The sequence below is a fragment of the Methylobacterium frigidaeris genome, from assembly GCF_022179185.1.
Lineage (GTDB): Bacteria > Pseudomonadota > Alphaproteobacteria > Rhizobiales > Beijerinckiaceae > Methylobacterium > Methylobacterium frigidaeris.
Genome location: NZ_BPQJ01000014.1, coordinates 55,608 through 98,145 on the forward strand (window position 1 = coordinate 55,608; position 42,538 = coordinate 98,145).

Consider the following 42,538-nt stretch of genomic DNA (forward strand, 5'->3'; position numbering starts at 1 on the left):
GCAAGAACTTGGCCACACAGGCACGGCCGGGCGGGAGAGATGTGGGTTCGGGCATGAAAGGACCCCGCCGGCGTGAGGGCCGACGCATCCTTAGCTACCTTGGCCAACTCGGTCGCTCGATGAGGATCCGAACTCGGATCAGGATCGTCGACATGAAGCAGGTGACCAACCACGCGGCCAAGACCCATCTCTCGAAGCTCATCGGGGGCGCGCTCGGCGGCGAGGAGGTCGTGATCGCGAAGGGGCATAAGCCGGTCGTCCACCTGGTTCCCATCGCCCGGCAACCGTTCAAGATCGGCCTGCACGAGGGCCAGCTCGGGCGCGGTCCGGATTTCCTCGAGCCGACGCCGGACGACGAACTGGATCTCTGGGAAGGGGGCAATGAATGCGGTCCTGCTCGACACGCACGCGTGGGTCTGGAGGCTATCCAAGGATGACCGCCTGTCGAGCCGAGCCGCTGCTGCGATCACGGCGGCAGATCAAGTCTTCGTAAGCCCCGTCAGTTTCTTCGAGATCGCCCAGAAGGTCCGGATCGGGAAATGGCCCGAGATGGAATCCCATGCCGCGCGATTGGCCGGGCTTCCCAGCCAGCAGGGCGGTCTGGTGATCGCGCGCGATCCTGAGATGTGCATCGCGGCCGGCCTGATCGAATGGATCCACCGCGATCCGTTCGACCGGCTGCTCGCCGCAACGGCGCAGCATCATCGCCTTCCGCTCGTCTCGGCCGACGCGATCTTCGATGGCATCGTCACCCGCGTCTGGTGAAGCAGAGCGCCCTACCGTCCGCATCCTGTGGCGGCAATACGTGAGCCGTCGGAGCGCACGGTCTCGTCGGTGATGCTCGACCCAACCGTGCGTCCGCTGACCTGGATAACGCCAAGCTTAAATTTACGGTAGTTTTGGCTTTATGGTATGACTTAAATTTGTTAATGATTTACAGTTAAACCAATGTAATATTTCGCAAAAAGCAATCAATAATCATGATATTGGAGGATGAAGAGTGTCCAGCGAACTCACCCAAAGCGGTACGCCGGACGGCGCGCCCGAGGTCGCGGCGGCCGACGAGGCCGGCGCCGGAACGGGCAGCATCGCCGTCGGCGAGGACGGCGCCTCGGTCTCGATCGCGCAGGCCGAGACCGTCTCCGATACCGCACCCCCGAGCATGTTCCGTCCGACCATGCGCGACGTCGACGCCTCCGCCTCGGAGACCGGCATGACCGTCAAGCCGCGGCCGATGATGCCGGACGAGTCCGGCGACGCGACCGCGCCCTTCACCGACCCGGACGCGGCGGCCGACCAGGCCCTGATCCTCGGCCCGTCGGACCAGGGGGAGACCGACGACACGACGACGCCCACCGCCGAGGCGGAAGGCGGCACCCCGACCGTCGCGCCGACGGAGGTTCTGAGCGACGGCACCAACCTGTTCGGCGACCGGGCCGCGATGTGGTCGGGCAACCCGTCGGAGGTCGGCGCCGCTTACGGCCTCGATCCGACGCATGACGAGGTCTGCCTGTGCGACGAGGTCAGCCTGGCGGTCGGCGAGGACGTCTGAAGCTCCCGCGTTCCGATCCGGCCCCGCTCCTCGCCGTGGAGGCGAGGAGCGGGGAGATCGCCGCCGCGACAATGTGGTCCCTCCAGTGGTCTCCCCGCGCATGAAAGACGCCGCAGGCCCCGAGCGCTTGCGGAGCGCCCCGCCTCCGCTAGCTCCCCGGTGACTTTGGGGGGTGATTCATGCAGCAGCGCTGGCCGGACCGGATCTGGATCGTGCGGCACGGCGAGAGCGCCGGCAACGTCGCCAGGGACGCCGCGCAGGCGGCCGGGCACACCCATATCGACATCGCCGAGCGCGACGTCGACGTGCCGTTGAGCGCCCTCGGCGAGCGCCAGGCCGCGGCGGTCGGGCGCTGGTTTGCCGAGAAACCGGTGTCGGAGCGGCCCGACGTGGTGCTCACCTCGCCCTATCGCCGGGCCGACGCCACCGCCCGGCTGATCCGCGATGCCGGCGGCGTCGCCGATCCCCTGCTCGACTACGTCGCCGACGAGCGCCTGCGCGAGAAGGAGTTCGGCATCCTCGACCGGCTCACCCGCGAGGGCATCACCCAGCTCCATCCCGAGCAGGCCGAGCTGCGGCGGCTGCTCGGCAAGTTCTATCACCGGCCGCCGGGCGGCGAGAGCTGGTGCGACGTGATCCTGCGGCTGCGCAGCGCCCTCGACACCGTCTCGCTGCATTACGGCGGGCGGCGCGTGCTGGTGGTCGGGCATCAGGTCGTGGTCCTGTGCCTGCGCTACCTCATCGAGGGCATGACCGAGGACGAGATCCTCGGCATCGACCGCGAGGGCGACGTCGCCAATTGCTCGGTGACCGAGTACGCCTTCGACCCGCACCGCGGCAGCAGCGGCAAGCTCGTCCTGCAGCGCTACAATTTCGTGGCGCCGCTGACCCAGGCCGGGGCCCCGGTGACGGCCGAGCCCGATGCCACGGGAGCGCCCCGATGACGAAGAACATCACTGCCGAGACCCTGCGCGGCGTTCCCCTGCCGGACCCCGCGGGAGGCAGCAAGGAGGCGCGCGGCAGCGCTCTCGTCATCGCCGGCTCGGTCGAGGTGCCGGGTGCCGCGATCCTGGCCGGTACCGCGGCGCTCCGGGCCGGCGCCGGCAAGCTGCAGATGTCGATCGCCGCCGGCACGGCGCCGCACGCCGCCCTCGCGGTGCCCGAGGCCCTGGTGGTGCGCCTGCCGGAAGGCGAGGGCGGGCACGTCGACCATCGCGTCGCCGCCGAGGTGCTGCTGCCACGCACCGAGCGGGCCGCCGCCGTGCTGATCGGCGCCGGCATGGCCTCGGGCGAGCCGACCAAGGCGCTCACCGCCGCCCTGCTCTCCGGCCCGTCCGAGGCGCCGTTCGTCCTCGACGCGGCGAGCATCGACGGGCTGCGCGACCACGCCGACGCGGTGCGAGCCCGGGCGGGCCGGGTGGTGCTCACGCCGCATGCCGGCGAGATGGCCCGCTGCCTCGGCTGCGAGCGCGACGCGGTCGAGGCCGATCCCCTGGCGGCGGCGCGCCGCGCGGTCGAGATGCTGGGCGCCGTCGTGGTGATGAAGGGGGCGGAGACCTGGATCGTCGAGCCAGGGGGCGAGGTCTGGCATTACCGCGGCGGCGGCGCCGGCCTCGCCACCTCCGGCTCGGGCGACGTGCTCGCCGGAATCATCGTCGGACTGCTCGCCCGCGGCACGAAGCCCGCCGAGGCGGCGGCCTGGGGCGTGTTCCTGCACGGCGAAGCGGGTCGGCGCCTGGGCGAGGGCTGCGGCCCGATCGGCTTCCTGGCGCGGGAGCTGCCCGGGGAGGTGCCGGGCCTGATGCGGGACGTGGCGGAGGGCGCGATCTGAGCCGGCGGCGGGCCACCGGCTCGGGTCCGTGTTTCGTATTCGGCGCTCAGGCGGCCCGTACCGTGGCGAGAAAGCGGCGCACCTCGGACGAGAGATGCTCGGATTGCCGTGACAGCTCCGCCGACGAGGCGAGGACCTGGTGTGCTGCCGCGCCCGTCTCCTCGGAGGCCTGCGCCACGCCCGCGATGGTGTGCGTCACCGCGCTCGCGCCGGTCGCGGCCTCGGCGACGTTGCGCACGATCTCCCGCGTCGCCCCGCCCTGCTGCTCGACCGCGCCCGCGATGCCTGCCGTCACCGCGTCGATCTCGCGGATGCGCGCGGTGATCGTGCCGATCGCCGCGACGGCCTGATCGGTCACCCCCTGGATCTCGCCGATCTGTCCGGCGATCTCCTCGGTGGCGCGCGCCGTCTGGTCGGCCAGTCCCTTCACCTCGGCGGCGACCACCGCGAAGCCGCGGCCGGCCTCGCCGGCGCGGGCGGCCTCGATCGTGGCGTTGAGCGCCAGGAGATTGGTCTGCCGCGCGATGGTCGAGATCATGCCGACCATCTCGCCGATCCGCCCCGACGCCGTCCTCATCACCTGCACGAGCTGCGCGGTCTGGTCGGCCTCCGCGACGGCGTACCGGGCGAGCCCGGCCGAGCCCTGGATCTGCCGGCCGATCTCGCCGACCGACGCGCCGAGTTCCTCGGTCGCCGCCGCCACGGTGGTCACGTTCGCGGCGGCTTCCTCCGCCGCGGCGGCGACCGTGCCCGATCGCGTCGCGGTGTCGGCCGCGGTCGTGGTCATCTGCGCGGCGGTGGCCTGCAGCTCCGTCGCCGCCGACGAGACCAGGGTGACGATGCCGCCGATTGCCGCCTCGAACCCCTCGGCCATCTGGCGCATGCCGGCCTTGCGCTGCTCCTCGGCGGAGGCCCGGGCGTGCGCCGTCTCCTCCTCCAGCTGCCGCGTCCGGATCAGGGTCGCCCGGGACGCGTCGACCGCGGCCGCGATGGCGCCGATCTCGTTGGTGCGGTCGGTATAGGGCACCGGGGCGGCGAGGTCGCCGGAGGACAGGCCGTGCATCCGCCGGACCAGGCGCTCGATCGGCCGCGCCACGGCGGCCACGACGTAGACGATGCCGGTAAGACCGATGGCCAGCGCGACGGCGCAGAGCAGGCCGGTCAGCCAGAGGGCGTTGGCATAGATTCCGGCGGCCGCGAGCCGCGCCCGGTCGCTGCCGGCCACGTTCAGCACCGTATCGCGATCGAGACTGTCCAGCGCCGCCTCGAACGGCCGGCGCGAGGCCCAGAAGAGCTCGTTGAGAGCGGCCACGTTCTTCTCCCGGGCCGCGGCGACGATCTTGCCGCGGATGGTCAGGTAGTCCGCCCAGTGCTGCCGGAACGCGGTCCAGAGGGCGCGCTCCTCGGCGGTCGAGATCAGCGGCTCATAGCGGCGCGCGACGGCTTCCACGTCCTCGAGGCGACGGCCCGCGACGGTGTCGAGTTCGGTCACGGGCTCGATCGCCGTGACATAGCGGGCATCGACGAGGCGCAGGCGCGTGACCTTGTACTTGAGTTCGCCAATTTCGCGCACGCTCGGCAACCAGTTCTCCGACATCTCGAGAGTATTGGCGTTGACGCTGCGCAGCTGCGTCACGCTCAACATGCCCTGGGTCAGGAGGCCTGCCGCGAGCAAGGCAATCAGCCCGCCGAGGGCATGGGACAGTCTGATTTTCATCGTTAGGCCTTCGTGATCGACGTCGTTATTCGCAATGATTGTTGAAAATTTGGTAAACTCCGTAGAGTTATTGAAGAATTGGACGAAATACATAGGAAAATTTGCAAAGACATGTTCGATCTTGCCGTGAATCGACGGCGACACACCTCCCGGTTTGGTGGCGTAGCTGCCGAAGCGGCGTCGCGCGCAACGGGAGCCGGGGCGCGGACCGTTGATCGGTCTTCGCCGACGGAACCGTCCCATCACGACCGCGGCCGGCCGAACCCGGGCGCGTTTCGGATGTTGACCGCCGGTTGCTTCCGCACGGACAGGCCGATGATCAGACTCACCCTCGCCCTCGCCCTCACGCTGGGCGCCGTGGGCGCCGCCGAGGCCCAGACCGCCCGGGTGCCGCCCGCGAGCGACGCCGTCGGCGCGCCCGGCCCCGGCACCGAGACGCCGCCGCCCTCGCGCCCGACCCGCAACCTGCCGGGCAATCCCAGCGGCGCCTCCGTGCCCGGGACCAATCCGGGGGTCTGGATCGGCGGCAGCCCGACCGCGGGCCCGCCCGGTAGCGGCGGCACCGCGGGCGGGCCGGCAGCGGGAAACCGCTGAGACCGGCACGAGACCGACGGCCCGGAATGCCGGGCCGGACCACGCGCGTCACGCCTCCAGCCATTCCCTCAGGAGCGCGCCCGTCGCCTCGGGCCGCTCCAGCGGCGGTAGGTGGCCGCATTTGTCCAGGACATGCAGGCACGAGCCGGCGATGCCCTGGTGGATCTCGCGGGCGAGCGCCGGCGGCGTCAGGACGTCGTCCGCGCCCACCGCGACCAGGGTCGGCACGCGGATCGTCGCCAGGGTCGGGCGGCTGTCGGGCCGGTCGAGGATCGCGCGCTGCTGGCGCAGGAAGGCCGCGCCGCCGACCCGCTCGGCCATCGCCTTCACGCCCTCGCCCACCGGCCCGTGCACGTGCGAGGCATGGACGAGCTTCGGCAGCAGGCGGGTCGTGACCCCGGCGAAGCGGCCGACCTTGAGCTGGTCCATGCCCTGGCGCCGCGTGGCGGCGCGCTCGGTGGTCTCCGGGGCAGCGGCGGTGTCGAACAGGGCGAGGCGGGTCACGCGCTCGGGCGCCTGGCGCAGGATCTCGAAGGCGACGTAGCCGCCCATCGACAGGGCGACGAGGCCGAAACGCGGCGGCGCCACCGCGAGCGTCCGCCGCGCCATCGCCGCGACGCTGTCGTCGAGGGTCAGGTCCGCCACCGAAGCGGCGGCCCGGTCGGCGAGCGCGTCGATGGACGCGCGCCACAGCACCGCGTCGTTGAGGAGCCCGGGCAGGAACAGCAGCGGGGCGAGATCCGTGGTCATGGTGGGGGCAGGCCTGTCGTCGATGCCGCCCCTATGGCCGGGCAGAAGCTCCGGCGCCAGAGGCGCCGGGGTCATGGAGCAGGCGTCAGTACGAGCGCGGCATGCCGAGCACGTGCTCGGCGATGTAGGACAGGATCAGGTTGGTGGAGATCGGCGCCACCTGGTAGAGCCGGGTCTCGCGGAACTTGCGCTCGACGTCATATTCCTCCGCGAAGCCGAAGCCGCCGAAGGTCTGGATGCAGGCATTGGCCGCCTCGAACGAGGCGTCGGCCGCGAGCATCTTGGCCATGTTGGCCTCCGCCCCCGGATTGGCGCCGGCCTCGTAGAGGCGAAGCCCCTCCTGCACCATCAGCTCGGCGGCGCGCATGTTGGCGTAGGCCTTGGCGATCGGGAACTGGATACCCTGGTTCTGGCCGATCGGCCGGCCGAAGACCTGGCGCTCGCGGGCGTATCCGGACGCCTTGGCGATGAACCACTTGGCGTCGCCGATGCATTCGGCGGCGATGAGCAGCCGCTCGGCGTTCATGCCCGACAGGATATAGCGGAACCCCTTGCCCTCCTCGCCGACCAGGTTCTCGGCCGGCACCTCCATGTTGTCGAAGAAGACCTCGCAGGAATTGTGGTTCATCATCGTGCGGATCGGCCGGATGGTCAGGCCGCGGCCGAGCACGGTGCGCATGTCGACGATGAAGGTCGAGAGGCCATCGGTCTTCTTCGCCACCTGGTCGCGGGGCGTGGTGCGGGCGAGGAGCAGCATCAGGTCGGAATGCTCGGCCCGGCTGGTCCAGATCTTCTGGCCATTGACGATGAACTTATCGCCCTCGCGCCGCGCGGTGGTGCGGAGCGCCGTGGTGTCGGTGCCGCTCGTCGGCTCGGTGACGCCGAAGGCCTGCAGGCGCAGGCGCCCGGCGGCGATCTCCGGCAGGTAGCGTTCCTTCTGCGCCTGGGTGCCGTGCCGCAGGACCGTGCCCATCGTGTACATCTGGGCGTGGCAGGCCGCACCGTTGCAGCCGGAGCGCTGCACCTCCTCGAGGATCGCCGCGGCGGCCGAGAGCGGCAGGCCGGAGCCGCCATACTCCTCGGGGATCAGCACCGAGAGGTAGCCGGATTCGGTGAGCGCGTTCACGAAGTCGGTCGGATAGGCGCGATCAGTGTCGAGCCGGCGCCAGTACTCGTCGGGGAAGCGGGCGCAGAGCTTGGCGACCTCCTCGCGGATCTCGGGGTGCCGGAGGGCGTCGGTCTCGGTCATCGGGCGTCTCCATCCTGCCGCGGCGCCGGCGCGGGCGCCGCGTCTCGTTGTCGGTTCGGACGCGAGGCTACACCATCGGCGGCCGCGTGCGGGGTGTCTGCTATCATGGAAGAGGCCGTGCGGCCTTCCCCGGCGCGTGGCATGATCCGGATCGCCGTCCCGTCACTCCGTGCCGGAGCGGGTTTCGGACGCAGAGGTTCCCACCGTCGAGGCTTCATGCGTGCGGCCGGCCCGTCCTTCGCTCCCGCGGATTTCCTCCGACTGATCGAGGGCATCGGGCTGGTGGGCAACTGGGCCTGGATCTTCGCCTCCGACCAGCAGATCTGGTCGCCCGGCCTGTTCCGCCTGCTCGGGCTCGATCCTGCGCGGACGCAGCCGAGCTACGGCCTGCTCACCGACCTCGTCCACCCCGACGACCGGCTGCACCTGGCGAGTGCCCCCGACCTGGTGCAGGGCCATGCCTTGCCGGCATGCGAGGTCCGGGTCGTGCGGCCGGACGGGACCCTGCGCACCTTCACGATGCGCACCGAACTGCACGTGACGCCGCAGGGTCGGCCGCGGGCCGCCGCCGGCATCGTCCTCGACGTGTCCGATACGGCGGCCCTGCTGCGGCTGCGCCGGGTCAACCAGCGCCAGCGCAGCGCCTGGTTCGCCGCGGTCCGCATGCTGTTCGTCCCCGTCGACCTCGACGGGCGCTTCCACTTCCCGCCCGAGACGGCGCAGTTCGCCGGACGCCCCATCGAGGAGATCAATGCCGATCCCTTCGCCGATGTGGTGCCGGAGGAGCGCGCGGCCTTCCGCGACAGTGTCGCCCGGCGCGACGTCGGCGGGGTGTTCCAGGCTGCGCCGCTGATCCGACACCGTGACCGGGAGCCGGAGCGTTACCGGATCCTGTCGGTCCCGGTCCATGACGAGCGCGGCCGCCTGGTCGAGCGCAGCGGGCTCGTCTACCCCGCCGCGCTCGCCGCTCCGCTGGCGGCGGACGACCTGGTGCGCGAGGGCCTGGAGCAGGCGGTGAAGGGCCACCACCTGCGCGCCGCCCGGGCGCTGCTCGACTGGTCGATGACCACGCTGGCGGGGGCGAGCGGCCTGTCGCTCTCGACGGTGCGGCGCCTCGAGGAGAATGCCGACGGGCAGGGCGCCCGCTCCCGCCACAGGGCGATCGCGGCCCTGCGCTGCGCCGGCATCCGTTTCATCATCCTGGATGACGGCGGGGTGGCCGTCGCCCGCACCTGAACCCGGTTCAGGGGATGGCCGCGGCGGAGCGCGGATGGGCGAACAGCCCGGCCTCGAGGAAGCGCTCCACGGCCAGCGCCGCGCCGGCCGACGAAAAGTGGCCGGTATCGGCGTACAGGAAGGTCTCGCCGCGGGCGTAGGGGCAGGTTTCGTCCGCGCAGAGGAGTGCGGCCGGGTCGATGAAGGTCATGGTCGCGGGCAGCACCGCCCGCAGGGCGTCGTTCAGGCGCAGGCCGTCGACCGGGCGCCAGCGGCCGGCGGTCTCCGGCGGGGCTTGGCGCTGGTGATAGGCCAGGAAGGCCGGATCGAGAGGGAATTCCGGCGATTGTCCGATGACGTGGACGCGGGCGCCGAGGGCGCTCACCTGCGCCACGGTCTCGCGCAGGCGCTCGGGGACGCCGTGGTCGCGCTGCGCCCCCCAGCGGGCCGCCAGGACCACGTCGCGGATCCCGAGCCGGCGGATCAGCGCCAGGGCGTTGTCGTTGAAGGCGCGGCAATGCGGCACGACGTGCGAGGCGGTGCCGAGGGTCGGTTGGCACCCCGCCGCCGTGTACTGGACGAGGCGGCCAGGCAGCTTGTCGGCGTGCCGCATCAGGCCGGGCACGTAATGCGCCGCGAAGCTGTCGCCCCAGAGCAGCACCATCCCGTCCCCGGCCCCGGCGCGGATGCAGGCCTCCGGATTCCAGGCCTGCCAGGTCTGGTCGGCGAACAGGAAGCAGGTGCGGTGGTTCCAGGTCTCGGTGCCGGGCACCGGCCGGAGGCGGAAATCCGGGAAGCGGCCGGGCAGGCCGCCGCTCGTCACCCCGGCCCAGCCGAGGCCCGCCATCGCCAGCGTGGCGAGCATGCCGGCGGCGAAGACCGGGCGCAGGCGCCGCGGCCGCGCCTGTCCCGTCGTCTGAGGCGAGTGCGGATGCCAGCGCCGGAAGGGCTGCTCGATGAAGCGGTACGAGAGGGTGGCGAGGACGAGCGTCGCGCCGATCACCGCGGCGGTCTCGGGGGTGGTGAAGTCCCGCATCAGGGCGATCCGGCCGAGCACGATCAGCGGCCAGTGCACGAGATAGGCCGAGTAGGAGATCAGCCCGACGGCGACGAGGGGAGGGGCCGCCAGCAGGCGCGTCGCCGCCGCGCGGTGCCCCTGCTGTTCGCCGAGGCGGATCAGCAGGGCGGCGCCGAGGCAGGGCGGCACGGCGCCGATGCCGGGGAAGGGCGTGGCGTCGGTGTAGAGGAGGGACGGCGCGAGGATGCCGGCGAGCCCGGCGAGCCCGGCGATCGCGCGGAGGAAGGGCGGCAGCGGGCGGGCCGCACCGCTCGGCATCATCGTCAGCAGGGCGCCAACGAGGAGTTCCCAGGCCCGGGTCGGCAGCAGGTAGAAATTCGCCGTCGGCGCGTAACGGCCGGCATAGAGACTGAGTCCGAACGAGAGCAGCGCGACCAGGCCGAAGGGAAGCCAGAGCGGCCGCAGGCGCAGGCGGATCGCCAGCAGCAGCGACACCGGCAGGACGAAGTAGAATTGCTCCTCGACCGAGAGCGACCAGGTGTGCAGGAGCGGCCGATAGAGCGCCGCGGCGTCGAAATAGCCCGAGGCGCGCCAGAAATAGAGGTTCGCCACCGAGAGCGCCGAGGCCGCCGCGCTGCCGGCATAATCCTCGAGCTGCGGCGGCAGCAGGAGCCAGATGGCGGCGAGCGAGGTGAGGGCGAGGGTCGCGACCAGGGCCGGCAGGATGCGCCGGATGCGCCGCGCGTAGAAGTCCGAAAGGGCGATGCCGCCGCCGGACGCTTCCCGCATCAGCCCGCGCGTGATGACGTAGCCGGAGATGACGAAGAACACGTCGACCCCGACGAAGCCGCCCGGCATCCAGACGAGACCCACATGATAGAAGATCACCGCCAGCACGGCGACGGCGCGCAGGCCGTCGATGTCGGGCCGATAGCCGGAAGCCATCGCCGATCCGTTCATGCCAGATTGCATGGTTCGCGCCCCCGGACGAAGGCCCGCTGTTGTCGCTCGGATCACTGTCGCGCACGGACGTTTGTTCGTCCTTCTGCAATCCCAGTGTAGGAAGACACCAGACGGGATACAGCACAGCCTTTGTCCTTAGAGTCCGGCCTGTTCGCGGCGGTCGTTACCCCAGGTGTTGCAGGATTGTCCCCAACTGCCGGCCCTCCCATCCGCATCCGGTGGTCCGAGCATTCCAACGGCCGATGCCGCCGCCGTCGCAACGAAGCTCGCCTTCCAGCTCCCCGATCGGAGAGTAGCCGGATTTCGGAACGGGACGTTTTCGCAGCAAAGCTCAAGTCGTCGTGCCGGCAGCTCTGCCCCAAGCGCTACTCCCGGAAGCACCCGACCCCCGCCCCGATCCCTCTCCCACTCGGGAGAGGGGATCCTGCAACTTGTCCTGATCGCGAAAGGTTGGATCCGTGTTGCTGCCTGACGGACGTGAATCGGGACGGAATCCCGGCGCCGGGCAGAAAGGGCACACCATCCGAGGGGTCATCGTCCGAAAGTCGCATGATGCCCCGGCACGCCTCAGAAATCGGCGTGCAGGCGCGTGCCGAAGAAGTTGGCCGGGCCGCGGTCGCGGTTATAGGCGGGGTTCACCACCAGCTGATAGTTGAACGACACCGTCACCGCCTTGGTCAGGCTGAGCGCGTAATAGGTCTCGAAGGCGCGCTCCGGGGCGTAGTTCAGGCGCCCGTCGCCGATCAGCAGGCCCAAGCCCCCATTGGCGAAGAACGCCCGGTGCGACGGGGACAGCCCGTTGATCGCCGCGCCGATGCCGACCGTGTCGCTCGGCCGCTCCCAGGCGGTGCCCTTGAGCGAGAGGCCGCCCGAGAGACTGCGGTCGATGTCGGTGAAGGACAGGCTCTCGTTGCGTCCGTCGGAGACGCTGGCCCGGGCGAACAGGCCGAGATCCGGTGTCAGAGCCTGCTCCAGGTTGATGTAGGCGCCGGTCTTGCGCCGGGGCCGGCGCGTCGCCGCCGCGGCGTCGTTGATGTCGTCGAAGGCGCCGCTCTGCGTCAGGTCGACTACCTGGCGGTAATTGGCGGTGTTGCCGACGTTGCTGAACAGGCCGATGCGCAGCTTGCCCGGCTGGTCGAGGCCCGGGAGGACGTGGCGCTCCTCGAACTCGATGTTGGTGCCGGCGCGTTCGAAGACACGCGGGTCGAGCACGTCGTTCGAGGGCTGCTTCGGCACCTGGGTGTAGGCGGCCCGGATCGCGAATTCCGGCCGGTTGTACTCGACCATCACGCCTTGCGTGAATCCCGGGAGGTTTGCCGGGAAGTCCCAGGCCGAGGAGCCCCAGATCGACCAGTTCATGAAGTCGACGCGGGGGTCGTGGGCGTAGACGTTGCCGTCGAAGAAGTCGCCGAGGGCGAACTTGCCGGCCACCACCGTGATCCGCTCGATGTCGCGGGTCATCGCCACCTGGTTGACGCCGTCCGGCACGTCCTCGGTGGCGCCGCCGAGGCCGAAGGTCTGGCGGACGAAGTAGCGGTTCGAACGCAGCTTCGGGAACGGGGCACCGGCCTTCTGGGCCTCGCCGTTGACGAAGCCGGCGACGCCGAGCGTGCGCGACAGGCCGAAGCCTTGGGAGAATTCCGGGTTGTAGTAGAGCTCGGTGCTGTCGGTCAGCTTCACGCCGAGGAACAGGGTCGCGGTGGTGGTGGACTGGACCTGGTTCGGCACCAGGCTGTTCTCGCCGCGATAGGGCGCGCGGAAGCCGGGCACGCCTTGGCTGACGAAGGTGGTCTGGCCGTGGAAGGAATAGCGGCCGGTGTCGCGGCTTCCCGGCGCGTCCTCGGCCACCTCCGCCGGCAGCTTGAGGCCGTCAGGGTACCAGGACAGCCGCGCCATCATCTGGTGCGACGAGAACGCGGCCTCCGTCGAGACCGGGCCGAGGCCCGGCACGGTCCCTAAGCCGAAGCGGCCGGAGCGGCCGAGATCGATGTAGCGGTAGTCGAGGCCGAGCGCCAGGTTCGGGGTGATGGCGTATTGCACGCCGGCCCCGAGGGTGAAGCCGAGGAACGACAGGTTGCGCCGCGCCGCCGCCACCGCGCCGGTGGCGAGGTCCGGATAGGTCGCGAGCACCCGCGCATTGGCTCCGGCGAGCCCGAAGGTGGCGTAGACGAGATAGCTCTCGAACGAGTAGCCGAGGCGGCCGCGCACGGCGCCGTAGAGGTTGGTCTTGTCCCGGATCAGGGTGAAGGGCGGATCGACGTCCTCGTAGCCGAAGCCGAGGGCGGTCGAGGGCACCGGGCGCTTGAGGTTGGCGCCGTAGATGTCGGCCTCCAGGCCGTAGAGATACGGGCCCGTCTGCCAGTTGTAGCCGCCGAACAGGCCGCCCACCGCCGTGGTGGCGGTGCGGCCGGCATCCGAGCGCCGCGTCGAGTCGCCGCTCTGGAAGGCCGGGATCGGCCGGCCGCCGACGGTGCTCGGCCCGAAGCTGTAATTGCCGAACGAGGCGCCGGCGCTGCCCTCGATCCCGAGATAGGGGCCGGACCAGTCGACGAAGGTGGGCGCGGCCGGTGCGCCGGGGACGGGAGGGCGCAGGTCGGCCGCGTTCGCCAGGCCGGCGCACAGGCCCAAAGCCACCCCGATCCCCGCTCCGCCCGTCCGCCGCATCGCCGCGCCCCGTGTCGTTCCGGCAGCCAGGTATAGCCAATGCTATATTCCTGGCAACCGGCCACGCTTGCCCCGGAGAGACCTCTCCGATTTCCGTGACGGCAATGTCACAGCGCGGAGCGTCCGGCGACGCGTCAGGCTCCGAGGAGCCCGCGGGCCGCGAGGTTGCGCATCAGCGCCGCCGCGCCGAAGGTCCAGGGTTCGCAATCCTGGCAGTGGCGCATGCGGTTGACGAGGGCGCCCAAGGACGGGCTGCGGATCACCACCCGGTCGCCGACCTTGTGGGTGAAGCCCTGGCCCGGAGCGCCCCGGTCCTCGACCGGCGCGAACATCGTGCCGAGGAACAGCACCGCGCCGTCCGGGTACTGGTGGGTTCCGCCCATCATCGCCTCGACGAGGTCGGCCGGGTCGCGGCTGATCTCGGAGAGGGGCGAGGTGCCTGACAGCCGGAACCCGTCCTCGCCCGTCACTTCCAGGCTCACCACCGTACGGCGGACATGGTCGAGGGTGAAGCCGTCATCGAACAGGCGCAGGAACGGCCCGAGGGCGCAGGAGGCGGCGTTGTCCTTGGCCTTGCCGAGGAGCAGGGCCGAGCGGCCCTCGAAATCGCGCAGGTTGACGTCGTTGCCGAGCGTCGCCCCGACGATGCGCTGGTCGGAGGCCACCACCAGGGCCACCTCGGGCTCCGGGTTGTTCCATTGCGAGCCCGGATGCAGGCCGGCCTCCTGGCCGCAACCGACGGAGGAGAGGGGCTGCGCCTTGGTGAAGATCTCGGCGTCGGGGCCGATGCCGACCTCGAGGTACTGGCTCCACGCTCCCTGAGCCACCAGCACGCTCTTCAGCGCCATCGCCTCGGCCGAGCCGGGCTTGAGCTGGCGCAGGTCGTTGCCGACGAGGCGCCCGACCTCGAGGCGGATCGCCGCCGCGGCGTCCGGGTTGCCGCGCGCCCGCTCCTCGATCACCCGCTCGAGCATCGAGACCGCGAAGGTGACGCCGGCGGCCTTGACCGCCTGGAGGTCGATCGGCGCGAGGAGCCAGGGCCGCGACGGGTCGCGGCTGTCCGGCGGCGTGTTGGCCAGCACCACGTCGAGGGGGCCGACCGTCTCGCCCGCGGCCCCCTGCAGGGCGCCCGCCGGGTCGCCCGCCTCGCACAGGTCGCGGATCGTCGGGAAGGCGCGGGTGATGTCGACGAGGTGCGGCTGGCCGTCGGCGCCCGGCCGCACCGCGACGGTGCTCGGCCCGTTCAGCTCCGGCCGCCAGATGCGGCCGGCGAGCGCCCCGGCCAAGCCATCCTCCGGCAGGATGGCGCGGGCATCGAAGGTGTCGAGAATCGGTTGCATGTCGGATCTCCTCCCGGGGCCGGCGCCCGTTCGGCGGGCGCGCGGCGTCGGGTGAGACCTAAGCCGATCGGGTGCGGCGGGGAAGCGCCAAGCCGTCAGATCGTCTGGTTGTATGCCCCGACCTGGGGATTCTCCCGCAGCACACCGTCGACGGCCCGGAACATCTCTTCCAGCCGCGCCCGCGAGACCGGGCTCTCGACCACCACCACCAGTTCCGGCTTGTTCGACGAGGCCCGCACCAGGCCCCAGGTCCCGTCCGCGGTCGACACCCGCACGCCGTTCACCGTGACGAGGTCGGTGATCGCCGCACCGCCCAAGCTCTCGCCGCGCTCGTGCATCTCCCGGAAGCGCGCCGTCACCCGCTCGACCACGCCGTACTTCTCCTCGTCGGCGCAGTGCGGCGACATGGTGGGCGAGCCGAAGGTGGTGGGAAGGGCCGCGTAGAGCTCGGACAGGCTCTTGCCCGGGTTGCGGTCGAGCATCTCGATCACCGCGATCGCCGTCAGCAGGCCGTCGTCGTAGCCGCGCCCGACCGGGGCGTTGAAGAAGAAGTGGCCCGACTTCTCGAACCCGGCCAGCGCGTTCAGCTCGTTGACCCGGCGCTTGATGTAGGAATGCCCGGTCTTCCAGTAGTCGGTCTCGACGTTGCGCGCCTTCAGCTCCGGGTCGGAGGCGAAGAGCCCCGTCGACTTCACGTCGACGACGAAGCGGGCGTTGGGGTGCTGGAGCGAGAGGTCGCGGGCGAGCATCACCCCGACCTTGTCGGCGAAGATCTCGTGGCCCTGCTCGTCGACCACGCCGCAGCGGTCGCCGTCGCCGTCGAAGCCGAGGCCCACATCGGCGCCCGTCGCCTTCACGGTGTCGGCGATGGCGTGCAGCATCGCCATGTCCTCGGGGTTGGGATTGTAGCGCGGGAAGGTGGCGTCGGCCTCGACATCCAGCGGCACCACCTCGCAGCCGAGGCGCTCCAGCAGGGCCGGCGCGAAGGCGCCCGCCGTGCCGTTGCCGCAGGCGGCCACGACCTTGAGGCGCCGCGTCAGCGGCTTGGCGCGGGAGACGAGGTCGTCGAGATAGACCGTCGAGAAGTCGGGCACGAACTGGTAGGCGCCGCCGTCCCGGTACTGGAAGGCGCCCGAGAGCACGATCTCCTTGAGCCGGCCCATCTCGGCGGGGCCGAAGGTCATCGGCCGCTCGGCGCCCATCTTCACGCCGGTCCAGCCGTTGTCGTTGTGCGAGGCGGTGACCATCGCCACGCAGGGGCAGTCGAGGGCGAACTGGCCGAAATAGGCCATCGGCGACAGGCAGAGGCCGATATCCTTCACCCGCAGGCCGGCAGCCTGCATGCCGGCGATCAGCGCGAGCTTGATCGAGGCGGAATAGGCGCGGAAATCGTGGCCGGTGACGATGTCGGGGCGCACGCCGAGCTCGTGGACGAGGGTGCCCAGGCCGAGGCCGAGCGCCTGCACGCCCATCAGGTTGAGGTCCTTCGGGAAGAGCCAGCGGGCGTCGTACTCGCGAAAGCCGGTCGGCGCGACGAGCGGCAGGGCCTCGAACGCGAAGGTGTTCGGCGTGAGCGCGGCGTGGGGCTTGGGGAACATGGTCGGTCTTCTTGCGTGGCGAGAGGAGTGAGTGCCGGATGCTCGGACACTAGCCCGAACGATGCCCGGGCACAGGTGATCCGAAAGGGGCGGATGAGCGATCGGGGGGTCAGGCCGCATCCGGGCGGCAGGCCAGGGCGTGCCACAGCGCCTGGTCGGCAGGGACCGGGCGACCGAGGTGATAGCCCTGCAGGAACGGGCAGCCGAGGGCCCGCAGGGTGGCGAGGTCCTCGGCGGTCTCGACGCCCTCGGCCACCACTTCGAGGCCGAGCGCCCGGCCGAGGCCGAGCACCGCCTGGACCAGCCCGTACTTGTCGTCGGAGGTCGACAGGCCGGTGACGAGGCTGCGATCGATCTTGACCCGCCCCGCCCGCAACTGGCGCAAGGACGCCAGGGACGAGTAGCCGATGCCGAAATCATCGAGCGCGACCCGGATCCCGGCGCGGGACAGCGCGAGGAGCTTGTCCTGAACCGCCTCGATGTCGAGGGCGGTCTCCTCGGTGATCTCGATCTCGAGGAGCGACGGGGGCAGCCCCAGCGCCCGCAGGCGGTCGAGCACGATCTCGTCGACCGGGATCTGCGCCATCTCTCGCGGCGAGACGTTCATCGCCACCCGGATGTCGGTGACGCCGCCGGCCCGCAGGGCCTGCATCGCGCCGCAGACCTGCTCCAGAATGAAGCGCAGCAGCGATTCGGTCAGGCCGGCCCGGGCGGCGGCGGCGACGATCTCGCCGGGCGGGACCCAGCCATGGACCGGGTGGTTCCAGCGCACCAGGGCCTCGAGTCCGGCGGCGCGGCCGCCGCCCTCGCCGAAGATCGGCTGGAACCAGACCGCGAGGCCGTTCTCGGCCAGCGCGTGGGAGAGGTCGCGCTCGCTGTCGCGCCGCATCTCCAGGCGCCCGCGCAGGTTCTCGTCGAAGATCCGGAACCGGTTCCGGCCGGCGGCCTTGGCAGCGTAGAGCGCCTCGTCGGCACAGGTCAGCATCTGGGTCAGGCTGGGCCCGTGGGCGTGGCACAGGCCGATGCTCATGCCGAGGCGACCGGTATCGAAGCTCTCGAACGGCTCGATCACGACCCGGATCAGCGCCGATGCGAGATCGGCCGGCGACGGGCCGGCGGACGGATCGTACAGGACCGCGAACTCGTCGCCGCCGAAGCGGGCCGCCAGCGCCTCCGGCGGCAGGGTCCGGCGCAGGCGCCGCGCCACCTCGATCAGAACCCGGTCCCCGGTCGAATGGCCGTAGACGTCGTTGACCGACTTGAAGCCGTCGAGGTCGAGCAGCATCAGGCAGGGCGCCGGTCCCGGACGCAGGATGCGCGCCTCCGCCGCTTGCGCGAAGCCGGCCCGGTTCATCAGTCCGGTGAGGCCGTCGTGGGTGGCGCGCCGGCGCATCTCATCGGCGAGCGCGCTTGCCGCCTCGTGCGCCTCCTGGCGCGCGCGGGCGAGCGCCGTGGCTTCGTTCTTCAGCCGGGAGGTGCGGCGAAAGCCCTGCTCGGTCTCGACGGCGCTGCGCAGGAGCGCCGCGAGGTAGAGCAGCACCGTCACGGCGAGGCACGCGCGGTCGAACCCGCCGGCCCAGAACAGGCAGCCGGCCACCGTCAGCAGCGGCGGCGTGATGAAGCTCGCCGGAATCGCCGCATAGGCCATACCGTGCGTGACGGCGCCGGCGGTGATGCCGCAGGTGACGACAAGGTAGAACAGCGTCTGGGGGGCGGTGTAGCCGTCGCACAGGAGCGCCACCAGGGACCAGACGAGGCCCGACAGGAACGCCGCCAGGGTGGCGAGGCGCAGGTGCCTGTCGACCGAGCGGGCGGCGGCCCGGGCCTGCTCGGGCTGCCCGGCCTCGGGCGAGGCGAGGCCGGGGCAGGGCGCCCGGCACAGGCCGAACCGGACGAGATTCACGGACGACGAGACGGCGAACCAGGCGAGGCCGGCGCCGCCGTATCCGGCCTGCGCGGCGACCAGGGCGCCCGTGGCGCCGAGGATCGCGTTGACCGGCATGGCGTGCTGCACGCTGCGGCGCACCGCCTCGAGCTGGTCGCGCCGGATCGAGGCGCGCAGATCCGGGTCGCCACGATCCGGCGGCATGTCGGAGCCTGGTCGCTCGCTACCTGGTCCTGACATGTCACCTCGGCGGGTCAGCCCTGCTGCCATAACGGCGGTTGGTAAAGAATCGTTGACCACGCTCCAGGTCAAGCCGGCCAAGCTCATGCCGGCCAAGCTCATGCCGGCCAAGCTCATGCCGGCCAAGCTCATGCCGGGCGGGCATGGCCCGACCGAGCCGGCCGTCATCGCCGCCCTTTGGGGGCTCTGCCGCCACGGAACGGTGGCCGAGCCTGGCCGTTGAATGGATCGCAGAGCGCGAGGAGGCATCATGCGGAACGTGGCGAAGGCGGCTGTGGTGGCGGTCGTGACGCTGATGGGCGTCGGCGCAGCCGAGGCGAAGGGCTGCATCAAGGGGGCGATCATCGGCGGCATCGCCGGGCACTACCTGGCCGAGCGCGGCGTCGTCGGCGCCGTGGCGGGCTGCCTCGCCGGCCGGGCGCTCGCCAAGCGCCGCGCTGCGCGCGACGTCGATTACGGCGCCCGCGTGCGCCCGCGCGACGGCTACGGACCGCGCCAGAACTACAATTACTGAAACGAGACCAGAGGATGGCGGAGCGGTCGCCCGGTCAGCCGCTCCGCTCATGGTCCCGACGCGGCGATCCGTCCCGTGCCGGCCGGCCCGGCCGCCCCATCTGATCCCGCATCCGTCACGCGGGCGAACCGGGTACGCATGGCCGTCTTCTTCACCGCCGACACGCATTTCGGCGACAGCCATATCCTGCGCCAGCGCGGCCGCCTCTTCCCCTCGCTCGACCAGCACGACGAGACCCTGGTCGCCAACTGGAACGCGACCGTGGGGCCGGACGACGAGGTCTGGCACGTCGGCGATTTCGCGGCCCATGCCGACCGCGCCTATTGCGCAGCGGTCTTCGCCCGGTTGAACGGCATCAAGCGCCTGGTGCGCGGCAACCACGACAGCAACCGGGTCCTCGCCCTGCCCTGGGCCGACCCGCCGGTCGAAAGCGCCCGCCTCACCCTGCGGGAGGAGGGCCGCGAGTGGCGGCTCTTCCTCGCGCATTACGCCCACCGGGCCTGGCCAGGCCTGTGGCGCGGCACCCGCCACCTCTACGGCCATACCCACGGCACGCTGCCCGACACCACCCGCTCCTGCGATGTCGGGGTCGATGCCTGGGACTACCGGCCGGTGCGCCTGGCAGCCCTGGCGGCCCGCCAGGACGAAGCCGCCCTGGTGCCGGAGGAACTGGCCCGGGACATGGTCGGAAAAGGGAACGTAGTGGGCAAAGGGAACATGGTGGGAAAAGGCTTGGCAAGGGAGGACGCCGCCCGCGAGGCGGGCGGCGCCTGAGGCTCGGGATCAGCCCCCGATATTATAGGCCGCGAGCGCCGCCATGTTGACGAGGTCGGAATCCGTCGCCCCGAGCGGGACGATCTGCACCGCCTTGTCGAGGCCGACGATCAGCGGCCCGAGCACCTGTGCGCCGCCGAGTTCCTGCAGCATCTTGGTAGAGATCGAGGCCGAGTGGAAGGCCGGCATCACCAAGACGTTGGCCGGCTGCTTCAGGCGACTGAACGGGTACTGGGCGAGCAGGTCCTTGTTGAGCGCGACGTCGGCCGACATCTCGCCGTCATACTCGAAATCGACCCGCATCCCGTCGAGGATCCGCACCGCCTCCTGCACCTTCTCGGCCCGCTCGGCCTTGGGGAAGCCGAAGGTGGAGAAGGAGAGCATCGCCACCCGCGGCTCGTAGCCGAGGCGGCGGGCGACGCCGGCGGCCTCGATGGCAATGCCAGCCAGCTCCTCGGCGCTCGGCATCTCGTGGATCGCCGTGTCGGCGACCAGCACCACGCGGCCGCGGGCGAGGCAGAGCGAGACGCCGATCACCCGGTGGCCGGGCTTGTGGTCGATGACCCGGCGCACGTCCTCCAGCGCGATCGAGTAGTTGCGGGTGGTGCCGGTCACCATCGCGTCGGCGTCGCCGAGCGCCACCATCGAGGCCGCGAAGTGGTTGCGGTCCTGGTTGATCAGGCGCTGGCAGTCGCGGAACAGGAAGCCCTTGCGCTGCATCCGGGCATAGAGGAACTGCGCGTAGACGCTGTTGCGGTGCGACTTCGCGGCGTTGTGGATCTCGATGTTGTCGCGGCCCGAGAGATCGATGCCGGCGGCCTCGGCATTGGCCATCACCCGGTCCTCGCGCCCGACCAGGATCGCGGTGCCGAGGCCCTGGTTGACGAAGGAGATCGCGGCGCGGATCACCACCTCCTCCTCGCCCTCGGCGAAGACGACGCGCTTGGGGAACTTGCGCACCCGCTCGAACACCCGGTTCAGCGTGCCGGCGACGGGGTCGCGCCGCGCCGAGAGCTGGGCCCGGTAGCGGTCCATGTTGTCGATCGGCTTGCGGGCGACGCCGGTCTCCATCGCGGCCTTCGCCACCGCCGGCGGGATGGTGTGGATCAGGCGCGGATCGAACGGCACCGGGATGATGTATTCGCGCCCGAAGCGCGGGCGCGTGCCCTGGTAGGCCGCCGCCACCTCGTCCGGCACATCCTCGCGGGCGAGCGCCGCCAGCGCCTGCGCCGCCGCGATCTTCATCTCCATGTTGATCGTGGTGGCGTGCACGTCGAGCGCGCCGCGGAAGATGTAGGGGAAGCCCAGGACGTTGTTGACCTGGTTCGGGTAGTCCGAGCGCCCGGTCGCCACGATGGCGTCGTCGCGGACCTGGGCCACCTCCTCGGGGGTGATCTCCGGGTTGGGGTTCGCCATCGCGAAGATGATCGGCTGCGGCGCCATCGAGGCGATCATCTCGGGCGTGAACGCGCCCTTGACCGAGAGGCCGAACGCGATGTCAGCGCCCTCCATCGCCTCCTCGAGGGTCCGCTTCGAGGTCGCGACCGCGTGGGCCGACTTCCACTGGTTCATGCCCTCGGTGCGGCCCTGGAACACCACGCCCTTGGTGTCGCAAAGGATCACGTTCTCGGAGCGGAAGCCGAGCGCCTTGACGAGCTCGATGCAGGCGATGCCGGCCGCCCCCGCACCGTTGACGACGAGGCGCGCCTCCGCAATGTCGCGACCGGTCAGGTGCAGGGCGTTGATCATGCCCGCCGCCGAGATGATCGCGGTGCCGTGCTGGTCGTCGTGGAAGACCGGGATGTCCATCAGTTCCCGCAGGCGCTCCTCGATGATGAAGCACTCGGGGGCCTTGATGTCCTCCAGGTTGATGCCGCCGAAGGTCGGGCCGAGATAGCGCACGCAGTTGATGAACGCGTCGGCATCTTCCGTGCCGACCTCGAGGTCGAAGGAATCGATGTCGGCAAAGCGCTTGAACAGGACCGCCTTGCCCTCCATCACGGGCTTGGAAGCCAGCGCGCCGCGGTTGCCGAGGCCGAGGATCGCGGTGCCGTTCGAGATCACCGCCACGAGGTTGCCCTTGGCGGTGTAGTCGTAGGCCAGCGCCGGATCGTCCGCGATAGCGAGCACCGGCACGGCGACGCCGGGCGAGTAGGCGAGCGACAGGTCGCGCTGCGTCGCCATCGGCTTCGTCGCCACCACCTCCAGCTTGCCCGGGCGGCCGTGCTGGTGGAACTGCAGCGCCTCCTGGTCGGTGAAGGTCGGGCGCTTGCGGCGGGTGACGGGGCGGGACTCGCTCATGCCAAGCTCTTCTCGTGCGACCAGGATCATACTCTGGGGGATCCGTCCCTTAGGGCCATGATCCGGCCGGCTCAAGCGGCGCGGCGGCGCTAACACCCGCTTGCGCGCCATTTTGCGGCGGGGATGACCATCCCCATCTTCCCCGTTGTGCCGGTCTAGAGCGTGGCCGCGGGCTTCTGGTAGTCTGGCGGACCAGGATCGCCGCGGATCCGACCACAGCCCAAGGTCTACGGCCCGAGATCTCATGACGATGGACAGCGACACCGGCCGCCTCCTGCGCGACGAGGCCTACGAACCGGCCGATGCAGGCCCCCCGCCGCCCGCCCGCGGCCGGCGCGCCGCGTCCGCCGACGACGAGACCAAGATCTCGCCGATGATGGCGCAGTACATCGAGATCAAGGCGGCGAACCCCGATTCCCTGCTGTTCTACCGCATGGGGGATTTCTACGAGCTGTTCTTCGAGGATGCCGAGATCGCCTCGCGCGCGCTCGGCATCGTGCTCACCCGCCGCGGCAAGCATGGCGGCGCCGACATTCCGATGTGCGGCGTGCCGGTGGAGCGCTCCGACGACTACCTCCAGCGGCTGATCGGGCTCGGCCACCGGGTCGCGGTCTGCGAGCAGACCGAGGACCCGGCCGAGGCGAAGAAGCGCGGCTCGAAATCGGTGGTGCGGCGCGAGGTGGTGCGCCTCGTGACCCCCGGCACCATCACGGAGGATCGCCTGCTCGATCCCGGCCGGGCCAACGTGCTGCTGGCGCTCGCGCGCCGGCGCGCCTCGGACTCCGCGTGGCTGTACGGGCTCGCCGCCGTCGACATCTCGACCGGGCGGTTCTCGCTGGGCGAGGTCGAGGGCACCGGGCTCGCCGCCGAGATCGCCCGGCTCGATCCCCGCGAGATCGTGATGGCGGAGGCCATCCACCAGGATCCCGACCTCGCCCGGCTGTGGCGCGACTCCCGGTCCGCGGTCACGCCGGTCGGGCGCGGCGACGTCGATCCCGCCTCCGCCGAGCGGGCGCTGAAGGAGCAGTTCGGCGTCCAGACCCTCGACGGGTTCGGCGCCTTCAGCCGGGTCGAGGTCGCGGCGGCGGGCGCGGTCCTGCACTACATTGCCCGCACCCAGCTCGGCGCCAAGGTGACCCTGAGCCCGCCGACCCGCCAGGCGGCGGGCGCGAGCCTGATGATCGACGCGGCGACGCGGGCGAACCTCGAACTGACCCGCACCCTGTCGGGCGAGCGGGCCGGGAGCCTGCTCGCCGCCATCGACCGGACGGTCGGCGGAGCCGGTGCCCGGCTGCTCGCCGAGCGGCTTGCCGGTCCCTCGACGGATCTCACGCTGATCCGGCGCCGGCACGACGCGGTGGAATTCCTGGTGAGCGAGGGGGCCTTGCGGGCGGAACTCCGGGCCGAGCTGGCCCGCGCCCCCGACATGGCCCGGGCGCTCACCCGGATCGGCCTCGGCCGGGCCGGGCCCCGCGACCTCGCGGCGCTGCGCGACGGGCTGCTCGCCGCCCGCGGCATCGCCACGGCGCTGGCCGGGGCGGGCGCGCTCCCGGGCGAGATCGGCAAGGCCGCCCGCATCCTGGCCGGGCTCGACGAGAGCCTCGCCGACGACCTCGCCGGCGCCCTCGCCGACGACCTGCCCTTGCAGCGCCGGGACGGCGGCTTCGTGCGCGAGGGCTACCGGCCTGAGCTGGATGAATCCCGCACGCTCCAGCGCGACTCGCGCCAGGTCGTGGCCGGGCTCCAGGCCCGCTACGCGTCCGACACCGGCTGCCGCACGCTCAGGATCAAGCACAACAACCTGCTCGGCTACTACATCGAGGTGCCGCAGGCCTTCGGCGAGACCCTGCTGAAGGATCCCTGGCGGGCCACCTTCGTCCACCGCCAGACCATGGTGGACGCGATGCGCTTCACCAGCGTCGAGCTGGGCGAGCTGGAGACCAAGATCGCCAACGCCGCCGGGCGCGGCCTCGCCCTCGAACTCGAGATCTTCGAGAACCTGTCACGGGCGGTGATGGCGGAATCCGACTCGATCGTGGCGGCGGCGAGCGCGCTCGCCGCCCTCGACGTCGCGGCCTCGCACGCGGAACTCGCCGTCGAGCTGAACTGGACCCGTCCCACCGTCGACGACAGCCTCGCCTTCCGGATCGAGGGCGGGCGCCACCCCGTGGTCGAGGCGGCGTTGACCAAGACGGGCGAGGCCTTCATCGCCAATGCCTGCGACCTCTCCGGCGACAAGGCAGGCCAGATCCTCCTCGTCACCGGCCCGAACATGGGCGGCAAGTCGACCTTCCTGCGCCAGAACGCGCTCATCGCGGTGCTGGCCCAGATGGGCGCCTACGTGCCGGCGGCTCACGCCCATCTCGGCCTCGTCGACCGGCTGTTCTCCCGCGTGGGTGCTGCCGACGACCTGGCGCGGGGCCACTCGACCTTCATGGTCGAGATGGTCGAGACCGCCGCGATCCTGAACCAGGCGACCCGCCGCTCGCTCGTCGTGCTCGACGAGATCGGCCGCGGCACCGCGACCTTCGACGGCCTGTCGATCGCCTGGGCCTGCCTCGAGCACCTGCACGGCGCCAATGGCTGCCGGGCGCTCTTCGCCACCCACTTCCACGAGCTGACCGGCTTGGCGCAGCGCCTCGATCGGCTCTCCAACGCCACCCTCAAGGTGACGGAGTGGAAGGGCGACGTGGTCTTTCTGCACGAGGTGGTGCCCGGCGCGGCCGACCGCTCCTACGGTCTCCAGGTCGCGCGGCTGGCCGGCCTGCCCGCCCCGGTGATCGCCCGCGCCAAGGCGCTGCTGGCCGAACTGGAGCGGGGGGAGGGCGGTCCGGGCCGGCGCAAGGCCCCCGCCGAATTGCCGCTCTTTGCCGCGATGCCGGCTGCTCCGCCGCCAGCGCCTCCGGTGGAGAAGCCTGACCCGATCGGCTTGCTGCTCGACGGGATCGATCCGGATTCGTTGAGTCCGCGGGAGGCGCTGGATGCGCTCTATCGGCTCAAGGCGGCGCGGGCGGAGGGGTGAGACCCCAGCCCCATGATACGCTCGGCTGCTACCTCGTGGCCGTCACGACAATCGCCCGGCCGCGCTGCGGCCGGGCGAAGAGGCAATCCTAGCACGGTCATCGATCGTGCCGCATCGTCCATTGTGAGCCGGCGTCCGTTCGTCCACCACCATCTCACTGCGGTACTTTCTCGTCCATGTCCGGCAATTGGAATGTTGCCTGCGGCCGAACCGTCTCGACGCCGGCAACCGACTTGAAGGTGCCGATAAGTCCGCTGTCGCTCGTCCCGACAATTGTGCGAAAGCGCGGAATCGTTTCCTGAATGTGCAAGCCCTTTTCTTCAAGAGACTTTGCAACATTTTGTATATCGGCGCGCTTATCTTTTTCCACCATAATTATCATTCCAACGTCAGCCATGGTGTTTCCCCATCTTGACAAGATTCATAAGTGTATAAGCGTAATGTCGGGTGATTCGATCCCGTACGCAAGCCGCTACGGGGACACAGGTTCGCTTTGTCCGCTGCCATCATGTGCGCCGTCCGATGATACGGACGCGGCTCGTGATCACCGCGCCCTATCGGGGGCACACGGAAGGCGGGGCCTCTCGTCATCGCGCAGTATCATTCATCGAAATGGTTGCCGGTTCGGCTACGAGAGTGACGCCGCCGCGGGACGCGAGGCAGTGTTACGCGCGACAGCTCTGCTCGGGTGACCGGCGCCTTCGCGCCGGGCTCGCACGAACTCGTCCGCCCCCGGCGCGTGACTCCCGGAGCGAAGTCATTCGGCGGCGCCGCGCAGATCAGACGCCCGCGCCCTGGGGGCACTGAACGAGGCCGCTGCCGTGGTCCCGCGCCGAGCCGGTCTCGCGAGCCGCGGCGGTCAGTGCCTCCCACAGGCGCCGCCCGCGCAGGGATGGATCCATGCAGGCGAGCAGGGCGGCGACGCCGGCCACGTGCGGGCAGGCCATGCTGGTGCCCTGGAGCACGCGCGACAGCCGGGGGCGGGGGAAGGACGAGTAGACCGACACGCCCGGACCGGCGATGTCAAGCGTCGTCCCGTCCTCGTTCACCGCGCCGCAGGAGAACGGCGCCACCTTCAGCTTTGGATCGACCGCTCCGACCGCCATGATCGAGGGCGAGTTGGCCGGAGCGCCGATTGGGGCGATGTAGCCGTAGTCGCGTCCGCTCTCGTTGCCGGCCGCCGCGACGATCAGGCAATCCTCGTCGAGGGCGGCGAGGCCAGCCTCCTCGTAGAGCGGGTCATGGGGCTCGTCCGGCCGGGTCGGTCGGCCGAGGGACATCGAGATGACGGCGCATTTCTCCTCGATCGCCCAGTTCATGCCTCGGATGATGTCCCCCTCGGTTCCGGCCCCGCGATCGTCCAGAACCTTGCCAATGTAGAGGTCGACATCCGGTGCGACGCCGTAGCGCCGGCCGATCCTCGACGCCGCCGGGCCGGCGAGCGTGCCGGCCGTGTGGGTGCCGTGCCCTTGGACATCCTGCACCGACCCGTCCGGCACGAAACTCCGGCTGACGATCCTGCGTCCGTTGAAGTCGGGATGGTCGAAATCGAGGCCGGTATCGAGGACCGCGACTCTGATCCCCTTGCCGCCATAGGGCGTGAGGTCGGCTCCGATGGCCTGGAGTCCCCAGGTGAACCGATCGTTGTCGGCGTAGACCGCCACTGTCGCGGCGGGCATGCTCGCCGCTGCCACGACCGCGGGCGACGTCACCGCACCGGGATAGCCGTTGGCCAGGATCGAGAGCCCCTCCCGCACCCAAGCGGCGTAGCGCCTCTCGAGTTCGCTGATGGCGAAGAGGTAGAATTCTGGCCGCACGATCACGCCTCCCTCCGCCTGGAGGCTTGCGACGCGCGCACCGGCATCCTGCTGCGGCTGAATGATCGCAACCTTGAATCGGTCGATGACGATACCGCCCTCCGGCGCGTTCGGACTCGGAGCTGGCAGCGACGCGTTCCCGACCTCGCGCACGTCGAGCGCGCGGATCCCGGTCCGATCCGCAATGAGCGCTTGCGCTTGTGCGGCTTCAATCTCGGGTGCGAACTTCACGATGTAACGTCCCGTCGCCTGCGGCCGCGGCGGTTCCGGAAAGAATTTTTTCGAAATCACGATGCCATCTCTTGCGTCGGTAGATTTGCAAGAGAATCGATATCACATCGAATTTACAGTTCTCAAGTGGAATGATCTAAGATTTATGCTGTGGTATTATTTCCGTATGATCAAATGCAGGCTGCAATTAGTCAGTGATATTGGTGTATAATATATAATAAAACCGCTGATCTTGCCACAACGATCGAATGTCTGATCGTTGGCACACAGCGCATCGCTGTTCGTTCTAAGGTGCCGGCGCCAGCACCACCCCGTCCGGCACCTCCGCCGGCACGCCACCGTGATACCGCCCCGCCACGTAGGCCAAAGCCGCGCGGATCACCCGCTCGGAATAGGGCTTGGCGATGATCCCGACGGCCCCGGCGAAATCCGGCGGGACGCGCTTGGCGTTGGCGGTGGTGAACAGCACCGTGGTCCCGGGCCGGGCGCTCAGGGCCTGCGCCACCGCGACGCCGGTCGGGCCGTCGGCGAGGTGGATGTCGACGAGCGCGATGTCGGGGGCGAGGTCGCGAGCGAGCGCGATCGCCTCGCCCGAGCGGGCCGCGACGCCGACCGGCACGTAACCGGCCTCCTCCAGCAGGCATTCGAGCTCGAGGGCGATGAACGCTTCGTCCTCGACGATCATGACCCGCAGGCCGCCCCCGCTCAACGCCTGCTTCCCGAATGACCGGTTCCCAAGGGCAGGACGACGTAGGCGCGGGTGCCGGGGCTGAGGTCCTCGAAGGTGAGGCTGCCGCGCAGCTGGCGCACCAGCATGCCGACGAGGTCGCGGCCGAAGCCCTCCGGGTTGTCGGGTTCCGCCGGCATGCCGACGCCGTCGTCGCGGATGTCGAGGATCAGGCGCTCGTCCTCCGCCCGCGCCGTGATGGCGACCCGGCCGCTGCGCTCGCCCGGGAAGCCGTGCCGGACCGCGTTGACGGCGAGCTCGTGCACCAGGAGCGCCAGGGGCGCGGCCATCGAGGCCGGCACCGCCACCGCCGCGACATCGACCGAAAGGGCGATGCGGTCCGAATCGAGCCCGGCTTCGAGGTCGGCCGCGAAGTCTGTCGCGAAGTCGCGCAGGTCGAACCGGGCGACGTCGCTCACCGAGTAGAGCAGGCGGTGGGCGGTGGCGAGCGCGCCGATCCGGTCGGCCATGCTACGCAAGACGTCGCGGCAGGCGGGGTCGCGGGCGCGTCGCGCCTTGAGCAGCACCAGGGAGGAGATGACCTGGAGGTTGTTCTTCACCCGGTGGTCGACCTCGTGCAGCAGAGCCGTCTGCTGGTCGAGGGCGGCCTGGAGCGACCGGTTGCGCGCCTCGAGATCGTGGGCGAGGCCGTCCTTCTCCCGCGCCAGCGCCCGCTCGGCTTGGCGGGTCCGGGTGACGTCGGTGAGCACCGCGAAGTAGGAGCGGACGATCCCGGCCTCGTCCCGCACCGGGGTGAGGGTCATGTCGTTCCAGAACGGATGGCCGTCCTTGCGGTAGTTCAGGAGGTCGACCCGCAGGGGCTCGCCCCGGGTCACCGCGTCCCGCACCCGGGCGATGACCGAGGGGTCGGTGTCGGGGCCCTGCAGGAAGCGGCAGTTGCGGCCGATCACCTCGTCGGCCGCGTAGCCGGTGAGCCGGCAGAACGCGTCGTTCGTGAACACGATCGGGTTGTCGGGCAGGGCAGGGTCGGTCATCACCATCGGCGCCGCGCTAGCGCGGAAGGCGGCCAGGAACGGCGCATCGGAGGCTGACGCCTCCGGGAGCGGCGCCTCGTCCGCGCGCGTCGTCCTCGTTCCGGCCTCCCTCGGAGCATTGAACCCGATCATCCGCAACCCGCCCGTCCGCGGCTCAGCCCCGCGCGGCCGATCCGCGGCGGAGCGGGGCCGTGGCCCCCTCTCCTCAGCGAACCCGCGACCGGGGGCTGGGTTCCCGATGGTCACGTAAGCTGCGGTGGACGCAATATTAATTCTTCATCCATCATGATCCCGCCCACATGCTGGGGTCGACTGCGCGATGGTTGCCGCATGCGGTGCCTCACGCCTGGAGGACGACGATCACGATGACCAAGACGGCCGGGAGAGAGGGCACGGGCTGGCTCGCCCGCACCGGCGCCACCCTGCGGGACGTGGCGGCGGATCGGCGGATGGCCCTGATGCTGGTGCTCGGCTTCGGCGCCGGGCTGCCGATCCTCCTCGTCTTCGCCACCCTGTCGGCCTGGCTGCGCAGCGCCGGGATCGAGCGCTCGAGCATCGGGCTCCTCAGCTACGTGTCGCTCGCCTACACGCTGAAGTTCCTCTGGGCCCCCGTCATCGACCGGATCGACCTGCCGGTGCTGTCGCGGCTCCTCGGCCGGCGCCGGGCCTGGATGCTTCTCTCCCAGATCGCCGTGGCGGTGGGTCTCCTGGCGATGAGCCGCGGCGACCCGGCGGGATCCCTCGGCTACACCGTGGTCTGTGCCCTCGTGATCGCCTTCGCCTCGGCGACGCAGGACATCGTGGTCGACGGCTGGCGCATCGATTCCGCCCCGACCGAGCGGCAGGGCATGATGCTGGCCTCCTACCAGCTCGGCTACAGCCTCGCGCGCATCTGCGCCGGGGCCGGCGCGCTGTTCGTCGCCGACGCCTTCGGCTGGGCGCCGGCCTATGGCAGCATGGCGCTGCTGATGCTCGTCGCCATCGTCGGCACCCTCGCCGCACCGAAGGTGCAGGCGCGGGATCCGGGGCCGCGGCGCGGCTGGCGGCACGCCCTGCGCGAGGCGGTGGTCGATCCCTTCGCGGACCTCGTGCGCCGCAAGGGCTCGGGGCTGGTGCTGATCCTGGCGCTGATCACCGTCTACCGCCTGCCCGACATCGTGTCGGGCATCATGGCGAACCCGCTCTACATCGACATGAAGTTCTCCCTGTCGGAGATCGCCACGGTCTCGAAGGTCTACGGCGTCTGGGTCGGCATCGCCGGGGCCTTCGCGGGGGGCATCGCGGTGAGCCGCCTCGGCCTCTACCCGGCACTGCTGATCGGCGGGATCGCGGCCTCCGCCTCGAACCTGATGTTCGCCTGGCTGGCGCTTGCCGGCCACGACCTGCCGCTCCTCGTCGCCAGCATCAGCATCGACAACTTCGCCGGCGCCTTCGCGGGCACGGCGCTCATCGCCTACATGTCGAGCCTGACCTCGCCGGCCTTCGCGGCGACGCAATACGCGCTGCTCTCCTCGCTCTACGCCCTGCCAGGCAAGTTCGTCGGCGGCCTCTCGGGCTTCGCCGTCGAGTCGCTCGGCTACCCGGCCTTCTTCGTCATGACCGCCGCCGTCGGCATCCCGGTGACCCTGCTGTGCCTGGGCTTGCGGATGCTGCCCGGCGAGACGGAGCCGGCGTCGCCGGAGGAACTGCCGGCCCGGGCGTGACGGCCGGGGCGCCCGCCCAAGCTGCCCGCCCCAGCTGCCCGCCCCTTGCGGAACCCGCCCCCGGCGTCCCAGCTTTATCCGGCGAATCGCCCGTCATCCGCGAGGGAGCGCCCGTGTCCGAGATCGTCGCCGTCGAGCCCGCCCCGTCCCCCGTCCCGGTCGGGGCGCCGGAGCCGTTGAGCGCCGAGGACCGGGGCGCCTTACGCCGTGCGGTCGCAGCGCTGGAACGCCCGAGCCTCGCCGGCCGGCTCTCCGCCATGGCGGGCGCGCCCCTCGACCTCATCACCCGCGCCCTCCCGACCCCCGTCGTCGACGCAGTCGGCCACGCCACCGAGACGGCGATGCGCGGCGCGCTGCACGTGGCTCTGGCGACCCTGCCGAAGGCGGCGGAGGCGCCGTCGGAGCCGAGGGCGGAGGCCAGTGCCCTGGCCCCGCTCGGTCCCGACCTCTCGCCCTCCTGGCGTGCCCGGGCGATGGAGCTGCTGGAGCGCTTCCCGCCCGGCGACCGTGGCCACAAGGCGCTGGCGGCCGTTTCCGGCGCCATCGGGGGCGCCTTCGGCATCACCACGCTCGCCGTCGAACTGCCGCTCTCCACCACCCTGATGCTGCGCTCGATCGCCGAGATCGCCCAGCGCGAGGGCGAGGACTTGGGCGATCCGGAAGCCGCGCTCGCCTGCATGCAGGTCTTCGCGCTCGGCGGCCGCGGTTCGAGCCAGGCCGAGGGGGCGACCGGCAGCGCGGCCGAGAGCGGCTACTTCGCGGTGCGCGGTGCGCTCGCCAAGGCGATGTCGGAGGCGGCCCGCTACGCCGCCGGGCGCGGCCTCGTCGACGAGAGCGCGCCGGCGCTGATGCGCTTCGCCGGCCAGGTCGGTGCCCGCTTCGGGGGCGTGGTCTCGCAGAAGCTCGCCGCCCAGGCGGTGCCGGTGCTGGGCGCCCTCGGGGGGGCGGCCGTCAACACCGCCTTCATGGACCACTTCCAGGCCATCGCCCGCGGCCACTTCACCGTGCGGCGGCTGGAGCGCCGCTACGGCAAGGCGGTGGTGCGGGAGGCCTACGAGGCGGAGCGCGCGGCGCTCGGCACCGCGTAGCGGCTCTTGAGAAGGGCGTAGACGAGGCGCGCGGTCTGCACCTCGCCGCCTTCCGGCCGGCCGGGCTTGGTGCTCGGGTTCCAGCCGTAGAGGTCGAGATGGACATGGGTCTTGGCCGCCGGCGCGAAGCGGCGCAGGAACAGGGCCGCCGTCACCGCCCCGGCGAAGGGGCCGCCCGAGACGTTGTTGAGGTCGGCGACCTTCGAATCGAGCAGGGAGGCGTAGGGCGCCCAGAGCGGCATGCGCCAGACCGGATCGTGGACGACGAGACCGGTGGCGGCGAGTTCCGCCGCGAGCGCGTCGTCCTCGGTGAACAAAGCCGGCAGGTCGGGGCCGAGCGCCACACGGGCCGCCCCCGTCAGGGTGGCGAAGTCGAAGACCAGCTCGGGCGCCTCCTCGTCGGCGAGGGAGAGCGCGTCGGCGAGGATCAGCCGCCCCTCCGCGTCGGTGTTGCCGATCTCGACGGTGAGCCCGCGCCGGCTCGCCAGCACGTCGCCGGGGCGGAAGGCGTCGCCGGCGACCGCGTTCTCGACCGTCGGGATCAGCACCCGCAGGCGGAGGGGTAAGCCCGCTCCCATGACCATCTCGGCGGCGGCGAGCGCCACCGCGGCCCCGGCCATGTCCTTCTTCATCAGAAGCATCGCGGCGGAGGGCTTGATGTCGAGGCCGCCCGTATCGAACACCACGCCCTTGCCGACGAGGGTCACGCGCGGCGCGTCGGAAGCGCCCCAGGTCAGGTCGATCAGGCGCGGCGCCCGCGGCGAGGCCCGGCCGACCGCGGCGATGAGCGGAAATCCCTGCTCCAGCGCCTCGCCGGAGATCACGGTGCAGGCGGCGCCGAAACGTGCGGCGAGCGCCCGTGCCGCCGCCTCGATCTCCGCCGGACCGAGGTCGTTTGCCGGCGTGTTGACGAGGTCCCGGCCCGCCGCTACCGCATCGGCGATACGGTCGATCTCGGCGGCGTCGACGCCCTCCGGCGCGACCAGCCGGGCCTTCGGCGCCGCCCGTTCGCGGTAGCGGCCGAAGCGGTAGCCCGAGAGCCGCCAGGCGAGCGCCGCGAGGGCCGGATCGCCGGGCAGGCCCTCGAGACGATAGGTCCCCTCGGGCAGGGCCTCGGGCAGGCGCCCGACCGCGAACGGATCGGACCGGCCGCCCGCCTCGACCCCGAACAGCACCAGGGACAGCGCCCCGTCCTGCCCCGGCAGCAGGGCGGTCCGGCCGGGCTTGGCCTCGAAGCCGGAGGCGCGCGCGAAGGCGGCGGCGAGCGGCGGCAGCTCCGCCGCCAGCGCCGGCCAGCCGGCGGCGTCGACGCAGCGGATCGGGATGGCGTCCTCGGTCGCGGGCAGGAGCGTGGTCACGCGGGGCATCCCTTCCTTCGAAAGGCCGGAGGGGGAGCCAAGACGCCGCTCTTGTCAATGCTCGCGAGCCGGCCGGTTCCGGGGAACCCCGGCGGCTCTGCGGCGTCACCCCGGACGAGACGGCAATGCGCGAAGGAGACCCCCATGGCCGAGGAGCAGAAGCCCATCAACCCGCTGGAGCGGCGCGAGACCATCGGCGTCGAGGACGGCAACCGCCATGACGGCGAGCCGGTGACCCCGAGCCGCCACGGCGTCGGCACCGACCGGGGCGGGGCGAAGGCGCCGCAGCCGGCCCCGAAGGCGACCCCGTCGGACACGCCGCAGCGTTAACGGCGGATTAGGGTTAACGACATATCACCACGGTCACGAGGGCCGTGGGAGCGGGGTTGCCACATCCCAGGCCCGCCCCTGGAGTGGCCGATGCCCGCGACCGTCGAGACCCGTCCCGTCCGCTCGAATCCCCTGCGGCGGCTCGCCGTCGCCGGCGTGATGGCCTTGATGGCGTCGGGTTGCCTGTCGCGCCAGCCCCTGACCACCGGCTCGATCGATGCCAGCGCCCCGGCGGACACCGCCCGGCGCGATGTCGGGCGCCTCGCCGCACGCTACGAGCGGGACCCGGCCGATATCGGCACGGCGATGGCCTACGCCCAGGCCCTCCGGGCGACCGACCAGGGCGCCCAGGCCGCGGCGGTGCTGCAGCAGACCGCCCTGCGCAACCCGAAGAACCCGGCGGTGCTCGCGGCCTACGGCAAGAGCCTGGCCGAGGTTGGCCGCTTCGGCGAGGCGGCCGAGGTGCTGCGCAACGCCCACTCGCCGGCGAACCCCGATTGGCGCGTGCTCTCCGCGCAGGGCGCCGTGGCCGACCAGATGGGCGACCACGTCCAGGCCCAGCGCTACTACGAGGCGGCGCTCAAGATTGTGCCCGGCGAGCCGGCGGTGCTGTCGAATCTCGGCCTCTCCTACGCCCTTGCCAAGCGCCTGCCCGAGGCGGAATCCACGCTCCGCCAGGCGAGCGCCGATCCCCGCGCCGATGGGCGGGTGCGCCAGAACCTCGCCCTGGTGCTCGGCCTGCAGGGCCGCTTCGGCGAGGCCGAGCAGGTGCTCACCCGCGACCTCGGCCCGGCGCAAGCCGCGCAGAACGTGGCGGCGCTGCGCGCCTCCATGTCCCAGCACAACACCTGGAAGGCAACGAAGGCGGCCGAGAAACCGGGTGGTGGGAAGGCCGCGCATCCGCAGGTGGCGGCGTCCGCGATGTGACCGAAGGATCGCGAGGTTTGGGGCCGACCTCGTCCCTCGATGGCACGCTCCCGTCCCCTGGATCTCTCGCTTCGCTTCAGGGCTTGTTCGAGTTGGCCGACCGAATGGAAACCCTCCTCGACCTCACGGGGCCACGAAAGCGGAGCCCGGGATCCCTCACCGGCGATGGTGCAGGACGAGTCCGACCGCGATCCGTCTCTTTCTCCGATGTCGGCGGTTAGGGATCCCGGATCCTCGACTGCGCCGTCCCGGGCCGTGGCGGCCTGCGCTCGGCAGACCCGGATGCCGCTCGGAGTCTGTCGGTTGCTGCGGCGGTCCGGTACGTTATCCCCGTGTCGCTGCCTCCCTCACGCCGGAGGTGGCGTCCACACCGCGTCGCGCACGGTGATCGCCCGCGGGATCAGGCCGAGGCGGTGGAAGCGGTCGGCGGTGGCCTGCTGTCCGTCGAGGATCCGATCCGTCAGCGGGCGGACGGCGAACTGCGTGCGGTCGGCCGCCGCCTTCTGGATCGGGAGCGGGATGCCGGTGACTTCGGCGAGCGCCTGCGCCACCTGCGCGCGGTGACCCTCGGCCCAGACCGCGCCCTGCTCCAGCGCCCGCAGGGCCGCGCCGACGACCGCCGGATGGTTATGCGCGAAGGTCTTGTTGGCCAGGAAGTAGCCGGAGACGTCGAGAACCTGACCCGAGGTGGTGAGCACCCGGGTCGCGTCGCGCGCCTGTGCGATGGCGAAGAACGGATCCCAGATCGCCCAGGCCTCGACGCTGCCTCCCGTGAAGGCCGATCCGGCATCGGCCGGCGAGAGGTAGACGGGCGTGATGTCGGTGAAGCTCAGGCCGGCCTTCTCCAGGGCAGCGACCAGCAGGTTGTGCGAGGAGGTGCCGCGGGCCACCGCCACCTTGCGGCCCTTGAGATCGGCGACGGTGCGGATCGGCGACGAGTCCTTGACGAGGATCGCCTCGCCCTCGCCGGAGGGCGCCGCGGCGGCCGTATAGACGAGGTTGCCGCCGGCGGCCTGGGAGAAGATCGGCGGTGCGTCGCCGGTATAGCCGAAATCGATGCTGCCGGCATTGAGCGCCTCGAGCAGGGGTGGGCCGGCCTGGAACTCGAACCAGCGCACCTTGACGCCGCGATCGGCGAGCTGCTTCTCGATCAGCTGCTGCTGGCGGGTGACGACGATCAGACCGATCTTCTGATAGCCGATCCGGAATTCCTTCGGGGCAGTCTCCTCGGCGGCGCGGGCCGACCCCGCCGCCAAGGCGCCCGCCGTCATCAGCCCCGCGAGGACGGAGCGGCGTGTCGGATGCATCGTATCGACTCCAGCAGAGGTGATCCGGCACCACGCGGCAGTCGTCGCGGGTCTTCCGGAAGTCCGGAGAAGGTCCCATTCCTCCGCTCCATCGTCAATAAATGGGAAAACCAAACTCGGACGTGTGGAGAAACATGATTTCTCCGGTGCGGGATCGCGATGGAATTCCCTTCTTGTCGGCTGAAGGGCTGGCCGGGGAAAGAAGCAGCGCGGGCTTGCTCCTCTCCCTGCGGGCGGGGAGAGGGCTCCGGGGATCGGAACGATCCCACCATCTCGTCGTGCGAGCGGGAAGCCCGGGATCTGACGGGGGGAGGAGAGGGCCCTGCGTCCCTTCTCGGTCCCGCCGCCCGCGGAGACAGGAGGGACCCAGCGCCTCGATTCCCCCCGGAAGCCCTGCCTCAGCCCGGGGCGGGTTCTGGCCAGCGGCAGCCGTGGGGCGACGGATCGGCCGTTCTTCCGGGAGAAGACGGCGCCGCGTTGCCCCCTTCGCCAGCACCGGCCATGATCCGCCCCGCCAAGCCGCCCGGCTCACCAGGGCGCCGCCGGAGGAAACACCCTTGTCCCGCGTGCTCTACGAACTCGCCGCCGCCGATCCGGACCGCCGCTTCAGCCCGTTCTGCTGGCGCATCCGCCTCGCCCTCGAGCACAAGGGCCTCGCCTTCGACGGCCGGCCGTGGCGCTTCACGGAGCGGGACGCGCTCGCCTTCTCGGGCTCGGACAAGGTGCCGGTGCTGGTCGAGGACGGGCGGGCGATCGCCGAATCCTCGGCCATCGCCGCCCACCTGGAGGCGGCCTATCCGGACCGGCCGTCGCTGTTCGGTGGTACGGCGGGGCTGGCGCTGACCCGGTTCCACGTCGCCTGGACCGATGGGGTGCTGCACCTCGCCCTGGTGCCGCTCCTCCTCCTCGACATCCACCGCCACCTCGACGACGCAGACCGGGCCTATTTCCGCCGGAGCCGCGAGGCGCGCTTCGGCAAGCCGCTGGAGGCGGTCTGTCCCGACCCGGAGGCGCAGCTCGCGACCCTGCGGCGGACGCTCGCGCCGGTCCGCGCCGTTCTGCGGCATCAGCCCTTCCTCGGCGGCGACGCGCCGCTCTACGCCGATCACGTGGTGATGGGCGCCTTCCTGTGGGCCCGCGGCGTCAGCGCGCTGGCGCTCCTCGAAGCCGACGATCCCGTCGAGGAGTGGCGGAAGCGGATGCTCGACCGGATGGGGGAGGGGTCCCGGGCGCTCACCTTCGGCTGACGCGAACTCCCTGTGGACCCCGGTCCGGGGTGCGGATCGGGGCCGCTCCGGCCGTGTTACGAGTCGGGCCATCGCAGGGAGCCGAGATGACGATCAGCGTCGAGATGGGGGTGGCGAGCGGCCGGCCGGCCGCCCTCGACCTGGAGGAGCTGCTGGCGACGCGCCTGCTGGTGCAGGGCAATTCCGGCTCGGGCAAGTCGCACCTCCTGCGCCGGCTGCTCGAGCAGAGCGCGCCGCACGTGCAGCAGGTGGTGATCGACCCCGAGGGCGATTTCGTCACCCTGGCCGACGCCCACGGCCACGTGGTGGTGGAGGGCGACCACGGCGAGGCCGACCTGCAGCGCATCGCCGCGAGGGTGCGGGCGCACCGGGTCTCGGTGGTCCTGACCCTGGAGAGCCTCGACGTCGAGGCGCAGATGCGCGCCGCCGCGGCCTTCCTCGGCGGTTTGTTCGAGGCCGAGCGCGACCACTGGTACCCGGTGCTGGTGGTGGTCGACGAGGCGCAGCTCTTCGCCCCGGCCGCCGCCGGCGAGGTCTCGGACGAGGCCCGCAAGGCGTCCCTCGGCGCGATGACCAACCTGATGTGCCGCGGCCGCAAGCGCGGGCTCGCCGGCATCATCGCGACGCAGCGCCTCGCCAAGCTCGCCAAGAACGTCGCCGCCGAGGCGTCGAACTTCCTGATGGGCCGCACTTTCCTCGACATCGACATGGCCCGGGCCGCCGACCTCCTGGGCCTCGAGCGGCGCCAGGCCGAGAGCTTTCGCGATCTCGAGCGCGGCCACTTCATCGCGCTCGGCCCCGCCTTGTCGAAGCGCCCGCTGCCGATCGCCATCGGGCCGGTGGCGACCTCCGCCCGCTCGTCGAGCCCCAAGCTCGTGCCGCTGCCGAGTCCGGCCGCCGGCGACTCCTTGCGCGAGCTGATCCTGACGCCCGCCGAGAACGAGCCGGTCTGGACCCCGGCGCCCCGCCCGGCCCCGACCCCGCGGGCGACCCCGACCGACCTCTTGCAGCAGCTCGCCCAGTATCGGCCGCCGGAGCCGGTCGAGGTGGCGCCGAGCATGAGCGAGGCGGAGCGGGACGCGGCCCTGTCCGACATCCTGCGCGAGATCGCCGCTGATCCGGACGCTGCCCACCACCCGATCGCGGTGCTCTACCAGGACTTCCTCGTGCGCTGCCGGATGCGCCGGCTGCCGGGCGAGCCCCTCGATCTCGGGCGTTTCCGCCGACGCCTCGCCATCGCGCGGGCTGGCGTCGACGGGGAGGCGGCGGAGGGCGACGAGGCCGAGGCCGTGATGGCGGCCTGCGCCGGCCTGCCGGAGGAGGTGCAAGGCCTGTTCCTGCTGCTCGCCCGCGCCGCTCGCGCCGGTGCGCCGTGCCCCTCCGACGACGCGCTCGCCCGCGCCATCGGCTCGCGCTCCCCGGGCCGGGCGCGGCGGCTGCTCGCCTATGTCGAGAGTCGCGGCGCCGCGGTGTGCCGCACCGATTTCCGCGGCAATCGCGTCGTCGCCCTGCCGGGCTTGGGCTGCGAGACCGCGCCCGGCAACCCGAAGGGCGGCGCGGAGGAGCCCGCCGGCCTGTTCGCGGCGGAATAGGGGCTTTCAGGCCCGCGAGGCCTGAAGGCTCGCGGGCACCAGTTCGCCCCGGCGCGCGAAGGCGAGACCGGCGCTTGCGCCGAGCAGCACCAGGGCGGGCACCGCCATCACCACCGGGTCGCCGGCGCGCAGGTGGCTGAACGCCGCTCCGATCATCACGGCGGCGATGAGGAGCGCGCCGTAGGCCACGGTGCCGCGGCCCCACAGCAGCACGGCGCCGAGCAATTGCGCCGCCCCGACCGCGTACATGAACCAGAGCGGGTAGCCGAAGCGCGCGAAGCCCGCGACCTCGAACGGCACGGCGAGGAACTTCATTCCGGCGGCGGTCACGAAGACGGCGGTGAGCAGACCGCGCAGCAGAAGGCTGCCGAAATGCGGCCCTGTCGATGTCGGTGCCATGGTCCAGATCCCGCTTGGTTGTTGTCGTTCCGGCTCTGCGGCCGTGACGCTTGAGTAGGGCTGCGGGATTGCCTCGTGATTTCGTGCCGTGTGTCGTCGCATCAGGCTATTCTCGTCCCGAGGACTGGATTCTCGCCGGGTTCGAGATCGGGCCGAGGAGGGCCGGCTCCCGGCAGGGCGGCCGGTCGGCCCGCCGATAGGCGTCGGCCCGCGCTCCGGACCTGCGATCGCCGCGATCCTCGATCGCCGCGATCCCATGCACCCTGCATTAAGCCTCGTGGTGGATTGTGGATGCCGAGCGGCAAGCGGCCTTGCGGCTGGCCGAGCGTCGCGCGATGCTACCATCGCGTTTGTAAGATCTTGGCGGATACCTTGAAGTTGCATCTCCAGCCCGAGCCCGAACCAGGTCTCCGGTCGATCCAGATCCGGGTCGGTGGCCGCTACCTGCTGCCGGGCGGGGTGGAGCATGTCTGCGAGACCCGCAGCCTCTCCCTCGCGACGATCGACGTGCTGGCGCCGGAGAGCGGCCTGCCGGGCGACCCCGTCACCCTCTACCTCGACGATGTCGGCCCGGTGACGGGGGTGATCCAGACGATCGCGCCGGACGGCTTCACCCTCGCGGTGGAGGTGGGACCCGAGCGCCGCGCCCGCTTCGCCGCTCGCCTCGACTGGCTCGCCGGCCAGGCGAACGGAAAGGCCGACCAGCGAAGCGACCCGCGCATCGTGCCGAATACCCGCACCGTCGAGGTCCGTCGCGCCGACGGCCGGGTTCTGCCGGCAACGATCATCGACCTGTCGATGACCGGCGTGGCCGTCGCGGTGAGCGACGTCCCGCCGGTAGGCGAGGCGGTGACCGTCGGCAAGCGCCGAGCCACGGTGGTGCGCCACCTCGAGAACGGCTTCGCCGTCACTTTCCGGCTGCCGTTCCGGCCCGAGACCTTCGGCCGGCACGTGGTGCTCTGACTGGCCCTCCCGTACGACGTCTGCACAGAAGAAGGCCGCCCTCGCGGGCGGCCCGAAGTCTTGGAGGAACGCCCGTCAGGGCCCCTTCTTTCTACGCGCCGCCGCATGCCGCCGACGTGCGTGCGCGCACATGAGCGCCCGGCGACGATGGAGCCACGCCCGGGCCGGATCGTATCGCGTCCGAGCGATTACCGCACGCTGTGAAGATCCGCTCTGCCAATCGCCGAGGTACGGAGAGTGCAACCGACGCACCGTACGGAAATTTAATCCGGTTGCGGCTAAGTCTTCCGCATCGTCGACGCGGCGGTCGGTGCCAGAGGGGACGAGGGATGCACGGACAATACCGGAGCAGCGGGATCGAGCGCCTCGATCGCGGAATGAACCGCGGTGGAGATCGGGGCTTCGACCGCGACTACGAGCGCGGTGACGTCCGCATCGTCGTCACGGCCGCCCCGGCGGAGCATAAGAAGGAGCGTGTCTCCTCTTACCTGCCCTGGCCGGTGAAGCTCGTCCTCAAGCTCGGGCTGGTCGTCGCCGGGCTGCTCGCCGTCTTCGTGCTGCCGAACTACCTCGATTGCCGCGGCCAGCGGGATTCCGGCCTGTTCTATTACGGCATGACGGTCACAGCCTGCACGCGCCAGAACGTCTACGGCCAGATCGGTGCCACCCAGAAGCGGTTCGAGGACATCGCCCGCGCCATCGGTGGACGCTGACGGGGGCGAGGCTCGGGACTCTGTCAGGTGATGCACTGACAGACAAGGTGCGCGCAGGCACGAGGCCTTGCGCGGCGGTGCCTGTCCGGCCGGAGGGGATTGCCTTAGTTAGGGCCCGTCCCCTCCGGAACGAGGATGAGCCCCCGATGTTCCCAGACGTGAAGCTTCACATCGCCGGCGAGTGGCGCGCAGGCAGCGCCGGCCAGACGATTCCGATCCTCAACCCGGCCACCGGCGAGACCCTGAGCCAGCTCGCCGTCGCGACCCGCCAGGACCTCGACCAGGCCCTCGAGGCGGCCGACCGCGGCTTCAAGGCCTGGCGCAAGGTCTCGGCCTTCGAGCGCAGCAAGGTGCTGCGCAAGGCCGCCAACCTGATGCGCGAGCGCGCCGACGAGATCGCCCGGATCATGACCCTGGAGCAGGGCAAGCCGGTGGCGGAAGCCAAGATGGAGGTGCTCGGCGCCGCCGACACCATGGACTGGTTCGCCGAGGAAGGCCGGCGCGCCTACGGCCGGGTGATCCCGCCCCGGGCCGAGGGGGTGATGCAGCTCGTCATCCGCGAGCCGGTCGGCCCGGTCGCGGCCTTCACGCCCTGGAACTTCCCGATCAACCAGGCGGTGCGCAAGGTCTCGGCGGCGCTCTGCACCGGCTGCTCGGTGATCCTCAAGGGCCCCGAGGACACGCCGGCGAGCTGCACCGCCCTGATCCAGGCCCTGCTGGACGCCGGCGTGCCCGGCGACGTGCTCGGCCTCGTCTACGGCGACCCGGCTGAGATCTCGTCGTACCTCATCCCCCACCCGATCATCCGCAAGATCACCTTCACGGGCTCGACCGCGATCGGCAAGGAACTCGCCGCCCTCGCCGGCAAGCACATGAAGCGCGCCACGATGGAGCTCGGCGGCCACGCCCCGGCGATCGTCTTCCGCGATGCCGACGTGAACAAGGCCGTGCAGGTGCTCGGCGCCAACAAGTTCCGCAACGCCGGCCAGGTCTGCGTCGCGCCGACCCGCTTCCTCGTCCACGATTCGGTGTTCGACGCCTTCGTGGACGGCTTCGTGGGCTTCTCCCGCGACCTCAAGGTCGGCAACGGCCTGGAGGAGGGGGTGAAGATGGGCCCGCTCGCCCATGGCCGCCGCATCGAGGCGATGGAGGGCTTCGTCGCCGATGCCGAGCAGAAGGGCGCGCACTTGCGCACCGGCGGCAAGCGCATCGGCAACCAGGGCAACTTCTTCGAGCCGACCGTCTTCACCGACGTGCCCCTCGACGCCCGGATCATGAACGAGGAGCCCTTCGGGCCGATCGCCGCGATCCAGCGCTTCTCGGACGACGAGGAGGCCTTCACCGAGGCCAACCGCCTGCCCTACGGCCTGGCCGCCTACGCCTATACCCGCTCGGCCGAGACCGCCACCAAGCTCGCCACGCGGGTGGAGAGCGGCATGATGTCGATCAACCACCACGGCATCGCCCTGCCGGAGACGCCCTTCGGCGGCGTGAAGGATTCCGGCTACGGCAGCGAGGGCGGCTCGGAGGCGATCGAGGCCTACCTCAACACCAAGTTCGTCACCCAGGCGGGCTTCTGAACGGGGGAGGGGCCGACCGTGAGGCGGCCCCTCTTCCGCTGGCGAAATAGGGGTTGCCAAGCCGGGGCGAACCCCTTAGATCCCACCTCCACCGGCGGGGCGCACCGCTCCCCCCGGTCAGGCGCCCGTAGCTCAGCTGGATAGAGCACCAGACTACGAATCTGGGGGTCAGAGGTTCGAATCCTTTCGGGCGCGCCATTTCAAACTTGTGACGTCGCGGTGTGGTGGGGCTTATGCCCTGATCCGCTGCACTATAGTCGAAGGTTAACTCTTCGATCGGGCGCCCGTAGCTCAGCTGGATAGAGCACCAGACTACGAATCTGGGGGTCAGAGG

Annotated in this window: 36 protein-coding genes and 2 tRNA genes (1 of these 38 running past the window's edge); 22 read left to right on the forward strand and 16 right to left on the reverse strand. The window is 71.0% G+C overall.

The window, feature by feature from the left end; translation table 11 throughout:
* The first annotated feature begins 152 nt into the window (after positions 1 to 152).
* The 5 genes from MFF64_RS16125 (at position 153) to MFF64_RS16145 (ending at position 3,383) form a co-directional block, all read left to right on the forward strand.
* Positions 153 to 437, forward strand: coding sequence for a type II toxin-antitoxin system Phd/YefM family antitoxin (locus MFF64_RS16125; protein ID WP_099898786.1), 285 nt, complete (start codon positions 153 to 155; stop codon positions 435 to 437).
* Positions 382 to 765: a type II toxin-antitoxin system VapC family toxin gene (locus MFF64_RS16130; protein WP_099898788.1), complete on the forward strand. Its 384-nt coding sequence runs from the start codon at positions 382 to 384 to the stop codon at positions 763 to 765. The genes MFF64_RS16125 and MFF64_RS16130 overlap by 56 nt, the downstream gene beginning before the upstream one ends.
* A 235-nt stretch (positions 766 to 1,000) precedes the next feature.
* Positions 1,001 to 1,552: a hypothetical protein gene (locus MFF64_RS16135; protein ID WP_099898790.1), complete on the forward strand. Its 552-nt coding sequence runs from the start codon at positions 1,001 to 1,003 to the stop codon at positions 1,550 to 1,552.
* Positions 1,553 to 1,731: 179 nt separating this feature from the next.
* Positions 1,732 to 2,496: a histidine phosphatase family protein gene (locus MFF64_RS16140; RefSeq protein WP_099898792.1), complete on the forward strand. Its 765-nt coding sequence runs from the start codon at positions 1,732 to 1,734 to the stop codon at positions 2,494 to 2,496.
* Positions 2,493 to 3,383: an NAD(P)H-hydrate dehydratase gene (locus tag MFF64_RS16145; protein WP_099898794.1), complete on the forward strand. Its 891-nt coding sequence runs from the start codon at positions 2,493 to 2,495 to the stop codon at positions 3,381 to 3,383. Before MFF64_RS16140 ends, MFF64_RS16145 begins: the two co-directional genes overlap by 4 nt.
* 46 nt (positions 3,384 to 3,429) lie before the next feature.
* Here the strand turns inward: MFF64_RS16145 and MFF64_RS16150 are convergent, their stop codons facing one another.
* Positions 3,430 to 5,100, reverse strand: coding sequence for a methyl-accepting chemotaxis protein (locus MFF64_RS16150; RefSeq protein WP_099898796.1), 1,671 nt, complete (start codon positions 5,098 to 5,100; stop codon positions 3,430 to 3,432).
* Between the two features lie 315 nt (positions 5,101 to 5,415).
* On the opposite strand from MFF64_RS16150, the gene MFF64_RS16155 reads away from it, so the two are divergent.
* Positions 5,416 to 5,694, forward strand: a complete 279-nt coding sequence (locus MFF64_RS16155; protein ID WP_099898798.1) for a hypothetical protein — start codon at positions 5,416 to 5,418, stop codon at positions 5,692 to 5,694.
* 48 nt (positions 5,695 to 5,742) lie between these two features.
* Here MFF64_RS16155 and MFF64_RS16160 read toward each other — a convergent pair whose 3' ends face one another.
* A complete protein-coding gene (locus MFF64_RS16160) occupies positions 5,743 to 6,519 on the reverse strand; it encodes an alpha/beta fold hydrolase (protein WP_099898800.1) in 777 nt (258 codons plus the stop codon).
* 10 nt (positions 6,520 to 6,529) lie between these two features.
* Entirely contained in the window at positions 6,530 to 7,693 is a 1,164-nt protein-coding gene (locus MFF64_RS16165) for an acyl-CoA dehydrogenase family protein (protein ID WP_099898802.1), read from the reverse strand.
* A gap of 216 nt (positions 7,694 to 7,909) precedes the next feature.
* Between MFF64_RS16165 and MFF64_RS16170 the strand changes: the two genes are divergently transcribed.
* Positions 7,910 to 8,929: a PAS domain-containing protein gene (locus MFF64_RS16170; RefSeq protein ID WP_165795490.1), complete on the forward strand. Its 1,020-nt coding sequence runs from the start codon at positions 7,910 to 7,912 to the stop codon at positions 8,927 to 8,929.
* A 7-nt stretch (positions 8,930 to 8,936) separates the two neighbouring features.
* Here the strand turns inward: MFF64_RS16170 and MFF64_RS16175 are convergent, their stop codons facing one another.
* From MFF64_RS16175 to MFF64_RS16195, 5 genes are all read right to left on the reverse strand, one after another.
* Positions 8,937 to 10,871, reverse strand: coding sequence for an acyltransferase family protein (locus tag MFF64_RS16175; RefSeq protein ID WP_238191520.1), 1,935 nt, complete (start codon positions 10,869 to 10,871; stop codon positions 8,937 to 8,939).
* Between the two features lie 585 nt (positions 10,872 to 11,456).
* On the reverse strand, positions 11,457 to 13,553 hold the full coding sequence (locus MFF64_RS16180; RefSeq protein ID WP_238191522.1) for a carbohydrate porin: 2,097 nt from the start codon (positions 13,551 to 13,553) through the stop codon (positions 11,457 to 11,459).
* Positions 13,554 to 13,687: 134 nt separating this feature from the next.
* Positions 13,688 to 14,893, reverse strand: a complete 1,206-nt coding sequence (locus tag MFF64_RS16185; protein WP_099898808.1) for a fumarylacetoacetate hydrolase family protein — start codon at positions 14,891 to 14,893, stop codon at positions 13,688 to 13,690.
* A 95-nt stretch (positions 14,894 to 14,988) separates the two neighbouring features.
* Positions 14,989 to 16,491, reverse strand: a complete 1,503-nt coding sequence (locus tag MFF64_RS16190) for a phosphomannomutase/phosphoglucomutase (RefSeq protein WP_099898810.1) — start codon at positions 16,489 to 16,491, stop codon at positions 14,989 to 14,991.
* A 109-nt stretch (positions 16,492 to 16,600) separates the two neighbouring features.
* The gene (locus MFF64_RS16195) at positions 16,601 to 18,580 is read right to left on the reverse strand and encodes a putative bifunctional diguanylate cyclase/phosphodiesterase (RefSeq protein ID WP_238191524.1); all 1,980 of its coding nucleotides are present in this window, start codon (positions 18,578 to 18,580) and stop codon (positions 16,601 to 16,603) included.
* An 88-nt stretch (positions 18,581 to 18,668) separates the two neighbouring features.
* Here MFF64_RS16195 and MFF64_RS16200 point away from each other — a divergent pair, with 88 nt between their 5' ends.
* From MFF64_RS16200 to MFF64_RS16210, 3 genes are all read left to right on the forward strand, one after another.
* Positions 18,669 to 18,839: a hypothetical protein gene (locus MFF64_RS16200; protein ID WP_238191526.1), complete on the forward strand. Its 171-nt coding sequence runs from the start codon at positions 18,669 to 18,671 to the stop codon at positions 18,837 to 18,839.
* 27 nt (positions 18,840 to 18,866) lie between these two features.
* A complete protein-coding gene (locus tag MFF64_RS16205; RefSeq protein WP_207768188.1) occupies positions 18,867 to 19,130 on the forward strand; it encodes a hypothetical protein in 264 nt (87 codons plus the stop codon).
* 138 nt (positions 19,131 to 19,268) lie between these two features.
* Positions 19,269 to 19,904: a metallophosphoesterase gene (locus tag MFF64_RS16210; RefSeq protein WP_238191528.1), complete on the forward strand. Its 636-nt coding sequence runs from the start codon at positions 19,269 to 19,271 to the stop codon at positions 19,902 to 19,904.
* A 9-nt stretch (positions 19,905 to 19,913) separates the two neighbouring features.
* Here the strand turns inward: MFF64_RS16210 and MFF64_RS16215 are convergent, their stop codons facing one another.
* The gene (locus tag MFF64_RS16215; protein ID WP_099905794.1) at positions 19,914 to 22,205 is read right to left on the reverse strand and encodes an NADP-dependent malic enzyme; all 2,292 of its coding nucleotides are present in this window, start codon (positions 22,203 to 22,205) and stop codon (positions 19,914 to 19,916) included.
* A gap of 244 nt (positions 22,206 to 22,449) precedes the next feature.
* Here MFF64_RS16215 and mutS point away from each other — a divergent pair, with 244 nt between their 5' ends.
* The gene (gene mutS, locus MFF64_RS16220; RefSeq protein WP_438823079.1) at positions 22,450 to 25,227 is read left to right on the forward strand and encodes a DNA mismatch repair protein MutS; all 2,778 of its coding nucleotides are present in this window, start codon (positions 22,450 to 22,452) and stop codon (positions 25,225 to 25,227) included.
* A 154-nt stretch (positions 25,228 to 25,381) separates the two neighbouring features.
* Here mutS and MFF64_RS16225 read toward each other — a convergent pair whose 3' ends face one another.
* The 4 genes from MFF64_RS16225 to MFF64_RS16240 all read right to left on the reverse strand — a co-directional run bounded on the left by MFF64_RS16225 (position 25,382) and on the right by MFF64_RS16240 (position 29,129).
* Complete coding sequence (locus tag MFF64_RS16225; RefSeq protein WP_133123372.1) at positions 25,382 to 25,624, reverse strand: hypothetical protein; 243 nt, start codon at positions 25,622 to 25,624, stop codon at positions 25,382 to 25,384.
* A 382-nt stretch (positions 25,625 to 26,006) separates the two neighbouring features.
* Positions 26,007 to 27,275, reverse strand: coding sequence for a S8 family serine peptidase (locus MFF64_RS16230; protein WP_238191530.1), 1,269 nt, complete (start codon positions 27,273 to 27,275; stop codon positions 26,007 to 26,009).
* Positions 27,276 to 27,561: 286 nt separating this feature from the next.
* Positions 27,562 to 27,984, reverse strand: coding sequence for a response regulator (locus tag MFF64_RS16235; protein ID WP_273557154.1), 423 nt, complete (start codon positions 27,982 to 27,984; stop codon positions 27,562 to 27,564).
* Positions 27,981 to 29,129 carry a PAS domain-containing protein gene (locus tag MFF64_RS16240; RefSeq protein WP_309296454.1) on the reverse strand — a complete coding sequence of 383 codons (1,149 nt, stop codon included), beginning with the start codon at positions 29,127 to 29,129 and terminating at the stop codon, positions 27,981 to 27,983. Before MFF64_RS16240 ends, MFF64_RS16235 begins: the two co-directional genes overlap by 4 nt.
* 233 nt (positions 29,130 to 29,362) lie before the next feature.
* Between MFF64_RS16240 and MFF64_RS16245 the strand changes: the two genes are divergently transcribed.
* Both MFF64_RS16245 and MFF64_RS16250 read left to right on the forward strand, forming a co-directional pair.
* Entirely contained in the window at positions 29,363 to 30,700 is a 1,338-nt protein-coding gene (locus MFF64_RS16245) for an AmpG family muropeptide MFS transporter (RefSeq protein WP_099903253.1), read from the forward strand.
* Positions 30,701 to 30,813: 113 nt separating this feature from the next.
* Positions 30,814 to 31,788 carry an EcsC family protein gene (locus MFF64_RS16250; RefSeq protein ID WP_099903250.1) on the forward strand — a complete coding sequence of 325 codons (975 nt, stop codon included), beginning with the start codon at positions 30,814 to 30,816 and terminating at the stop codon, positions 31,786 to 31,788.
* Here the strand turns inward: MFF64_RS16250 and MFF64_RS16255 are convergent.
* Entirely contained in the window at positions 31,752 to 33,155 is a 1,404-nt protein-coding gene (locus MFF64_RS16255; protein ID WP_238191535.1) for a leucyl aminopeptidase family protein, read from the reverse strand. The two genes, MFF64_RS16250 and MFF64_RS16255, sit on opposite strands and share 37 nt — an antisense overlap.
* A gap of 135 nt (positions 33,156 to 33,290) precedes the next feature.
* On the opposite strand from MFF64_RS16255, the gene MFF64_RS16260 reads away from it, so the two are divergent.
* Both MFF64_RS16260 and MFF64_RS16265 read left to right on the forward strand, forming a co-directional pair.
* Positions 33,291 to 33,476 carry a hypothetical protein gene (locus MFF64_RS16260; RefSeq protein WP_099903972.1) on the forward strand — a complete coding sequence of 62 codons (186 nt, stop codon included), beginning with the start codon at positions 33,291 to 33,293 and terminating at the stop codon, positions 33,474 to 33,476.
* 90 nt (positions 33,477 to 33,566) lie between these two features.
* Positions 33,567 to 34,403 carry a tetratricopeptide repeat protein gene (locus MFF64_RS16265; RefSeq protein ID WP_099903974.1) on the forward strand — a complete coding sequence of 279 codons (837 nt, stop codon included), beginning with the start codon at positions 33,567 to 33,569 and terminating at the stop codon, positions 34,401 to 34,403.
* Between the two features lie 347 nt (positions 34,404 to 34,750).
* Here MFF64_RS16265 and MFF64_RS16270 read toward each other — a convergent pair whose 3' ends face one another.
* Positions 34,751 to 35,710: an aliphatic sulfonate ABC transporter substrate-binding protein gene (locus MFF64_RS16270; RefSeq protein ID WP_099903976.1), complete on the reverse strand. Its 960-nt coding sequence runs from the start codon at positions 35,708 to 35,710 to the stop codon at positions 34,751 to 34,753.
* Between the two features lie 557 nt (positions 35,711 to 36,267).
* Here MFF64_RS16270 and MFF64_RS16275 point away from each other — a divergent pair.
* Complete coding sequence (locus tag MFF64_RS16275) at positions 36,268 to 36,957, forward strand: glutathione S-transferase family protein (RefSeq protein WP_238191538.1); 690 nt, start codon at positions 36,268 to 36,270, stop codon at positions 36,955 to 36,957.
* 86 nt (positions 36,958 to 37,043) lie between these two features.
* Complete coding sequence (locus MFF64_RS16280) at positions 37,044 to 38,549, forward strand: ATP-binding protein (RefSeq protein WP_238191541.1); 1,506 nt, start codon at positions 37,044 to 37,046, stop codon at positions 38,547 to 38,549.
* A gap of 6 nt (positions 38,550 to 38,555) precedes the next feature.
* On the opposite strand, the gene MFF64_RS16285 is transcribed toward MFF64_RS16280, so the two are convergent.
* On the reverse strand, positions 38,556 to 38,948 hold the full coding sequence (locus MFF64_RS16285) for a DoxX family protein (protein WP_099900237.1): 393 nt from the start codon (positions 38,946 to 38,948) through the stop codon (positions 38,556 to 38,558).
* Positions 38,949 to 39,320: 372 nt separating this feature from the next.
* Between MFF64_RS16285 and MFF64_RS16290 the strand changes: the two genes are divergently transcribed.
* The 5 genes from MFF64_RS16290 to MFF64_RS16310 all read left to right on the forward strand — a co-directional run.
* A complete protein-coding gene (locus MFF64_RS16290; protein WP_238191543.1) occupies positions 39,321 to 39,911 on the forward strand; it encodes a PilZ domain-containing protein in 591 nt (196 codons plus the stop codon).
* Between the two features lie 377 nt (positions 39,912 to 40,288).
* Positions 40,289 to 40,624 carry a hypothetical protein gene (locus MFF64_RS16295; protein ID WP_133123080.1) on the forward strand — a complete coding sequence of 112 codons (336 nt, stop codon included), beginning with the start codon at positions 40,289 to 40,291 and terminating at the stop codon, positions 40,622 to 40,624.
* Positions 40,625 to 40,770: 146 nt separating this feature from the next.
* The gene (locus MFF64_RS16300; protein WP_099900242.1) at positions 40,771 to 42,204 is read left to right on the forward strand and encodes an NAD-dependent succinate-semialdehyde dehydrogenase; all 1,434 of its coding nucleotides are present in this window, start codon (positions 40,771 to 40,773) and stop codon (positions 42,202 to 42,204) included.
* A 121-nt stretch (positions 42,205 to 42,325) separates the two neighbouring features.
* Positions 42,326 to 42,402, forward strand: a tRNA-Arg gene (locus tag MFF64_RS16305).
* A gap of 82 nt (positions 42,403 to 42,484) precedes the next feature.
* A tRNA-Arg gene (locus MFF64_RS16310) sits at positions 42,485 to 42,538 on the forward strand (it continues 123 nt past the right edge of the window).

Bases quoted from the DNA above. Each gene is read 5' to 3' on its own strand.
- MFF64_RS16125 (WP_099898786.1), top strand. From the start codon at position 153: ATGAAGCAGGTGACCAACCACGCGGCCAAGACCCATCTCTCGAAGCTC.
- MFF64_RS16130 (WP_099898788.1), top strand. From the start codon at position 382: ATGAATGCGGTCCTGCTCGACACGCACGCGTGGGTCTGGAGGCTATCC.
- MFF64_RS16140 (WP_099898792.1), top strand. From the start codon at position 1,732: ATGCAGCAGCGCTGGCCGGACCGGATCTGGATCGTGCGGCACGGCGAG.
- MFF64_RS16145 (WP_099898794.1), top strand. From the start codon at position 2,493: ATGACGAAGAACATCACTGCCGAGACCCTGCGCGGCGTTCCCCTGCCG.
- MFF64_RS16150 (WP_099898796.1), bottom strand. From the start codon at position 5,100: ATGAAAATCAGACTGTCCCATGCCCTCGGCGGGCTGATTGCCTTGCTC.
- MFF64_RS16155 (WP_099898798.1), top strand. From the start codon at position 5,416: ATGATCAGACTCACCCTCGCCCTCGCCCTCACGCTGGGCGCCGTGGGC.
- MFF64_RS16160 (WP_099898800.1), bottom strand. From the start codon at position 6,519: ATGACCCCGGCGCCTCTGGCGCCGGAGCTTCTGCCCGGCCATAGGGGC.
- MFF64_RS16165 (WP_099898802.1), bottom strand. From the start codon at position 7,693: ATGACCGAGACCGACGCCCTCCGGCACCCCGAGATCCGCGAGGAGGTC.
- MFF64_RS16170 (WP_165795490.1), top strand. From the start codon at position 7,910: ATGCGTGCGGCCGGCCCGTCCTTCGCTCCCGCGGATTTCCTCCGACTG.
- MFF64_RS16175 (WP_238191520.1), bottom strand. From the start codon at position 10,871: ATGGCTTCCGGCTATCGGCCCGACATCGACGGCCTGCGCGCCGTCGCC.
- MFF64_RS16180 (WP_238191522.1), bottom strand. From the start codon at position 13,553: ATGCGGCGGACGGGCGGAGCGGGGATCGGGGTGGCTTTGGGCCTGTGC.
- MFF64_RS16185 (WP_099898808.1), bottom strand. From the start codon at position 14,893: ATGCAACCGATTCTCGACACCTTCGATGCCCGCGCCATCCTGCCGGAG.
- MFF64_RS16190 (WP_099898810.1), bottom strand. From the start codon at position 16,491: ATGTTCCCCAAGCCCCACGCCGCGCTCACGCCGAACACCTTCGCGTTC.
- MFF64_RS16195 (WP_238191524.1), bottom strand. From the start codon at position 18,580: ATGCCGCCGGATCGTGGCGACCCGGATCTGCGCGCCTCGATCCGGCGC.
- MFF64_RS16205 (WP_207768188.1), top strand. From the start codon at position 18,867: ATGCGGAACGTGGCGAAGGCGGCTGTGGTGGCGGTCGTGACGCTGATG.
- MFF64_RS16210 (WP_238191528.1), top strand. From the start codon at position 19,269: ATGGCCGTCTTCTTCACCGCCGACACGCATTTCGGCGACAGCCATATC.
- MFF64_RS16215 (WP_099905794.1), bottom strand. From the start codon at position 22,205: ATGAGCGAGTCCCGCCCCGTCACCCGCCGCAAGCGCCCGACCTTCACC.
- mutS (WP_438823079.1), top strand. From the start codon at position 22,450: ATGACGATGGACAGCGACACCGGCCGCCTCCTGCGCGACGAGGCCTAC.
- MFF64_RS16225 (WP_133123372.1), bottom strand. From the start codon at position 25,624: ATGGCTGACGTTGGAATGATAATTATGGTGGAAAAAGATAAGCGCGCC.
- MFF64_RS16240 (WP_309296454.1), bottom strand. From the start codon at position 29,129: ATGATCGGGTTCAATGCTCCGAGGGAGGCCGGAACGAGGACGACGCGC.
- MFF64_RS16245 (WP_099903253.1), top strand. From the start codon at position 29,363: ATGACCAAGACGGCCGGGAGAGAGGGCACGGGCTGGCTCGCCCGCACC.
- MFF64_RS16255 (WP_238191535.1), bottom strand. From the start codon at position 33,155: ATGCCCCGCGTGACCACGCTCCTGCCCGCGACCGAGGACGCCATCCCG.
- MFF64_RS16260 (WP_099903972.1), top strand. From the start codon at position 33,291: ATGGCCGAGGAGCAGAAGCCCATCAACCCGCTGGAGCGGCGCGAGACC.
- MFF64_RS16265 (WP_099903974.1), top strand. From the start codon at position 33,567: ATGCCCGCGACCGTCGAGACCCGTCCCGTCCGCTCGAATCCCCTGCGG.
- MFF64_RS16270 (WP_099903976.1), bottom strand. From the start codon at position 35,710: ATGCATCCGACACGCCGCTCCGTCCTCGCGGGGCTGATGACGGCGGGC.
- MFF64_RS16280 (WP_238191541.1), top strand. From the start codon at position 37,044: ATGACGATCAGCGTCGAGATGGGGGTGGCGAGCGGCCGGCCGGCCGCC.
- MFF64_RS16285 (WP_099900237.1), bottom strand. From the start codon at position 38,948: ATGGCACCGACATCGACAGGGCCGCATTTCGGCAGCCTTCTGCTGCGC.
- MFF64_RS16295 (WP_133123080.1), top strand. From the start codon at position 40,289: ATGAACCGCGGTGGAGATCGGGGCTTCGACCGCGACTACGAGCGCGGT.
- MFF64_RS16300 (WP_099900242.1), top strand. From the start codon at position 40,771: ATGTTCCCAGACGTGAAGCTTCACATCGCCGGCGAGTGGCGCGCAGGC.